The following is a 57,671-nucleotide window of genomic DNA, read 5'->3' on the forward strand; positions in this document are numbered from 1 at the left end:
GCCACCGCGCGGCGGCCGCCGCGGGCGGTTACGGCGCCGTCCGCTGGCCCGGCAGCGCCGCGCGGCCCGAGGCGAACGCGTCGGAGTGCGGCTTGCCCGGCTCCGGCGGGCCCGCGACCGGCCCCGGGCCCGCCGTGGCGGTCGCGGCGGCCCGTCTGGCGGCCGCCTGCACCTGCTGCGGCACCACCGCGTCCACGACCGCCGGTGGCGGCGGCCCCGCGTCGCCCTGCGGGCGCCGGGCCCGGTAGGCGGCCCGGTACGCGGCGGGGGACGACCCCAGCTGGCGGCGGAAGTGCCCGCGCAGCGCGACGGGCGAGCGGAAGCCGCAGCGGCCCGCCACCTCGTCGACCGAGTAGTCGGACGTCTCCAGCAGCCGCTGCGCCTGCAGCACCCGCTGGGTGATCAGCCACTGCAGCGGCGCACTGCCGGTGAGCGAACGGAACCTGCGGTCGAAGGTCCGTCGGCTCATGTACGCGCGCGCCGCCAGCGTCTCCACGTCGAACTGCTCGTGGAGGTGCTCCAGCGCCCACGCGACCACCTCGGCCAGCGGGTCGGCGCCGATCTCCTCCGGCAGTGACCGGTCGAGGTACCGCTCCTGTCCACCCGTGCGCCGCGGCGGTACGACGAGCCGGCGGGCGAGTGCCCCGGCCGCTTCCGCCCCGTGGTCGGTGCGCACGATGTGCAGACAGAGGTCGATGCCGGCCGCCGTGCCGGCGGACGTCAGCACGTCGCCGTCGTCGACGAAGAGCTCCCGCGGGTCCACATGGACCGACGGATAGCGCTTGGCGAGCGTCGGTGCGTACATCCAGTGCGTGGTGGCCGGCCGCCCGTCGAGTAAACCGGCGGCGGCGAGCACGAAGGCACCGGTGCACAGCCCGACGATGCGTGCTCCTTCCTCATGGGCGCGGCGCAGCGCGTCGAGCGCCTCGGCCGGTGGCGGCGAGGTGATCGACCGCCAGGCCGGTACGACGACGGTGCCCGCCCTGCTGATCGCCTCCAGGCCGTACGGCGCGCTGAGTTCGAGTCCCCCGGTAGTACGTAGTGGTCCCTCTTCCCCCGCACAGACGAGCAGCCTGTAGCGGGGAACTCCGGCGTCCTGGCGGTCAATCCCGAACACCGAGAGCGGGATGGAGCTCTCGAAGATGGGGCCGCCGCTGAACAGCAGTACGGCGACGACCTCGCGACGGCGGCGTCCGGACAGTTTCCGTCCGTTCTCCGGTGCGGCGGAGTCCTGGCTCATGACGCTAAGCCCCCCTCGGTGTTCGCGTCTCCTAGGTCCTGTCGCTCCTGCACGTTTCCCCTCGGTTTTGCACGAGTCCCCAGTCTTCGATACTCATGATCGAATCTACTGCGTCCCATGGCGCCGGCGTGACAAGTTCCGCATCCGGGACTATGTCGACAAGGCAATTTGGCGCGAAGCATTCGATCACGAAGCGTTCCACTCGCGGGCCGCCCAGGGAAGTGCGCCTCACAGGCATGGCCCAACCACGTAGGGTGCGAGCGACGCCGTCGACCCTTTCTTCCCTGGTGACAAGGGGGTTGGCAGGCCATTCTGGGAAGGATCGGCCACTAGCCGGAAGTTGGCTGAAAACCTACGGGCGCGTGTGTGCGAACCCGTCAGTCTGCGGGCGCACACCCGGCCCCGTGACGTGTCCCGCGGTGCGCTCCCGTTCCCGTCCGGGAGTGCCGGCCGCGGTGCGGGGGAGCGGGTGCCCCGCGCGGGGGCTCCTGGGGGAGCAGCCGGACCGGGATGCGCTCGGAACGGCGCAGCAGCAGCCGGCAGGCGGTCGTCACGGCGGCGAGTCCGAGGGCCGTCAGGGAGGCCCCGCCGAAGGATGTCCCGTACACGACAAGGACGACGGGAACGAGTCCGCAACTGAAGGTGGCCCACCGGACGACGTCGCTCGCCGATTCGGAGGCGGACGAAGCGGCCGGGACGGCCGGTGGTGCGGGCACGGAATGCTCCCTCGGGCGGTGCGGTGCGACGGGACGGGGGCGCCGGAGGGGGCCCGGAGGTCCCGGGGCGGCCGGGCGGCCGACCGAGTGGCCAACGACGGGCGCGGGGTCGCGGTCACTGCGACCGTGGCCGAAGATCGCGCCGAGCGGGGTGGCGGGGCCGGGGTGGGTCTCGGGGTGGCGACAACTCGCCACAAGGGCGTCCGGGGGACGCCTGTAGGGCACAACCGGCATTGCCATACGGGACGGGCTCGTGCATGCTCCCTGGAACGCTGTGTGCAGGGCGACAGGCACTGGGCACCGGAGGAGTGTCGCCGTACCCTTGGGGGTATGGGGTTGGGAAGATGATTCCCGGACACACCTCCGCCGCCAACCGTTGTTCCCCTGTCCCTTCCGACGAGGACCCTTTTCGCCGAGACATCGATGGCCGGTCACGAATTTCCTGAACCCGCGGACCGCAGGCAGGTCGCCGATTCGACGGTCGACCCCCTCGCGGCGGACGAGACGCGTCATTCCTGCGACCCCGCCTTCCAGCACGGAGTCGTCGTCGGCTTCGACGGCTCCACTTCCAGCGAGCGAGCGCTCGCGTACGCCATCGGCATGGCCCGCAGGTCCGGCTCCGGCCTGATCATCGTGCATGTGGCGAACCGGCTGCCCACCACCGTCTGGGCCGGCTGCGAGCCACCGGTGTTCGTCGACGTGCCCGACCACCGCACCGAGGTGCTCGGCCTGGAGCTGGCCTGCGCGGACTACCTCTCCGAGGTCCCCTGGATCCTCGTCGAGCGCGGTGGTGACATCTGTCACGAGCTGGAAGAGGTCGGCCGCGAGTACTCCGCCGACGCGATCGTCGTCGGCTCCACCCACGGCATCGTCGGGCGGATCTTCGGATCCGTCGCCGGACGGCTGGCGCGGCGCGCGCAGCGTCCGGTCGTTGTCATCCCGTAGCCGTCCCGCGGGTTTGCCGTAATCCCCGTTGTCGCCCCTGGTGAGGCGGCGTCAATTTCCCGCCTCCACAGCGAAATTCGGCCTCTCCGGCAGGTGGATTGTGCGCTTGTGAAGGGTATATCGACGTGGCTGGGAAGCAGCTGCGGCACAGAGCAGCACAACTGCACATGAAGGGAGCCCGCCGTGGACAAAGACGTCTCCGCGGGAAGCAGCACCTCCACTCTCGGCCACCTCGCACTCGGCCTCACACTCCTCGCCTTCGGCATCGGCAGCACCGGTGTGATCGACCATGTCGCCGCGTCCGACGCCGCGGCGCTCGCCACCTGGGTCGGCGGGGTCGCGCTGTTCATAGCCGGCGTGCTCGAGCTGCGCGCCGGGAACGGCTCCACCGGCACGGCGTTCGCCGGGCTCGGCGCGTTCTGGTTCACCTGGGGAACGGCGGACGCCGCACAGGCGTCGGCGGAGGCCACCGGGCTGTTCCTGCTGGTGTGGGCGCTCCTCGCGCTCACGCTGACGGCCGCGGCCTCCGGCGGCGGGCTCCTCGGGCAGGGCGTGTACGGCCTGCTCTTCCTCTCCCTGCTGCTGGGCGGCATCGGCGCCTTCGCCGACTCCGGCGGGCTCACCAAGGCCGGCGGCTGGATCGCGGCGGTGGCGGGCCTGGCGGCCTGGTACGGCGCGACCGCCGCGCTCGCCAAGTGGCCGACGCTTTCCGGCCGCGCCGCCGGCCGGGGTGTGACGGCCACCGGCTGAAGCGGCCACCGAGGCCGGTGCAAGGGCGGTACCGGCCGTACGAAAAGGGCGACCCCGGGTGTGCTGGTGGCACACACCCGGGGTCGCCGTACGTCGCCGTGCGTCGGCGTCGCGACTACTCCACCGTGACGGACTTGGCCAGGTTGCGCGGCTTGTCGATGTCCCGGCCCAGCGCCAGAGCCGTGTGGTAGGCCAGGAGCTGCAGCGGGATGCCCATCAGGATCGGGTCCAGCTCGTCCTCGTTCTTCGGGACGATGATGGTGTGGTCGGCCTTCTCCTGCTCCTGGTGCGCGACCGCGAGGATCCTGCCGCTGCGGGCCTTGATCTCCTCCATCGCGGCCCGGTTCTTCTCCAGCAGCGAGTCGTTCGGGACGATCGCGACCGTCGGCATCGCGGGCTCGATGAGCGCCAGCGGGCCGTGCTTGAGCTCGGAGGCGGGGTACGCCTCGGCGTGGATGTAGGAGATCTCCTTGAGCTTCAGGGAGGCCTCCAGGGCGACCGGGTAGCCGCGGACACGGCCGATGAACATCATCGACTTGGCGTCGGCGTACTCGGCGGCGAGCTTCTTGATGTCCTCCTCGCCCTTGAGGATCTCCTGGATCTGCTCGGGCAGCCTGCGCAGGCCCTCGATGATCCGCTTGCCGTCGGCGACCGACAGGTCGCGGATGCGGCCCAGGTGAAGGGCGAGCAGCGCGAACGCGACGACGGTGTTGGTGAAGCACTTGGTGGAGACGACGCAGACCTCCGGGCCGGCGTGCACGTACACGCCGCCGTCGGCCTCGCGGGCGATCGCGGAGCCCACCACGTTGACCACGCCGAGGACGCGGGCGCCCTTGCGCTTCAGCTCCTGGACGGCGGCCAGCACGTCGTACGTCTCACCGGACTGCGAGACGGCGATGTACAGGGTGTCGGGGTCCACGACCGGGTTGCGGTAGCGGAACTCGGAGGCCGGCTCGGAGTCCGCCGGGATACGGGCCAGGCCCTCGATCAGCGAGGCGCCGATCAGGCCGGCGTGGTAGGAGGTGCCGCAGCCGAGGATCTTCACCCGGCGGATGCCGCGGGCCTCGCGGGCGTCCAGGTTCAGGCCGCCGAGGTGCACGGTCGAGAACTTGTCGTCGATGCGGCCGCGCAGGACGCGGTCCACGGCGTCGGCCTGCTCGGAGATCTCCTTGTGCATGTACGTGTCGTGGCCGCCCATGTCGTAGGAGGCGGCCTCCCACTCCACGGTCTCGGGGGTCGCGGTCGTCAGCGTGCCCGAGGTGGTGTACGTGCGGAAGTCGTCGGCCTTCAGGGTGGCCATCTCGCCGTCGTCGAGGGTGACGATCTGGCGGGTGTGGGCGATCAGCGCGGCGACGTCGGAGGCGACGAGCATCTCCTTCTCGCCGATGCCGAGGACGACCGGGGAGCCGTTGCGGGCGACGACGATGCGGTCGTTGAAGTCGGCGTGCATGACGGCGATGCCGTACGTGCCCTCGACGACCTTGAGCGCCTCGCGGACCTTCTCCTCCAGGGTCTCGGCCTGGGAGCGGGCGATCAGGTGGGTGAGGACCTCGGTGTCGGTCTCGGAGGCGAAGACCACGCCGTCCGCCTCGAGCTTCGCGCGCAGCTCGGCGGCGTTGTCGACGATGCCGTTGTGGACCACCGCGACCTTGTTCTCGGGGTCCATGTGCGGGTGCGAGTTGATGTCGCTGGGGGCGCCGTGGGTGGCCCAGCGGGTGTGGGCGATGCCGGTGGTGCCGGTGAAGCGCTTGGGGACGCGGGCCTCCAGGTCACGGACCCGGCCCTTGGCCTTGACCATCTTCAGGCCGCCGCTCTTGGGGCTGGTGATCACCATGCCCGCGGAGTCGTAACCCCGGTACTCCAGCCGCGCCAGGCCCTCCAGCAGCAGCGGAGCCACATCGCGCTTACCGATGTAACCGACAATTCCGCACATAAAGTCTCTGCCCCTCCGGATACGTTCAGGTGTGTGCTCGGCCGCGGGTCGCGGATCTCAGCCGTAGACGATGCGACGCAGCTGGCGGAGCGAGAGCTCCGGCGGCGCCACGGCGCGGTGCGGCAGCTCGGCCGCGATGCGCTCGAAGATCGCGGAGTTCACTTCGCCGCCCGCCTGCAGTTCGCGGTGGCGGCGACGGACGAACTCCTCGGTCGTCTCGTCGAAGTACGCCAGCACATCGAGCACCACCCGGGAGGCCTCACCGCGCTGCAGCGCGGTGCTGCGCACCAGGTGGTCGATGAGGTCGTCGTACGACGTGCGGCGTTCGAGCACCCGTAGATACTGCGGGCAATCGACGGCGCTTTGCAAGAATCCTGCCCGAATCCGGGCACAGGCCTTCATGATCAAGGTGCAAATCGGGGCAGAGGTATATGACTGAGGGGAGAAGTGGTCTACACCTTGACCCCCTCTGGGGCACGCGATACCCATGGGGACCGTTCGACTGCCCGATTGCTCATGCCCACAGTTGTGAAGCCCGTCGAAGGGACCCAGCTTGTGAGACTGCACAGAACAATCGCCCGGCTCCTCGGCTCCCTGCTGCTCCTCGGCGCGGCGGCCGTCCCCAGTGCCGCCGCGCCGTCGTCCGGCCCGGCCCCCGCGCCCGGCCCCAGGCCGCTCGGGGAGATCGTGCCCGTCCCCGCGTCCGTACGGCCCGGCGGCGAACCGTACGCCCTCGGCCCCCGCACCCGCGTCCACGCCGTCGACGGATCGCGCGAGACGCGCCGGATCGCGCGCTACCTCGCCTCCGTGCTGCGCCCGTCCACCGGATACCCGCTGCCCGTCACCGGTGGCGAGGGGCGCGGCGGCATCCGGCTGCGGCTGGACCCGCGCGAGAAGACGCTCGGCGAGGAGGGCTACCGGCTGGAGTCGGGGCGGGAGGGCGTCACCGTCACCGCCCGCAGGCCCGCCGGGCTCTTCCACGGCGTCCAGACCCTGCGCCAGCAGCTCCCGGCCTCGATCGAGGCGGACACCCGGCAGCCCGGCCCCTGGGCGGTCGCCGGCGGGACCGTCACCGACGTCCCCCGCTACGCCTACCGCGGCGCCATGCTCGACGTCTCCCGGCACTTCTTCACCGTCGACCAGGTCAAGCGGTACATCGACCAGCTGGCCCTCTACAAGATCAACAAACTGCATCTGCACCTGAGCGACGACCAGGGCTGGCGGATCGCGATCGACTCCTGGCCGCGCCTGGCCACGCACGGCGGCTCCACGCAGGTCGGCGGCGGCCCCGGCGGGTACTACACCAAGGCCCAGTACAAGGACCTCGTCGCGTACGCGGCCTCCCGCCACCTCGAAGTCGTGCCCGAGATCGACATGCCCGGCCACACCAACGCCGCTCTCGCCTCGTACGCCGAGCTGAACTGCGACGGTGTCGCCCCGCCCCTCTACACGGGCACCGAAGTCGGCTTCAGCTCCCTGTGCGTGGACAAGGCCGTCACCTACGACTTCGTCGACGACGTGGTCCGCGAGCTGGCCGCGCTGACGCCCGGCCGCTACCTCCACATCGGCGGCGACGAGGCCCACTCCACCAGCCACGAGGACTACGTCGCCTTCATGGCCGAGGTCCAGCCGGTCGTGGCGCGGTACGGCAAGACGGTGATCGGCTGGCACCAGCTCACCGGGGCGACCCCGGCGAAGGGCGCACTCGCCCAGTACTGGGGCCTGGACCGCACCAGCGACGCGGAGAAGGCACAGGTCGCCAGGGCCGCGCGGAACGGAACGGGGCTGATCCTCTCGCCCGCCGACCGGATCTACCTCGACATGAAGTACAGCAAGGAGACCGAGCTCGGCCTGTCCTGGGCCGGCTACGTCGAGGTGCGGCGCTCCTACGACTGGGACCCGGGCGACTACCTCCCCGGCGCACCGGCGAGCGCCGTCGCGGGCGTCGAGGCCCCGCTGTGGACCGAGACGATCTCGACGGGCGCGCACATCGACCGCATGGCCTTCCCGCGGCTGCTCGGCGCGGCGGAGCTCGGCTGGTCGCCCGCCGCCACGCACGACTGGGAGGCCTACCGGCTCCGGCTCGCGGCCCAGGGGCCGAGGCTCACGGCGCTGGGCATCGACTTCCACCGCTCGCCACAGGTGCCGTGGCGCACGGAGTAGCACCGCGCGGCGCACGGTGAACCGGCCGGTGGCCGCGCCCTCCGGGGGCGGCCACCGGCCGTCCGGGCGACCCGTTACGCGTCGTCCTCCGTGGCCTCGGGCGCCTCGCGGAGAGCATCCTCGCTCAGGCCACGGCGCCAGTAGCCGACGAAGGTGACGCGCCGTTTGTCGACACGGCGCTCGTTGACCAGGTGGCGGCGCAGCGCCTTCACGGTGCCGGCCTCGCCCGCGATCCAGGCGTACGGTGCGGTGCCGGTCAGTTCCGCGGCCCGTACCGCGTCCACGGCGGCGGGGGCGCCCTCCTCCCGGACGAGCCAGGTGACCGTGGCGTCCGCCTCGGTGTCCAGGCGCAGCCGGTCCGCGGAGCACGGCACTTCCAGCCACACCCGGGCCCGGATCCCGGCCGGCAGTGACTCCAGGATCGCCGAGGCGGCGGGCAGCGCCGTCTCGTCGCCCCAGATCAGCACCTCGTCCGCGTCCTCCGGCAGCCGGAAGCGGACACCGGTGTTGTCGGCGACCGCCGGACCGAGGACCACGACGCGGTCGCCCTCGGACGCCCCGGCCGCCCAGCTGCAGGCGGGCCCGCCGTCGTCGTGGAGGGCGAAGTCGATGTCGACCTCGGTCGTGCCGTCGTCGTCCCGGCGCTGTTCCCGGACCGTGTACGAGCGCATGACGGCCCGTACGTCGTCGGGCATGGCCCGCCAGGCGCCCAGCGCCGCGTACATGTCGCCGTTCTCGACGGGCGGCAGGACCGGCTCGGGCTGACCGGGGTGCGGCAGGAACAGCGACAGCGACTGGTCGCGGCCGCCGGAGCGGAATCCCTCGAGGTCCTCGCCGCCGAAGGTGACGCGGACCAGCGACGGCCCGAGCCGCCGCGTGCGCACCACCCGCAGGGAGAAGAAGGCGAACGGGGCGGTCCCGTCTGTCGTCATCTGTCTCAGGCCACCTTCTTGGCGTTCTCGATCGCCTTGGCGAGGTCCTCCAGGACCACGGCGCACTTGTCGTACGAGTAGATCGGCTCGGTGACGCGCGGGATCACCTGGCCGGCCTTGACGGCGGGCAGCCGGCCCCAGGTCGGCTTGGCGCCCAGGTCCTTGGGCTGGATGGCCTGGCTGCGGTTGTCCATCATGATGAGGTCGGCCGGGTACTTGTCGATGTTCTCCCAGCTCAGCTCCTCGAAGTAGCCCTGGGCGTTCACCTTCGGCGTCACGAACCTCACGCCGAGCTCCGCGAAGTACTTGGTGTCCGCGGACATCTTGTCGAGGGAGACGTAGAAGAGTTCCTGGCTGGCCGAGCCGATCAGGACGCGGATCTCCGGCTTGGACTTCGCGGCGGCGCGCAGGCGCGCGGCGGCCTTCTCGAAGCGGGCCTTGGCGTCCGTCACCTTCTGGGACTTCATGTCCGCGCCCAGGGAGGCGGCGAGCTCGGCGTGGCGCTCCAGGGCCTTCGGGATGGTGGCCTGGGAGACCTCGATGCCGACGCTCGGCGCCACCTTGTAGATCTTCGCGGCGGACTGGTCCGGGACGTACCAGAGCTTGTTCGGCTCCCACATGGCCGACACCAGGAGCTCCGGCTCCAGCTTCAGATACTTCTCGATCTTGAACTCGCCCCAGGTGTTGCCGAGGATCTCGACCTTGGTGACGTCGAGGTCACCGGCCTGGATGTCGGGAACGTCCTTGCCCTCGGCGTCCTTGACGGTCGTCGGGCCGAACACTCCCTTGACCTTGATGCCGTAGTCGAAGAGGGCGGCGGCGGTGCCGGTGAAGGCGACGATGTTCTTCGGGACCGAGTCGAGCTCGACCTTCTTGCCGCGGTCGTCCGTGAACTTCCAGGGACCGGTCTTCCCGTCGGACTCCGCGTCCGCGTTCTTCCCGCCGCAGGCGACCAGCGCGGCTCCGAGCCCGAGGGCGCCGCCGGCGGCCAGCAGGCCGCGGCGGGTGAGGTGGGAGGCTCGGGTGTTGCTGGGCATGACGGCGTCGCTTTCGTACGGCCGGTTTTCGGCCACCGGGTAAGTCGAGGGTAGGTTAGCCTAACCTCAGATCATGTCCAGTGGCCCCGGCCGTGGTCCTGATCACCTGCCCGATCAGGACCACGACACCCGTTCGGGGAGGCGTCAGGCGGACAGCCCCAACTCCCGTGCGATCAGCATGCGCTGCACCTCGCTGGTGCCCTCGCCGATCTCCAGGATCTTGGAGTCCCGCCACATCCGGGCCACCGGGTATTCGTTCATGAAGCCGTAGCCACCATGGATCTGGGTGGCGTCACGGGCGTTGTCGACGGCGACCGTCGACGAGTACAGCTTCGCCAGCGCCGCCTCCTTCTTGAACGGCTCCCCGCTCACCAGACGGGACGCCGCGTCGCGCCAGCCGATCCGGGCCATGTGCGCCCGCATCTCCATGTCCGCGATCTTGAACTGGATGGCCTGGTTGTCCCCGATGGGCCGGCCGAACGCGTGACGCTCCTTCGCGTACTTCACCGACTCGTCCACGCAGCCCTGCGCGAGCCCGGTCGCCAGCGCCGAGATGGCGATCCGGCCCTCGTCGAGGATCCGCAGGAACTGCGCGTACCCACGGCCCTCCTCTCCCAGCAGGTTCCCCACCGGGACCCGGACGTCGTCGAACGACAGCTCGCGCGTGTCCGACGCGTTCCACCCCACCTTCGAGTAGGGCGCCGCGACCGTGAAGCCGGGCGTGCCGGACGGCACGATGATCGAGGAGATCCGCGGCTTGCCCTCGGGCGTGCGGCCGGTCACGGCCGTGACGGTCACCAGACCGGTGATGTCCGTACCGGAGTTGGTGATGAAGCACTTCGAGCCGTTGATGACCCACTCGTCGCCGTCCCGCACCGCGGTGGTGCGCGTGCCGCCGGCGTCGCTGCCCGCGCCCGGCTCGGTCAGCCCGAAGGCGCCCAGGATCTCGCCGGAGCACATCCTGGGCAGCCACTGCCGCTTCTGCTCCTCCGTGCCGAAGCGGTACACCGGCATGGCGCCGAGCGAGACGCCCGCCTCCAGCGTGATGGCGACCGAGGAGTCGACCCGGGCGAGCTCCTCCAGGGCGATGCCGAGGGCGAGGTAGTCGCCCCCCATGCCGCCGTACTCCTCCGGGAAGGGCAGGCCGAACAGGCCCATGCGGCCCATCTCGCGGACGATCTCGTAAGGGAACTCATGGCGCTCGTAGAAGTCGCCGATCTTCGGCGCGACGACATCGTGCGCGAACTCCTCGACGGTGCGGCGGAGTTCCTCGTGCTCCGGCGAGAGCCGGTGGTCCAGGGACATGGGGCGGGTCACTCCTTGTGAGAGCTCTGCGCTTGCGGCGCGAGGGCGCGGAGGGTGCGGGACGGGCTGGGACGGCCCAGGTGTCCGGCCAGCCACACGCTCGTGGCGGTGAGCCGGCCGAGGTCGACCCCGGTTTCGATGCCGAGGCCGTGGAGCATCCACACGAGGTCTTCGGTGGCGAGATTGCCGGTGGCCGACTTGGCGTACGGGCAGCCGCCCAGGCCGCCCGCCGAGGCGTCCACCGTGGTCACGCCGTGCTGCAGCGCGGCGAGTGTGTTGGCCAGAGCCTGGCCGTAGGTGTCGTGGAAGTGCACGGCGAGCCGGGAGGACGGCACACCGGCGTCGTTCAGCGCCGTGAGCAGGGCCTGTACGTGGCCCGGGGTGGCCACCCCGATCGTGTCGCCGAGGCTCAGCTCGTCGCACCCCATCTCGGCCAGCGCCTTGGTGACCCGGACGACCTGGGGGAGCGGGACGGGCCCCTCCCAGGGGTCGCCGAAGCACATCGACAGATAGCCGCGGACAGTGAGACCGGCCTCTATGGCGCGGGTGACGACCGGGGCGAACATGGCGAGCGCCTCGTCGACCGTGCGGTTGAGGTTGGCCTTGGCGAACGACTCTGTGGCGCTGGCGAACACGGCGACCTCGCGGGCGCCGAGGGCCAGGGCACGGTCGAGGCCGCGCTCGTTCGGCACGAGGACCGGCAGCCGGGCCGGCACGCCCCGCACCATCGGGAACAGCCGTTCGGCGTCGGCCAGCTGGGGGACCCACTTGGGGTGGACGAAGCTCGTGGCCTCGACCGTGCCGAGCCCGGCGTCCGCGAGGCGCCGGATGAACTCGGCCTTGACCTCGGTCGGTACGACGCCCTGCTCGTTCTGCAGGCCGTCGCGCGGACCGACCTCGTGGATCCGCACCCGGGCGGGCAGCCCGGACGCGGGCACGGTCATCGGCAGGTTCGGGGGCGTGGTCACTCGTCCTCCTCCCGGGGGGTCACCACGGCGAGGATCTGGTCCATGGCGACGGTGGTGCCGGGCGTGACGTCCAGCTCGGTGACGGTGCCGGCGTGCGGGGCGGAGATGACGTGCTCCATCTTCATGGCCTCGACGACGAGCAGGCTCTGCCCGGCCGCGACCTCGTCCCCCACGGCGACCTTGACGACGGTGACGGTGCCGGGCATGGGAGCGGCGAGCGTGTCGGCGCCCGCGTGCGCGGCACCGGACAGCGCCGCCTCGACCGGGTCGTGGTCAAGGACGTGCCAGGAGTCCCCGTCCCGGCCGAGCCGGCGTCCGGCCCGGTGGAAGGTGTGGGTGACGCCGTCGGCCTCGACCGTCACGGAGCCGGCGGTGACCCGGTGCCGGGCCGGTGCCGCGGCCGTCACGGGATCGAGCCCCGGCACGCGGAGCGGGAACTCCAGCGGCGCGGGCTCACCGCCGAGCCGCCAGCCGCTCGGCACGGAGAAGGGATCGGTCCAGCCGTCCCGCGGCGCGGGGGCCAGCTCCGCCAGCCGGACCGCCGCCGCCGCGGCGTACACCTCCGGCGGGACCGAGCCGTCCACCAGGCCCTCGGCCTCGCGCTCCACGAGCCCCGTGTCGAGTTCGCCCGCCACCACCGCGGGGTGGGCGAGCAGTCGGCGCAGGAAGCCCGCGTTGGTCGGCACACCCAGGGTGACCGTGTCGGCCAGCGCCGCCCGCAGCTTGCGCAGCGCGGTCGCGCGGTCGGGGCCGTGGGCGATGACCTTCGACAGCATCGGGTCGTACAGGCTGCCGACTTCCGTGCCCTCGCTCAGACCGGAGTCGGTCCGCACCCCGTCGCCCTGCGGCTCGCGCAGCGCGAGGACGGTACCGCCGGAGGGCAGGAACCCGCGCGAGGGGTCCTCGGCGCAGATCCGGGCCTCGACGGCGTGTCCGGTCAACGTGATGTCGTCCTGGGCGAACGGCAGCCGCTCGCCGGCCGCGACCCGCAGCTGCCACTCCACCAGGTCCAGCCCCGTGACGAGCTCGGTGACCGGATGCTCGACCTGGAGGCGGGTGTTCATCTCCATGAAGTAGTACGAGGAGGGGTCCCCGCCCGGCACGATGAACTCGACCGTGCCCGCGCCCCGGTAGCCGCAGGAACGGGCCGCCTGGACCGCGGCCTCGCCCATCGCCGCGCGCGTCTTCTCGTCCAGCAGGACGGACGGCGCCTCCTCGATGATCTTCTGGTGGCGGCGCTGGAGCGAGCACTCGCGCTCGCCGAGGTGGACCACGTTCCCGTGGCCGTCCGCCAGCACCTGGATCTCGATGTGCCGGGGCCGGTCGATCCACCGCTCGACCAGGAGCGTGTCGTCGCCGAAGGACGCGCGGGCCTCGCGGCGGGCCGCCGCGATCTCGTCGAGCAGCGCCGACTCGACCCGGGTGAGCCGCATGCCCTTGCCGCCGCCGCCCGCGGAGGGCTTCAGCAGCACCGGCATGCCGATCTCCCGGGCGGCCGCGGCAAGTTCGTCGTCGGTCAGTCCACTGCCCGAGGAGCCCGGTACGACCGGCACGCCGGCCGCCCGGACCGTCTCCTTGGCACGGATCTTGTCGCCCATCAGGGAGATCGCCTCGGCCGGCGGGCCGATGAAGACCAGACCGGCGTCCGCGCAGGCCCGCGCGAACGCGGCGTTCTCCGCGAGGAAGCCGTACCCCGGGTGGACGGCCTGCGCGCCGGTCCGCTCGGCCGCCTCCAGCAGCCGGTCCACGCGCAGATAGCTCTCGGCGGCGGCCGGCGGGCCGATCCGGACGGCCGTGTCGGCCTCCCGGACGTGCCGGGCGTCGGCGTCGGCGTCGCTGAAGACGGCCACCGAGCGCACACCCAGCTGCCGCAGGGTGCGGATGACGCGTACCGCGATCTCGCCCCGGTTGGCGACAAGGACGGTGTCGAACATCGTCAGGGGTCCCCTCACATCCGGAAGACGCCGAACTGGGGGTCACCCAGGGGCGCGTTGGCACAGGCGGTCAGGGCCAGACCCAGCACCTGGCGGGTCTCCAGCGGGTCGATCACGCCGTCGTCCCAGAGCCGGGCCGTGGCGTAGTAGGCGTTGCCCTGCTGCTCGTACTGGGCGCGGATCGGGTCCTTGAAGGCCTCCTCGTCCTCCGCGGGCCACTCCTCCCCGCGCGCCTCGATCTGGTCGCGCTTGACGGTGGCGAGGACCGAGGCGGCCTGCTCGCCGCCCATCACGGAGATCTTGGCGTTGGGCCACATCCACAGGAACCTGGGCGAGTAGGCCCGGCCGCACATCGAGTAGTTCCCCGCGCCGTACGAGCCGCCGACGACCACGGTCAGCTTCGGCACGCGTGTGCAGGCGACGGCCGTGACCATCTTGGCGCCGTGCTTGGCGATGCCGCCCGCTTCGTAGTCCCGGCCGACCATGAAGCCCGAGATGTTCTGCAGGAACAGCAGCGGGATGCCGCGCTGGTCGCACAGCTCGATGAAGTGCGCGCCCTTCTGGGCCGATTCGGCGAACAGGATGCCGTTGTTGGCGACGATGCCGACCGGGTGGCCGTGGATCCGGGCGAAGCCGGTGATCAGGGTCTGCCCGAACTCCGCCTTGAACTCGGCGAACCGGGAGCCGTCGACGACGCGCGCGATCACCTCCCGCACGTCATAGGGGGTGCGGGAGTCGACCGGCACCGCCCCGTACAGTCCCGCGGGGTCGACCTTGGGCTCCTCGACCGGCTCCACCGACCAGGGCAGGGCTCGCCGCTCCGGCAGCGTCGCCACGATGTTCCGTACGATCCGCAGCGCGTGCGCGTCGTCCTCCGCGAGGTGGTCGGTGACGCCGGACGTCCGGGCGTGGACCTCGCCACCGCCGAGTTCCTCGGCGGTGACGACCTCGCCGGTCGCCGCCTTCACCAGGGGCGGGCCGCCCAGGAAGATCGTGCCCTGGTTGCGCACGATCACGGCCTCGTCGCTCATCGCCGGGACGTACGCCCCGCCGGCGGTGCAGGAGCCGAGGACGGCCGCGATCTGCGGGATGCCGGCGCCGGACATGCGGGCCTGGTTGTAGAAGATGCGGCCGAAGTGCTCGCGGTCGGGGAAGACCTCGTCCTGCTTGGGCAGGAAGGCGCCCCCGGAGTCCACCAGGTACACACAGGGCAGCCGGTTCTCCAGCGCCACCTCCTGGGCGCGGAGGTGCTTCTTGACCGTCATCGGGTAGTACGTGCCGCCCTTGACGGTGGCGTCGTTGGCGACGACCACGACCTCCCGGCCGCTGACCCGGCCGATGCCCGCGATGACGCCGGCGGCCGGGGCCTGGTCGTCGTACATGCCGTTCGCCGCCAGCGGGGCCAGCTCCAGGAACGGGGAGCCGGGATCCAGGAGCGTGTCCACGCGGTCGCGGGGCAGCAGCTTGCCGCGCGCGGTGTGCCGGGCGCGGGCCTTCTCACCGCCTCCGAGCCGCGCCGCCGCCAGCCGCGCGCGCAGCCCTTCGGCCAGCTCGTGGTGTGCGGCCTCGTTGGCCTGCCAGGCCGCGGACGCGGGATCCGCCGCGCTCGTCAGCACCGGTGCCTGTTGCATCGTGTCGCCCCCAGGTTAATGAGCGTTAACGCATTTCCTTCAGGTTAACGAGCGCTAACTGTCCTGTCGAGGTTTCTCTAGAATCAATCCCATGAGCACCAGGACCGATGCCCCGACGCGTCGCGAGCAGATCCTCAAGGAAGCCGCCCGCCTCTTCGCCGAGCGCGGCTTCCACGGCGTGGGCGTGGACGAGATAGGGGCGGCTGTCGGCATCAGCGGCCCGGGGCTCTACCGCCACTTCCCGGGCAAGGACGCGATGCTGGCGGAGCTGCTGGTCGGCATCAGTGAGCGGCTGCTCGACGGGGGCCGGCGGCGCGTCGAGGAGGCGGACGGCGACCCGGGCGCGCTGCTCGCCTCCCTCATCGACGGCCACATCGACTTCGCGCTCGACGACCGCCCACTGATCACCCTGCACGACCGGGAGCTGGACCGCCTGCGGGACGCCGACCGCAAGCGGGTGCGCCAGCTCCAGCGGCAGTACGTCGAACTGTGGGTCACCGCCGTGCGCGAGCTGTATCCCACGCCGACGGAATCGCAGGCCAGGGCGGCCGTCCACGCGGTCTTCGGGCTGCTGAACTCCACCCCGCACCTGGGCTCCGCCTCTCCCACCGGCGGTCTGACGGCCCGTACGGCGACGGAGTCGCTGCTGCGCCGTTTGGCGCACGGGGCGTTCGGCTCCCTGGCGGCCTGAGCCCGGGCGGGCCCGCCCGGGCCCGCGCGGCGCGTCCACGGGACGGAATGAGGCGGCCACGGGGGGTGGCGGGCGGCACAATGGGGGGCATGCCGATACCCAGCCGTGCCGCCCTCGTCGACCACCTTGTCCGCACCCGTATCGCCGGAGACGTCGCCACCCCCCGCGACAACAACCTCTCCCACTACCGCAGGCTGGCGAACGGGGACCGTCACTACTGGCTCGGTCTGGAACTGGGCGACCGGTGGACGGACGAGCAGGACGTGCTCGCCGTCATGGCCGAGCGCTGCGGGGTGAACGACGACCCCGCGCACCGGGCCGGGCAGGACACGATCGACCCCGAGCTGACCGTCGACGCACTGGAGCGGATGGCGGCGCGGCTGCGCAAGGCCGCCGCGGGGAGGCAGCGGGTGCTGTTCGCGACCGGGCATCCGGGCGCGCTGCTGGACGTGCACAGCAGGACAGCGGCCGCGCTGAGGGCCGCCGGGTGCGACATCGTCCGCATCCCCGGCGGGCTGACCGCCGACGAGGGGTACGTCGTGCAGTTCGCCGATGTCGCCGTCTTCGAGCGGGGCGCCACCCTGTGGCACACCCACTCCCCGGAACCGATGAACGCCATCCTCGACCACCTGGACGTGCAGCCGGACCTGGTCGTCGCCGACCACGGCTGGGCGGGGCGGGCCGGACAGCGCGGGATCGACTCCGTCGGCTTCGCCGACTGCAACGACCCCGCCCTGTTCATCGGCGAGGCCGAGGGCACCCTGCAGGTGACGGTCCCGCTGGACGACCACGTGCTGGACCCGCGGTTCTACGAGCCGATGACGGAGTTCCTGCTGGACGCCGCGGGCCTGCTGGGCTGACCGCCGGCCCGGCGGGCCGACCGCCGGTCGGCCCCACGGGCGAGCGAGCCGAAGGGCGCGGCGCTGTCGTGAGGGGCCGCGCGCGGAGATCGTGAGGAACGAGCGACCCGAGCGGGGGGTGCCCCGCCACCGGGCCCCGGCCGCTCCGGATTCGGTTCCGGCCGGTCCGGCGCCGGCACCCGGCCGCTCCGGTCCCGGACGCCGGCGCCTCCGGCACGGACTGCCTCCCCCATCCGCAGGGACGAGGGGGATCGCCGACGTCGACGACGGGCGACCCGGAGGTGGAACGGAGCCCGGTCAGAAGGGGATCCGCACGACGCCTTCCTGGATGACGGAGATGGCCAGGCGCCCGTCCTGGGTGTAGATGCGGGCCTGGCCCAGTCCCCGGCCGCCCGAGGCGGACGGCGACTGCTGGTCGTACAGCAGCCACTCGTCGGCCCGGAACGGGCGGTGGAACCACATGGCGTGGTCCAGCGACGCGCCGACCACGTCGCCGACCGCCCAGCCGCCGCGCCCGTGGGCGAGGAGCACCGAGTCCAGCAGCGTCATGTCGGAGACGTACGTGGCCAGGCAGACGTGGAGCAGGTGGTCGTCGGCGAGCTTGCCGTTCGTACGGAACCAGACCTGCGAGCGCGGTTCGCGCGGTTCGCCGACGCTGCCCCAGGGCGGGACCTCCGCGTACCGCAGGTCCACCGCGGCCCGGGCCTCGATCAGCCGTTGGGCGACGTCCGCCGGAAGGTGGCGCGGCAGCATCTCCGCGGCCGTCGGCAGCGTCTCGGGATTGGGCGCGGCCGGCATGTCCGCCTGGTGGTCCAGCCCCTCCTCGTACGTCTGGAACGACGCCGAGAGGTGGAAGATCGGCTGGCCGTGCTGGACGGCGACGACCCGGCGGGTGGTGAAGGAGCGGCCGTCGCGGATGCGGTCGACCGTGTAGACGATCGGCGCGCCCGGGTCCCCGGCCCGCAGGAAGTACGCGTGCAGGGAGTGGGCGAGCCGGTCACCGGGAACGGTCCGGCCGGCCGCGACCAGCGCCTGGGCGGCCACCTGGCCGCCGAACACGCGCGGGACGAGGGCCGACCGGGACACGCCCCGGAAGATGTCCTGCTCGATCCGCTCCAGGTCGAGCAGATCGAGCAGGGCGTCCAGAGCCTCGGGCACTTACAGCCCCATCGACTTCGCGATGATCGTCTTCATGATCTCGCTGGTGCCGCCGTAGATGCGGTTGACGCGGTTGTCCGCGTACAGGCGGGCGATCGGGTACTCGTTCATGTACCCGTAGCCGCCGTGCAGCTGGAGGCAGCGGTCGATGACGCGGTGGGCGACCTCGGTGCAGAACAGCTTCGCGGACGCGGCCTCGGCGGGCGTGAGCTCACCGGCGTCCAGGGCCTCCAGGGCGCGGTCGGCGACGGCCTCGGCGGCGTCCACCTCGGCCTGGCACGCGGCCAGTTCGAATTTGGTGTTCTGGAAGTGCGCGACCGGCTTGCCGAAGACGGTGCGGTCCGTGACGTACGCCTGCGCGAACCGGACGGCGGCCTTGGCCTGCGCGTACGCGCCGAACGCGATGCCCCAGCGCTCGGAGGCCAGGTTGTGGCCGAGGTAGTAGAAGCCCTTGCCCTCCTCGCCGAGCAGGTCCTCGACCGGCACCTTCACGTCGACGAACGCCAGCTCGGCGGTGTCGGAGGTGCGCAGGCCGAGCTTGTCCAGCTTGCGGCCGATGGAGTAGCCCTCGGACTTGGTGTCCACGGCGAACAGGGAGATGCCGAAGCGGCGGTCCTGCTCGCTCGGGGCGGAGGTGCGGGCGCAGACGATGACGCGGTCGGCGTGCACGCCGCCGGTGATGAAGGTCTTCGCGCCGTTGAGGACGTAGTGCGTGCCGTCCTCGGAGAGCTTGGCCGTGGTCTTCATGCCCGCGACGTCGGAGCCGGTGCCCGGCTCGGTCATCGCCAGGGCCCACATCTCCTCGCCGGAGACGAAGTTCGGCAGGTAGCGCTTCTTCTGCTCGTCGGAGGCCAGCATCTTGATGTAGGGCAGGGCGAGCAGCACGTGCACGCCGGAGCCGCCGAAGTTCACGCCCGCGCGCGAGGTCTCCTCGTACAGGACGGCCTCGAACTTGTGGGTGTCCAGGCCGGCGCCGCCGAACTCCTCGGGCACGTTGATGCCGAAGACGCCGAGCTCGCCGAGCTTGTAGTAGAAGTCGCGCGGCGCCTGACCCGCCGCGAACCACTCGTCGTAGACGGGGACGACCTCTGCCTCGATGAAGGCGCGGATGGTCTCCCGGAACGCCTCGTGGTCCTCGTTGAATACGGTCCGGCGCACGGACGCCTCCTCTGGTGATTCTGGGCACAACGTGTCTAAGCGCTTGCTCAGAAGAAGTTACCCGGCGGTCACCGGGGCTGTCCAGAGTCGTTCACATCACAACCACCGCAGCGCGAACCACAGCTCCATCCGCACCTCGGGATCGTCCAGGTCCGCGTCCAGCAGTCCCGCGCAGCGGCCGATGCGCTGCCGGACGGTGTTGCGGTGCACCTCCAGCGCGCTCGCCGTCCGGTCCCAGCTGCCGTGCAGCGACAGCCAGGCGCGCAGGGTCTCCACCAGCGGCTCCGGGAGCGGCGCGAGGAGGGCACGGGCATGGGCCGCCGCCTCCTCCCGGTCCACCAGCCCGGCGAGCCCGGCGGCCCGGTGCCGCGCCAGCGGCGCACGCGTCGCCTCCGCCCGCCGCAGCGCTCGCGCGGCCTGGGTGTCCGCGACGGCGAGGTCCCCCGCCTCGACAGCCCCGCTCACGCCGAGCGTCCACCCGGGCTGGGGCGTGACGGCGGAGGCGGCGGGGAGGAGGAGGCGGACGACACCCGCCCGACCTCCGGACGGGACGCCGGCCCCGGTCGGGTCCGGTACGCCCGGGCCGCCGCCAACCTGGGCTCCCTTCGCGGTCGCGTCCGGGCCGTCCGGCCCGCCGGCGGCTCCCTGACCCTGACCCGGGCCCGTAGTCGGGCCCGAAGCCGTACCCGGGCCCCGGCCCGCTGCCCGGCCCCGGCCCGCTGCCCGGCCCCGGGTCGCGGCCCCGCCGGCCGGCTGTGCGTCCGGATCCGGGGATCGTGTTCCGCCCGCGTCCACGAGCGGTGTTCCCAGCGCCGCCGCCAGGGACGCCGCCGCGAAGGGGGTGTGGTCGCCGCCCGTCGCGTGCACCACCGTCCAGGGGCCCGGGCCCAGGTCGCGGAGGGCCTCCGGCGCGGCGGCCCCGAGGAGCAGCCGGACCAGAGCGGTGTCGCGGGCCGTGACGTCGGCGGCGCGGTGTGGGGCGGTCAGGAGGGAGAGCAGCACCACCGCAACCCCGGCGACGGTGTGGTCCCCCGCCCCGCGGCGCTCGGTCGCCACGCCCAGGGCGGGTCCCTCCCCGGCGCCGAGCGCGTACGCCGCGAGGCGCAGCCCACCCCCGTCGCCGCTCGCCGAAGCGGGTCCGCCGGGCCTGGGTCCCACCACGCCCGCCAGTTCCGCGAGCGCCCGCGCCGCCTGCGGCGGAATCTCCCGGCCGACCGCCGCCGACTCCGTGCCGTCCGGGCCGAAGAGCACCGCCCGCCCGCCGAGCCGGGAGGCGAGCGCGCCCAGCACCGCCGGTACCGGATCGGGCCGGGCCGCCGCCGTCGCCAGGGCCTGCTGCGCCTCGGTCACCCGCCGCAGTTCGTGGTGGCGGGCCTGCGCCATCAGCCGCCACACCGCGCGGCCGACCGCGGTGAACGGCGTCCTCGGCGGCACCTCCAGCAGCGGAAGCCGGTGCCGGGCGCACGCCGCCACCAGCTCGTCCGGCACCGTGTCGTGGACCGGGGCCACGCCGAAGCCGAGCGCCGCCGCACCCGCCGCGACCACCCGCGACACATAGCGTTCCGCGTCGGTGAGCTGGACGCCCGCCGTCATGAGCAGCTCGCCGCCCAGCAGATAGGGAAAGGGGTCCGCCATTTCGGAGGTGTGCACCCAGTGGACCTCGGCCTCCACCGGCCCCGCGACCAGGCGCAACCCCAGGTCTTCGAGGGCCAGCAGGGCGCCGAGCGGGATGGCGGGGCCGGGAGGGGGCGGCGTCGCCTCGGACATGGACGCTTCCTCCATCCGAAACGGGTGGCAATGGATGAAACGTACACTTCAGCGCTGCCGCGAGGCCACCTACTGTCGTGCCACCGGCAGCCGCGCGTGAGCGAGGGAGCGTCCGCGCGCGGCCGTCGACGACACGGCGATCGCCGTCCCTCCCGCCGGGCGGACCATCCGCGGGCCCATGGCCGAGGCCGTGCCGGCCCACGGTGGAGCACCGCTAAAGTCATATACGCGTATCAATCGCAATGAAGCGCAGGAAAGAAGGCATTCGACCATGAGCAGCAACGAGACGCCGCGCGGCCCCATCGACTCGTCCCGCGTCCCGCGGTACGCCGGACCCGCGACGTTCGCGCGGCTGCCGCGCCTGGACGAGGTCGGCACCGCCGACGTCGCCGTCGTCGGCGTGCCCTTCGACTCCGGCGTCTCCTACCGCCCCGGCGCCCGCTTCGGCGGCAACGCGATCCGCGAGGCCTCCCGTCTCCTGCGCCCCTACAACCCGGCGCAGGACGCCTCCCCGTTCGCGCTCGCCCAGGTCGCGGACGGCGGTGACATCGCCGTGAACCCGTTCAACATCAATGAGGCCGTGGAGACCGTCGAGGCCGCCGCCGACGAGCTGCTCGGCACCGGCGCCCGCCTGATGACCCTCGGCGGCGACCACACCATCGCCCTGCCGCTGCTGCGCTCCGTCGCCAAGAAGCACGGCCCCGTCGCCCTGCTCCACTTCGACGCCCACCTCGACACCTGGGACACCTACTTCGGAGCCGAGTACACCCACGGCACCCCGTTCCGCCGCGCCGTCGAGGAGGGCATCCTCGACACCGAGGCCCTCTCCCACGTCGGCACGCGCGGCCCGCTGTACGGCAAGCAGGACCTGACCGACGACGAGAAGATGGGCTTCGGCATCGTCACCTCCGCCGACGTCTACCGGCGCGGCGCCGACGAGGTGGCCGACCAGCTCCGCCAGCGCATCGGCGACCGCCCGCTGTACATCTCCATCGACATCGACTGCCTGGACCCGGCCCACGCGCCCGGCACCGGCACCCCGGAGGCCGGTGGTATGACCTCCCGCGAGCTGCTGGAGATCCTGCGCGGCCTCGCCTCCTGCAACCTCGTCTCCGCCGACGTCGTCGAGGTCGCCCCGGCCTACGACCACGCCGAGATCACCTCGGTCGCCGCCTCCCACACGGCGTACGAGCTGACGACGATCATGTCCCGCCAGATCGCCGCGCAGCGCGCCGCCGGCGCGGAGGGTTCCGCGAAGTAGGCCCACCACCGCGGGGCCGGGGCGTGTGGGTACCGTTCCTTCGCGGAACCAGCGGCGAGCGAGCCGAAGGGGCGCGGCGATGCCGAAAGGGAGAACGCGCGGAGGTTCCGATGAACGAGGAACCGAGCACGATCGACCGTCGGCATCGCCAACAGGCGCCCCGGTGGGGGTCCCCCCTCCGGGGGAGAACCGAGCCCCAAGGAGAACAGTGACCCACGACCACGACCTCGTTCTGCGGCCCACCGCCGCGCAGACCGAGGCCGCGCTCAACCCCCCGCCCGGCCGCAACGGCGGCGATCTCGTCGTCGAGACGCTGGCCGGGCTGGGGGCCACCACGGTCTTCGGTCTGCCCGGTCAGCACGCGCTCGGCATGTTCGACGCCCTGAACCGCTCCGACCTGACCTACGTCGGCCTGCGGATGGAGAACAACGCGGGCTTCGCCGCCGACGCCTACGGCCGGATCACCGGCGAGGCCGCACCGCTGCTGCTGTCGACCGGGCCCGGCGCGCTCATGTCGCTCGCCGCCCTCCAGGAGGCCGCCGCCGCCTCCGCGCCGGTGCTCGCCATCGGCAGCCAGGTCCCGGCCGCCGGACTGGGCGGCGGTCGCCACGGCTATCTGCACGAACTGCGCGACCAGCAGGCCTCGTTCCGCGACATCGTCAAGTCCGTGCACACCGTCCGGACCGCCTCCCAGATCCCGTCGGCGATCAGCGCGGCCTGGGAGTCCGCCCTGACCGCCCCGCACGGGCCGGTGTGGGTGGAGATCCCGCAGGACGTGCTGCTCGCGGGGACCGGCCTGCCGGCCGTCACCGCGACGGACGCCACCCCGCACGACCTCGTGCCTCGCCCCGAGCTGACCGCCCTCGCGGCGCACCTGCTGGCGAACGCCGAGCGCCCGGCGATCGTCGCCGGCGGCGGAGTCGTGCGCTCCGACGCGTCCGGCAAGCTGCGGGCCCTGGCCGAGCGCCTGAACGCGCCGGTCGTCACCACTTTCGGCGGCAAGGGCGCCTTCCCCTGGAAGCACCCCCTGTCGCTCCAGTCCTGGCTGGAGGACCGGCACGTCACCGACTTCCTGGAGGACGCCGACGTCCTCCTGGTCGTCGGCTCCGGGCTCGGTGAACTGTCCTCGAACTACCACACGTTCACCCCGCGCGGCCGGGTCGTCCAGATCGAGGCCGACCTCGGCAAGCTGGAGTCCAACCACCCCGCCCTCGGCATCCACGCCGACGCCCGCCTCGCGCTCTCCGCGCTGCTGGAGACGGTCCCGCCACGCGCCGACGACAAGGCCGCGGACCGGGTCCGGGACGTCCTCACAGCCGTACGGGAGCGGCTCGCCGGCCAGGACCTCACCCTGGAGCAGCAGGTGCTCGCGTCCGTGCGCGAGGCCCTGCCGGACGACTCGCCCAGCTTCTGGGACATGACGATCCTCGCCTACTGGGCCTGGTCCGCCTTCGACGCCCGGCGCCCCAACACCATGCACTCCGCCCAGGGTGCGGGCGGCCTCGGCTATGCCTTCCCCGCCGCCCTCGGCGCCGCGGTCGCCGACCGGAGCACACCGGTCCTCGCGGTGTCCGGCGACGGCGGCGCCATGTACTCGCTCGCCGAACTCGCGACGGCCAGGCAGTACGGGCTGAACGTCACCTGGCTGATCGTCGACGACGGCGGCTACGGCATCCTGCGCGAGTACATGACGGACGCCTTCGGCGAGGCCACCGGAACCGAGCTGGCGCGGCCGGACTTCGTCGCCCTCGCCGAGTCGTTCGGCGTGCCCGCCGTGCGCACGTCACCGGAGGCCCTGCGGGACGACCTGGCCAATTCCCTTGCCCTGCCCGGCCCTTCCGTGGTCGTGCTTCCCGCGCTGCTCAAGATGTTCGCCCCGACGCACCGCTGAGCCGCCGACCCGTCCTGCGCGCGGGGCCCGCTGAAAAGACGAGCCCCGCGCGTACAACTTTTCCTCCGCTGCGAAGTCATTCTCTGCGTGAAGCGACTCTCCATATCCAGCCACCGGCGGGGTGCCCTGTGCGCCGCGGTCGCGCTCGGCGTCCTGCTGCCGACCGCCGCCACCGGCACCCCGGCCGCCGCCGTCACGCCGACCGTGGCGTGCACCTCCCAGAAAGCGGGACTCGCCGCCCAGCTGGTCAAGGACATCAACGCCGCCCTCAAGGGCCGCACCTCCACCACCGCGATCCTCGTCAACGACCGGATCACCAAGACCAGCTGCGTGCTGCGGCCGGACCAGCGGTTCGATTCGGCCAGCGTGGTCAAGGCGACCGTGCTCGCCACCCTCCTGTGGGACGCCCAGAAGACCAACCGGGCGCTGACCACGACCGAGAAGTCCCGCGCCCACGCCATGATCACCAAGTCGGACAACGACGCCACCAGCGCACTGTGGAAGCAGCTCGGCGTCACCAAGGTCCAGGGCTTCCTCACCGCCGCGGGCATGACCAAGACCGTCCCCGGCTCCGGCGGCTACTGGGGGCTCACCCAGATCACCGCCCGTGACCAGCAGAAGCTGCTGGCCCTGCTCACCGCCAAGAACGCGGTGCTCACCGACGCCTCGCGCGCCTACGCACTGCAGCTGATGAACAGCGTGGTCGCCTCCCAGCGCTGGGGCACCCCGGCCGGCGCCCCGTCGACCGCCAGGATCCACGTCAAGAACGGCTGGCTGCCGCGGGCCACGCACGGCTGGCGCGTGCACTCCATCGGTGCCTTCACCGGGACCGCGCACAACTACCAGATCACCGTGCTCACGCACGACAACGCGAACATGGACGCCGGCATCGCCACCATCCAGGCCGTCGCCCGCGCCGTCCACAAGGACCTCAACCCGACCGCTCCCGCGCGCCTCGGCTACACGCCGACCGCCGACCCGCAGGAAGCGATCCCCGCCGTTCCCGGCCGGGCCGCCCTCGACGCGGGAAGTACGTACAAGGCGCCCCTGAAGTAGCGGAGCGCCCCCTTGGTCCCCGGGTCCCGCACGGTCCGGGGGCAGGGGGCGCAGACGCGCTGAGCGCTACCAGATCGACTCGACCCACTCGGGGTGGTCGATGAACGGGTTCCGGTTGTGCTGGTACGTGTGGTGGATGACCTCGTTGCGGTGGCGCTCGAAGGCGTCCGGCGGGTCCTGGTCGTTCCACTGCTTCAGCACGGAGAGCCGCCCGTGGTACGGCGCGCTGCTGTTGGTGACCGAGTCGTTGGGCTCCAGGTCGGGCCAGCCGTCGGTGCCTTCGTAGCGCACGGCCATGTAGAGGATCATGCGGGCCACGTCGCCCTTGACGGCGTTGCGGGGCTCGAAGGAGTTGGAGTCGGTGTAGTTGCCGGGCGCGCCGCTGACCGCGCTGCCGCCCAGGTCGAAGTCCTTGTTGCCGCGGATGCTGTTGATCCGTACGTCCTCGGGGCGCAGGTGGTGCAGGTCGGTGCCGGGGCCGGCGGCCGTGCCGAAGTCGCCGTGGGACTGGGCCCACACGTGCTCCCGGTTCCAGTCGCCGACGTCGCCGCCGTTGAGGGACTTGCTGCGGGACGTCCCGCTGTACAGCAGCATCACATTGGCGCTGTTGTCGGGATCCTGGTCGGTGACCTTCAGCGCTTCCCAGACCGCCGAGTAGGAGATGGTGGTCTGGTTGCTGATGATCGAGTGCAGAGCGCTCTTGAGGGCGGTGCCGGACTTGCCGGTCGCGCTCGCGTAGTACGTCTCGTCGTACGCGGTGATGGTGGCCGTCTCACCTGCCGGTGCCGCCGTGGCGGCGGGCGCGGCGGTGCCGACGAGCAGCGCGGCGGCCAGAAGGGGCATCTTCCAGCGGCGTATGAAGCGGGGAAGCGGCGAGGACATGGGTGGGGGGCCTTCCCGATGCGGCGGCGCGCAGATGACCTGGGTGGGGCTCTACGCGGGTTGATTGTTTGCGGCAAGGGGAGGGTGACATGGACACGGTCACCTGGGTGTGAACAGGGCGTGCAGTTTCCGTGGCGCTGTCATGGACGTGTCGGTACGGAGGGTCGAGGGTCCGCCGCGACCCGGGTGACCTGGAGGTCGGGTTCGTCAGCCGGCGGGGCGTGTTCGGGTCCGGTTCCGGCAGCCGGCGCCGCGGCTGCGGACCGTTCTTCCCCCAGCCGGTTCCGGTGATGTGGCCCCCACCCGCGCCGCCGGTGCGGCCCCCGCGCCGGTCGCCGTACGGCGTCATCACGGCCGTCGCGCTCGACGCCGACGCCGGGCTCATGGTCCGGCCGTACGTGCCGGTCGCGGTGTGGGCGGAGGTCGCGTGATGGGCCCGACGGAACCCGGCACGGAGGTGAGTCTGATGCCCGGAGCCGGGCCGGAGGGCAGGGGCTGTGTCGTGATCACCGGCAGGGACGGTGGCCCGTTGTCCCGTCTCGTGGAGGACATGGACTCCGTCCGTCTCAGGCCGGCCGGGCACACCCTCGCGCGTGCACGCGATCTCTTCCCGGACGCCTCCGGCAAGGAGCTGCGCGAGCTGGGGGGAGAGCCTGGCCGACACCCTGGAGGACATGCTCCTCATCGCCGGGAACCGCGGGTCCTAGGACCAAAGACCGCACTTCGTTGCGGAGGGATGAAATCCGCATGCGCCCGCGTTGGTGCCTTCCGGCGGAACAGACGACGGGAGGCACCAGGTGGCGGCGGCAGAACAAGGATGGGCACGACGGCTGTCCGGGTACGCCTGGCGGTACCGGCGCAATGTCGTGCTCGCCCTCGGGTCGTCCCTCGCGGGCATGGCCGTCATGGCTCTGGTCCCGCTGATCACCAAGGTCGTCATCGACGACGTCGTCGGCGCCGGGACCCGCTCCCTCGCCGTGTGGACCGGGCTGCTCATAGCCGCCGCGGTCGTCGTCTACGTCCTGACGTACATACGCCGCTACTACGGCGGACGGCTCGCCCTCGACGTCCAGCACGACCTGCGCACCGACATGTACGGGACGATCACCCGGCTCGACGGGCGCCGCCAGGACGAGCTCTCCACGGGCCAGGTCGTCGGCCGCGCCACCAGCGACCTCCAGCTCATCCAGGGCCTGCTCTTCATGCTCCCGATGACCATCGGGAACATCCTGCTCTTCCTGATCTCCCTGATCGTGATGGCCTGGCTCTCCCTGCCGCTCACCCTGGTCGCCCTCGCCGTCGCCCCCGCCCTGTGGTTCATCGCCAAACGCAGCCGCACCCGCCTCCACCCCGCCACCTGGTACGCCCAGGCCCAGGCCGGCCACGTCGCGGGCGTCGTCGACGGCGCCGTCACCGGCGTCCGCGTCGTCAAGGGCTTCGGGCAGGAGGAGCAGGAGACCGGCAAGCTCCGCGAGGCGAGCCGAAAGCTCTTCGCCGGCCGGCTGCGGACCATCCGGATGAACGCCCGCTACACGCCCGCGCTGCAGGCCGTGCCCGCCCTGGGGCAGGTCGCCATGCTGGCGCTCGGCGGCTGGCTCGCCACCCGCGGTCAGATCACCCTCGGCACGTTCGTCGCCTTCTCCACCTACCTCGCCCAGCTCGTCGGCCCGGTCCGCATGCTCGCCATGGTCCTGACCGTCGGCCAGCAGGCGAGGGCGGGCGTGGAGCGCGTCCTGGAGCTCATCGACACCCAGCCGGTGATCAAGGACGGTACGAAGGAGCTGCCGGCCGACGCGGCGGCGAGCGTCGAGTTCGACGACGTCTCGTTCGCCTACGAGGACGGGCGGCCCGTCCTGGACGGCTTCTCCCTGGAGATCCGGCCCGGCGAGACCGTGGCCGTCGTCGGCGCCTCCGGCAGCGGCAAGTCCACCGTCTCGCTGCTCCTGCCCCGCTTCTACGACGTGACGCACGGCGCCGTCCTCGTCGGCGGCCGTGACGTCCGCGAGCTCACCCTCGACTCCCTGCGTGCCGCCATCGGCCTCGTACCGGAGGACAGCTTCCTCTTCTCCGACACCGTCCGCGCCAACATCGCCTACGGAAGGCCCGGCGCCACCGACGAGGAGATCCTCGAAGCGGCCAGGGCCGCCCAGGCGGACCGGTTCATCGCCGAGCTCCCCGACGGCTACGACACCACCGTCGGCGAGCACGGCCTGACCCTCTCCGGCGGCCAGCGCCAGCGCATCGCGCTCGCCCGCGCCCTCCTCACCGACCCCCGGCTGCTGCTCCTGGACGACGCCACCTCGGCGGTCGACGCACGGGTCGAGCACGAGATCCACGAGGCGCTGCGGTCCGTGATGGCCGGCCGCACCACCCTGCTCATCGCCCACCGCCGTTCCACCCTGGGCCTCGCCGACCGGATCGCCGTCCTCGACGACGGACGGCTCTCCGACATCGGCACCCACGAGGAGCTGCAGGAACGCTCCCCGCTCTACCGGCGGCTGCTGACCGACCCCGACGAGCTGGGTGGCGTCTCGCCGGGCCACGCCCTGCCGGCCGCCCCGGCCGAGGACGACCGCACCGTACGGCAGGAGCTGGACGCCGAGTTCGACGCCGAGCGCGGCATCACCCCCGCCCTGTGGGAGCGGGACGCCGACACGGGCGGCAGGTCGGAGACCCCCGGCGCCACACCGGAGCTGCTCGCCCAGGTCGAGGCACTGCCCCCGGCGACCGACACCCCGCAGGTCGACGAGGCGCGCGCCGTCACCCCCGAGGACTCCTACGGCCTGCGCAGGCTGCTGCGCGGCTTCGGCGTCCCCCTGCTCCTCAGCCTGCTGCTCGTCGCCGTCGACGCCGGCATGGGCCTGCTGCTGCCGATCCTGATCCGGCACGGCATCGACGACGGGGTCGAGCAGGCCGCGCTCGGCGCGGTGTGGGCCGCCTCCGGCCTGGCACTGCTGACCGTCCTGGTGCAGTGGGCCGCCCAGACCGGCGAGATCCGGATGACCGGGCGGACCGGCGAGCGGGTCCTCTACGCCCTGCGCCTGAAGATCTTCGCGCAGCTCCAGCGGCTCGGCCTCGACTACTACGAGCGCGAGCTCACCGGCCGGATCATGACCCGGATGACGACGGACGTGGACGCCCTGTCGACGTTCCTCCAGACCGGACTCGTGACCGCGTTCGTCTCCCTGGTCACCTTCTTCGGCATCATGATCGCGCTCGTCGTGATCGACGTACAGCTCGCCCTGGTCGTCTTCGCGACGCTGCCGGTGCTGGTGATCGGCACCTTCTACTTCCGCCGCTCCAGCGTGAAGGCCTACGAGCTGGCCCGAGAGCGGATCAGCGTCGTCAACGCCGACCTGCAGGAGTCGGTCTCCGGGCTGCGGATCGTGCAGGCCTTCGGCCGCGAGCGGTCCGGCGCGGCGAAGTTCGCCGAGCGCAGCTCCGCGTACCGGGAGGCCCGGGTCCGCGGCCAGTGGCTGATCTCGGTCTACTTCCCGTTCGTGCACCTGCTGTCCTCGGTCGCCGCCGCGGCGGTGCTGATCGTGGGCGCCGGCCGGGTGGAGGCCGGCACCCTGACCGCCGGAGCCCTGGTCGCGTACCTGCTCTACATCGACCTGTTCTTCGCGCCCGTCCAGCAGCTGTCGCAGGTCTTCGACGGCTACCAGCAGGCGTCGGTCTCGCTCGGCCGGATGCAGGAGCTGCTGCGCGAACCGACGTCGACGGCCCCCGCCCCCGAGCCACGGGGCGTGCGCTCGCTCAAGGGCGAGATCGCCTTCGAGAAGGTCTCCTTCTCGTACGGCACCGACACCGGGGAGGAGGCGGCCCTCAGCGACGTCGACCTGCGCATCCCGGCCGGCCAGACCGTCGCGTTCGTCGGCGAGACCGGCGCGGGCAAGTCCACCCTGGTCAAGCTGGTCGCCCGGTTCTACGACCCCACCTCCGGCCGGGTCACCGCCGACGGCACCGACCTGCGCGCGCTGGACCTCACCGCCTACCGCCACCGGCTCGGCGTCGTCCCCCAGGAGGCGTACCTCTTCGAGGGCACCGTGCGGGACGCCATCGCCTACGGGCGGCCCGGCGCCACCGACGCCGAGGTCGAGGCCGCGGCCCGGGCCGTCGGCGCCCACGACATGATCGCCACCCTGGACGGCGGATACCTCCACGAGGTCGCCGAGCGGGGCCGCAACCTGTCGGCCGGACAGCGCCAGCTCATCGCCCTGGCCCGCGCCGAACTGGTCGACCCGGACATCCTGCTCCTCGACGAGGCCACAGCCGCACTGGACCTGGCGACCGAGGCCCAGGTCAACCACGCCACCGACCGGCTCGCCGGCCGCCGCACGACCCTGGTGGTCGCCCACCGGCTCTCCACCGCCGCGCGCGCCGACCGCGTGATCGTGATGGACCACGGCCGGGTCGCCGAGGACGGCACCCACGACGAACTCCTGGCCCGGGACGGCCGGTACGCGGCACTGTGGCGCACCTTCGTGGGCGAGGAGGAGCCGGCGGCGACGGCCTGAGTATCCGCGCCGGCGCGATTGAGTACGCACCCCGATGGGCGGGCCGCGCCCCGCGCGGTGGGATGGGATCCATGAGCACCGACCTGGCCCGCTTCCCCGCGCCGTCCGACCGCGCCCCGCGCATCGGCGTGCGCGCCACGATCGCCGCCCTGGCGTTCGTGCCCGCCTGTGTGATCGTCGGCTTCGTGACGCTCTTCTCCGACCGGGCGGGCCGGTGCGTCATGCAGGGCGGGGAGAACTGCGTCGGCGCGCCGGGGTGGCTGTTCTGGTACGGCATCCTGGCCGCCGGCCTGCTGTGGTGCGTGGCGCTCTTCACCCCCGACCGCGGGCCGGCCACGCGCACCGTGCGCAAGGTCGCCTTCCGCGCCCAGCTGGGCTGCGAGGCGCTCGCGCTGCTCACCATCCTCAGCTACGTCTGACCTGGGCCGCGGCGACCCGAGGCAACCGTCCGGCCTCCCTGTGCGTCGTACGCACGTACGCTCACGAGGCAAAGGGGAACAAGCGTGTTCGACGTGGCGGCAGGGACCAGGACCGGACGACGGCGCACGCGCCGGCTGCTCGCACGCGGCCTCGCGGTGCTCGTCGCCGTCAGCGCCTTCGCGGTCGTCCTCGCCGGGCCCGGCGCCGCCCGCGCCGAGGCCGTCGCGTCCGCCTGCACCGGCCGGCCGGTCAAGACCCTCCCCTTCGCCGGCGGCGAGCTGCGGATCTACAAGAACCGCCACTACGCCTGCGCCATGACTGTCGCGAAGACCCCCGGCGCCAAGCGCGCCATGTCGGTGTCCATCCAGGCGCGCGGCGGCCGGGCGGCCGTCGACAAGGGGCGGTTCAGCCGGCAGGCCGGCCCCGTCACCGTCCACGCGCTCAACCGCTGCGTCCGCGCGTCCGGCGCCATCGCTGGCCGGAGCGCCTCCACGGGATGGATCCTCTGCTGACGCCAACACGGTCTGGTGGCAAGGGTGTTGACCCCGCTAGGTTCACGGCGACCGTTGTGAACCCAGTGGAGGGCGAATGCGCAAGGCGCTCAGATGGCTGCTGTCGCTCGTGGTGCTCATAGGCACCGTGAGCGCGGCCGGCACGGCCACCGCCGCCGGCAGCACCGACGGCACCACGCAGGACATCAAGGAACGCATCCTGGCGATCCCCGGGATGACCCTGATCGAGGAGAAGCCCTATCCCGGTTACCGCTACTTCGTCCTCGGCTACACCCAGCCGGTCGACCACCGCCGTCCCGGCCGGGGCACCTTCCAGCAGCGCCTGACCGTGCTGCACAAGGACACCGCCCGCCCGACCGTCTTCGAGACCAGCGGCTACGAGGTCAGCACCCGCCCGCGCCGCGCCGAACCCACGGCGATCGTCGACGGCAACCAGGTCTCCATGGAGTACCGCTTCTTCACCCCGTCGCGGCCCGAGCCCGCCGACTGGTCCAAGCTCGACATCTGGCAGGCCGCCTCCGACCAGCATCGCGTCTTCACCGCGCTGAAGCGGATCTACGGCAAGAAGTGGCTCGCCACCGGTGTCTCCAAGGGCGGTATGACCGCCACCTACTACGAGCGTTTCTACCCGCGTGACATGGACGGCGTCGTGGCCTACGTCGCCCCCAACGACGTGGTGGAGAAGGAGGACTCGGCCTACGACCGGTTCTTCGCCACCGTCGGCACGAAGGAGTGCCGCGACCGGCTGAACGCCATGCAGCGCGAGGCGCTCGTCCGCCGCGGGCCGCTGCAGCAGAAGTACCGCGCGTGGGCGGGAGAGACGGGCGCCACCTTCACCACCGTCGGCAGCCTCGACAGGGCCTACGAAGCCGTCGTCCTCGACTTCGTCTGGGCCTTCTGGCAGTACCACACCGAGGCCGAGTGCGCCGACGTCCCGGCCGCCGCCACCGCCACCGACCAGGCGGTCTACGACACGATCGACTCCTTCTCCGGATGGTCGTACTACACCGACCAGGGCCTGGAGTCCGCGGTGCCGTACTACTACCAGGCGGCCACCGAACTCGGCTCGCCCAGCCTGCGGATGCCCCACCTCAAGGGCCTGACCCGGTACGGCTACCAGCCCGCCCGGAACTTCGTGCCGCGCGAGATCCCCGTGCGGTTCAAGCCCTGGGTGATGCGTGACGTCGACAGCTGGGTGCGGGCCAACGCCCGCCGCATGCTGTTCGTGTACGGCGCGAACGACCCGTGGGGCGCCGAGCGGTTCCGCCTCGGCGAGGGCGCACGGGACTCCTATGTCTTCGCCGCGCCCGGCGCCAACCACGGGGCCAGTGTCTCGGGTCTGGTCGAGACGGAGCGGACCAGGGCCACGTCCCGCATCCTCGCCTGGGCGGACGTCGCCCCGGCGGCCGTCCGGGCCGATCCCGGGCGGGCCCGTCCGCTGACCACGCCCGACGCACGGCTCGACAAGCGGGAGATCGACCGCGAGCGGACCCTGCGCCCGTGACCCGGTCCTGCTCGTCGTGGTAGTGGGCTGGGCGCGCCGCTCACATCCGGCGCGCGCAGCCCACCGGCCTCGGACCGCCCAGTCCCACGTAGAGCGCCGTCGCGGACGGGCACTCGTCCCGCCGCTTCACCGCCGACATCACGCGGTACTCCGGCGGTGCCTCACCCGATCCGTCGCACGCGGTCTCCTCCACCTGGCCCTCGCGGGAGCCGTAGACGCAGTCCCCGACGACGGTGTACGGGCCGCCGCCGCCCCCCGGGTCACCGGGGTGCGGCGGTTCCAGATTGCGCATGCACGCGTACCCCTGTGGCACCGACCCGTCGCCGTCCTCGTCGACGGCCGGCCGGTTCTCCGAGATGTGCAGCACGAAGTCCGTGATCTCCGGGCAGACCGGGCCGTCCGCCTGCCGTCCCGCGTACCGGGTGAGCACCCGCGCCGACGCCCGCTCGCTGCCGCAGGACACCTCGCGGAAGTCCCGGCCGCGGGTGCTGCAGTCACCGGCGCCGAGGAACACCTCACCGAAGCCGGTCGGCGTGGCGGTGTCCCCGTAGCCCGCCGGGTCGGCGCGCCCGCCCTCCGCGCCCGGATGCGGATGGCACGCGGCGGCCAGCGCCCCGAGCAGGACGCACACCACCCCCATGGTTCTTGGCCCACGCATCGTTCCCCCCGAGATCCCCCGATCCCCAGCCCCCAGCGTGACCCGTGGTGGCGGGCACACGCCAGAGGTGGCGGGAGGTTTGCGTCACTTGGGTGGGGTGCGCCGGTAGTGCGACGTATGACTAGTACGACAGGCCGTATCCCATCGGGTACAGCACCTGGGCCGGATCGTCCGCGCGCTGGACCGGCACGGGAAGCCGGCCCTCCGGCTCCGCCTCACCCGCGATCACCCGGGCCGCGGCACGCAGTTCGACGTCCGTCCAGGAGTACGTGGCCAGGGCCGCCCGCTGGCCGGTCAGCCGGGCGATGTCGTACGGGTTGCGGATGTGCACCGTGACGACCGGGACGCCGGTGGCGGCGAGCCGCGACACCAGGCTGCGCTGGGTGCTGGTGGCCGACACGTTGTACGTGCCCACGATCACGGCGTTCTTGCCGGCCGCCGCCGCCACCGCCTGGTCGATCCCGGCCGGGGTCGGGGCGGTACCGGTCGGCAGCGTGGTGACGGTGAAGCCGAGTTCCGTGAGTGCCGCCGCGAGGGTGGCGGTCGGCGGGCCGGTCGTGCCGGAGGGGGAGGCCACGTCGGCCCCGACGACCAGCAGGTTCGGCTGCCTGCGGCGGCTCAGCGGCAGCAGTCCGCCGGAATTGAGCAGCAGGGTCGTGGTGGCTTCGGCGATCCGGTCGGCGGCCGCGAGATGACTTCTGGTGCCGACCGTGCGGTCCACCTCCTCGTGCGAGGTGAACGGGTCGCGCAGCAGACCCAGTTTCTCCTTGAGCCGCAGGATGCGCAGGATCGACTCCTCGACGCGCGCCTCGCTGATCTCGCCCTCCCGCACGGCCTTGAGCACGGCGTTCCACGCGACGGCGAGACTCGGCGGGTTGAGGAGCTGGTCGCAGCCCGCCTTGAGGGCCAGCACCGGCACCCGGTCGTCACCGTACTTGGTGCGCACACCCTCCATGCCGAGCGAGTCGGTCACCACCACGCCGTCGTAGCCGAGCCGTTCGCGCAGGATGCCGGTGAGGATGGGACGGGAGAGGGTCGCCGGGTCGCCGCTCGGGTCGAGCGCCGGCACCACGATGTGCGCCGTCATGATCGAGTCGATGTCGGCGTCGATGGCGCTCTCGAACGGCGGCGCGTCCAGCTCCGCCCACTGCTCACGGGTGTGATGGATCGTCGGCAGCCCGATGTGGCTGTCGGTCTCGGTGTCGCCGTGGCCGGGGAAGTGCTTCGACGTCGCCGCGACACCGGCGCTCTGGTAGCCCCTGACCTGAGCCGCGACCAGGCCGGCCACGGCCCGCGGATCGGCGCCGAAGGACCGTACGCCGATCACCGGGTTGGCCGGGTTGACGTTCACGTCCGCGACCGGCGCGTAGTTCTGGCGGATGCCCATCGCGGCGAGCTCCCGGCCGGCGATCCGGGCCGCCCGGCGGGCGTCGGAGCGGGAGCCGGCGGCGCCGAGCGCCATCGCGCCCGGCATCAGCGTGGCCGGTTCCCCTATCCGGGCGACGATGCCGTGCTCCTGGTCGGTGGAGATCAGGAGCGGTAGGGGAGTCGGCTGGGCCAGGCCGGCGCGCTGGATGCCGTTGGACAGATCCGCGATCTGGTGCGGGGAACGGGTGTTGTGCGCCCAGGCGAAGTAGATGATGCCGCCGACGTGGTACCGGGCGATCAGCTCGGCGGCCGTGCGGACGCCGATCTCCTTGAGGTTGGCGTCGACGTCGGCCTGGTCGGGGGCGGTGGCGGAATGCCCGTACACCCGCATGACGAAGAGCTGGCCGACCTTCTCCTCCAGGCTCATGCGGGAAATGATCCGGCGGAGCCTCGTGTCGCTCCCCGCGTGTGCGGTGGACGTGACTCCGGTGGCGGCGGCCGCCGCCGCGGCGGCGGTGACGGTGAGGAGGGTGCGTCTGGACGTGGCTCGGTGGTGCACTGGTGCTCCTTCCGGCCGTGTGTGTTCCCGGCGACAAGGGGTGAAGGAAACTTCCAAGGAGTCACGGATAGCCGGAAAGTAACTGCCAGGTCAAGGATGTGCGCAAGCCGCGCGGCAAATGGAGGGGGCCGCCATCGGCGCATGCGTCAGGGGGGCGCGCCGATGGCGGTGTGCTGCCGGCCGCAGGCGGCTGGAGAGGGGAGCCGGCATTCGCAGCCAGTGGCGAGGGCCGACGCCGCTCTGCGGTGACTCACCGGCAGCACGTTCCGTTGGACGGACGCGGTCGGCACGAGGTTCCCCGTTTGCGGGGAATCGGCGGCGAAATGGTAGGAGTGGTAAGGGAGTTGAGGATTTCATGCACAGGTGACCGAGGGCCACAGCTCCCGCAGGGTCCGCACCGTCTCGGTGATGGCGGGCCGCCTCGCCGCCCCCGCCCGCCACAGCGCCGACAGCCGCCGCTTGGGCACCGGATCGAGCGCGACGGTCGCCACCTCCGCGGGCAGCGGGCCGCGCCCCAGACGGGGGACCAGCGCCACGCCGAGACCCGCCGCCACCAGCGCCACCTGCGTGTGGTTCTCCTCGGCCTGGTGCACGATGTCCGGCTCGCAGCCGGCCGCCCGCAGCGTCCGCATCAGCCAGTCGTGACAGACCGTCCCCGGCGGCTGGCAGATCCACCGCTCGCCCTTCAGCTCCTCGCGCCGCACGGCCCCCCGCCCCGCGAGCGGATGCCCGAGCGGCACCAGGATGTCGCACAGGTCGTCCCCGATCACCGCCTGCTCCACCCCGGGCGGCGCCGGCATGGGGGCGATGTCCCAGTCGTGCGCCACGGCCAGGTCGATCACGCCTCGCGCCACCAGATCGACCGACACATGCGGATCCACCTCCGTCAGCCGCGCGTCCAGCCCCGGATGACGCCGCGCCAGCTCGGCCAGCGCCCGGGGCATCAGGCCGCGCGCGGCACTGGCGAAACAGCCGATGGCCAGCCGCCCGGCCGGCAGCCCGCGGCGCTCCTCCAGCCGCACCTCCGCCTCCTCGACGATCGACAGCAGGCGCTGCGCCGTCGCCGCCAGCTGGTGGGCCTCGTCGGTCAGCCGCACACCCCGGCCCTGCCGCTCCAGCAGCGTCGTCCTGGTCTCCCGCTCCAGCTTGGCGATCTGCTGGGACACCGCCGACGGCGTATAGCCGAGGGCCGCCGCGGCGGCTCCGACCGTGCCGTGGACGGAGACGGCGTGCAGGGCGCGCAGCCGACCGAGATCGAGCACGGCGATCCCCTTCCCCGGCTGTGGCGTGACGACGCCTCTCATTAGCAGAGCTTCATCCAATCATGAAGCAGTTCGCGCTGGTGCTACATGGTTGCGGGCCGGGATGCTCGACGCATGCGCCCTGCACACATCGCTCTCGCCGCCCTCGTCGCCGCCGTCTGGGGGGTCAACTTCGTCGTCATCGAGATAGGCCTCGACCACTTCCCGCCCCTGCTCTTCTCCGCCCTCCGCTTCCTGGCCGCCGCGCTGCCCGCCGTCTTCTTCGTCGGCCGCCCGAAAGTGGCCTGGAAGTGGATCGTCGGCGTGGGGCTGGTCCTCGGCGTCGCGAAGTTCGGCCTGCTGTTCACCGGCATGGACCAGGGCGCGCCGGCCGGTCTCTCCTCGCTGATCCTCCAGGTCCAGGCGGTCTTCACCGCCCTGTTCGCCTACGCCGCGCTCGGCGAACGGCCCGGCGGCACAAGGACGCTGGGCATGGCCGTCGCCCTGGGCGGCATCACGGTCGCCGCGGTCGACGAGGGCGCGTCGGGCCCGCTGCTCGGCTTCGCCCTGTGCGTCGCGGCCGCCGCCTGCTGGGGCGTCTCCAACGTCCTGACCCGCAAGGCGTCCCCGCCCGACGCACTCAACTTCATGGTCTGGGTCAGCACCGTCCCCGTACTCCCGCTCATCGCCCTGTCACTGCTGCTCGAAGGTCCCGAACGCGACGCGGCGGCACTGCGCTCCCTGGACTGGACGGGCGTCGGCGTCATCGTCTACGTCGCCTGGATCACCACCATCTTCGGCTTCGGCGCCTGGGGCTGGTTGCTGCGCCGCCACCCCGCCTCGTCCGTCGCCCCCTTCTCCCTGCTCGTCCCGGTCTTCGGGATGTCGTCGGCGGCGCTCTTCCTGGACGAGTCGGTGAGCCCGCTGCGATGGTGCGCGGCGGCGCTCCTGGTGGGCGGCGTGGCGCTCACGTCGCTGGGGCGGACGCGGCCGAAGGTGCCCGGCGGCAGGATTCAGCCCGCCGGGGCCACCGACACCTCCGATGTCACGGAGGCGCAGCCCAGCAGAGCATGACCTTCCGTCAGAGCAGGCTCTGGAGGTGCTCCCGCCCCCGGGCCAGCAGGGGCGGCAGGTCCGCCGCCTCCGGATGCCAGCGCTTCTCGTACTCCCAGCACACCCAGCCGTCCGGGTCGTCCCCCGACACCAGCGCCAGGCACTCGGCGAGCGGCAGCACCCCGGCACCCAGCGGCAGCGGAGTCGTGCGGTCCGCCGCCTCGATGTCCTTGACCTGGATGTATCCCAGGTACGGCGCCACGACGGCATGCGTCGCCACCGGGTCCTCGCCGGCCACCCAGGGGTGCATCACATCCCAGAGCACCCCCACGTGCTTGTGCCCGACCGCCCCCACGATCCGGGCGACGTCCGCGCCGGTGCGGTGCGAGTCATGCGTCTCCAGCAGGATGCGCACATCCAGGTCGGCCGCGATCTCCGCCGCCACGCCGAGCCGCCGGGCCGCCGTGGCGTCCGCCTCCGCCGGATCCCGGTCGCCGCCGCCCGGGAAGACCCGGACGTACGAGGCGCCGAGGTCGTCGGCCAGATAGAGCAACTGGTGGAGCTCCTCGTACACGGGCTCGTCGTCGCCGTCCGCCGCCACGCGCGCGTACCCGGCCAGGGTCAGGATCTCGACACCCGCCGCGGTGAACTCCTCCACCACGGCGCGCCGCTCGTGGGCGACGAGCCCCGGATGCACCGGCTCGTCGGGGTGGGAGCGCAGCTCCACACCCTGATAACCGGCCCGCACGGCGAGCCGGACGACATCTGCGACGGGCATCCCCGGGACGCCCAGGGTGGAGAACGCGTACTTCACGGCCAGGAGCTCCTTCCGCTGTGCGGGCTCCTGCGGAACCTACCCCGGGCGCGGCCGGTCATGGGCGCGACGCCGCGCCGACCCGCCGCCCCGCCCCTGGGCGCGCTCCCGTCGCCGGGCGCGCAGCGGCCGGTCGGGCGGACCGGGCCGACGGGCCCGGAGGCAGAGGGACCAGGGCCGGCAGGCCCGGAGACAGTGGGGCCAGGGGCGGCGGGCCCGTCGGCAGCGGAGCAGGGGCGGCGGACGCGGACGGACGGCTGGCCGGGGCCCACGCGTGGCACCCCCCCGGCGCCTCAGCCTCGCGGCGCCGCCGTGGACGCCCGGACCGTCAGTTCCGCGCCGATGGTCGCGATCCCGCCGGGCGGCGGCGCCTCCGTGCCCACCGCCAGCCGGCCGGCCCGCGCCCCCGCCTCGTACAGCGGCAGCCGCACCGTCGTCAGCGCCGGTACCGCGTCCACCGAGAACGGCAGGTCGTCGAAGCCCGCCACCGAGACGTCCTCCGGGATGCGCAGGCCCTTGTCGCGCAGTGCCGCACAGGCGCCCAGCGCTACCGTGTCGTTCGCCGCGACGACCGCCGTCAGGTCGGGTGCGCGGCGCAGGAGTTCGAGCATGGCGTCGTATCCGGAGCGACGGTCGTACGGGCCGTGCACGGTCAGCCGCTCGTCGTCGCCCGCGACCGGTCCCAGCCCCACGGCGGCCATCGCGGCCCGGTGGCCCTCCAGCCGGTGCCGCGTCGTCGTGCGCTCCGTCGGCCCGGCCACGTACCCGATCCTGCGGTGACCCAGTGCCAGCAGATGCTCCGTCAGCCTCCGCGCGCCACCCCGGTTGTCGAAGGCCAGCGCGGCCATGCTCGCGTCCCCGGGCATCGGCGGCCGACCGCACAGCACGATCCGGGTTCCGGCGTCCGAGAGCTTGGCCAGTTTGGCGGCCATCGCCGCGATGTGCTTCGGATCCTCCAGCGCGCCGCCGGTCAGGACGACGGCGGCCGCCCGCTGGCGTTGAAGCAGCGTCAGATAGGTGAGCTCGCGCTCCGGGGAGCCGCCGGTGTTGCACACGACGGCGAGCTTCTCGCCCCCCGCGCGTCCCGTCGCACCCTCCCCGATCGCGCCCTGCGCGGCGCTCGCCATGATCCCGAAGAAGGGGTCGGCGATGTCGTTCACCAGGATGCCGACCAAGTCGGAGGTGGCGGCGGCGAGCGCGCTGGCCGGGCCGTTCAGGACGTAGTCGAGCTCGTCCACGGCCCGCAGCACCCGCTCGCGCGTCGAAGCGGCGACGGGGTAGTTGCCGTTCAGTACGCGGGAGACGGTGGCCGGGGACACCCGCGCGCGGGCCGCCACATCGGCCAGGGTGACTGTCATCGCGTTCCTCCGAGGAGAGTCGGGCCGGGCCCCTTGAACGGGCTGCTGTCGGCAGGCTAGCGTCATCGAGTGTAGAAAGCGCTTGCTATCCCAGGGTCGGGGCATGGCTGAACAGTCGGCCCGCGCGGGCACGGTTCGGCGTCCGGTCCCGCAGGACGGGGAACGGCCGGGACCCGTGCCCGTGGGACCCCCGGGCCGGGGCGCGGGCTCCCAAGGAAGGGCACCTGGTCCGGGGCGCGGGCTCCCGAGGAGCACTCGGTCCTGCGACCGCGTGTCCGCGGGGGCAACCGGTCCAACGGCCGCCGTCCGTGGGCGGCGCCCGGCTCGGCGGCCGCGCGTCCGCAAGACGCGGGCCGCGGCAGCGCCACCGCCACCGCCACCGCACGTCGATCGACTCGCCTGGAGGAACCTTCGTGACACACAGGACAGTGCGCATCGCCATGAACGGGGTGACCGGCCGGATGGGCCATCGTCAGCACCTCGTGCGGTCCATCCTCGCGATCCGCGAACAAGGCGGCCTGGACCTCGGCGACGGCGAGACGCTCTGGCCCGAGCCCGTCCTCGTCGGCCGCCGCGAACACGCCCTGCGCGAGCTCGCCGAGCGCCACGGCCTCACCGAATGGTCCACCGACCTGGACGCGGTCCTCGCCGCCGACGCGGACGGCGAGCGCGTCGACGTCTACTTCGACGCCCAGATCACCTCCGCCCGGGTCCACGCCCTCACCAAGGCGATCACCGCCGGCAAGCACGTCTACACCGAGAAGCCGACCGCCACGGACCTGGTCGGGGCCCTGCGGCTGGCCCGCCTCGCCCGGGCCGCCGGCATCAAGCACGGCGTCGTCCAGGACAAGCTCTTCCTCCCCGGCCTGCTCAAGCTGAAGCGCCTGATCGACGGCGGCTTCTTCGGCGAGATCCTCTCCGTGCGCGGAGAGTTCGGCTACTGGGTCTTCGAGGGCGACTGGCAGGAGGCCCAGCGCCCCTCCTGGAACTACCGCGCCGAGGACGGCGGCGGCATCGTCGTCGACATGTTCCCCCACTGGGAGTACGTGCTCCACGAGCTGTTCGGCCGCGTGACCAGCGTGAACGCCCACGTCACCACCCACATTCCGCAGCGCTGGGACGAGCGGGGCAAGCCGTACGACGCCACCGCCGACGACGCCGCCTACGGCATCTTCACCCTGGAGGGCGGGGCCGTCGCCCAGATCAACTCCTCCTGGGCTGTCCGCGTCCACCGCGACGAACTGGTCGAGTTCCAGGTCGACGGCACCCACGGCTCCGCCGTCGCCGGGCTGCGCGGCTGCCGCGTCCAGCACCGCTCCACCACGCCCAAGCCGGTCTGGAACCCGGACCTGCCGGTGACGCACTCCTTCCGGGACCAGTGGCAGGAGGTCCCGGACAACACCGGGTTCGACAACGGATTCAAGGCCCAGTGGGAGCTGTTCCTGCGGCATGTCGCGCGCGACGAGCCGTACCGCTGGGACCTGCTGGCCGGCGCGCGCGGAGTGCAGCTCGCCGAGCTGGGCCTGAAGTCCTCCGCGGACGGCCGCCGCCACGACGTACCGGAGCTGTCGCTGTGACGATCAGGCTGCCCCACGGCACGTACGAACCCCGCACGGAGGCCACCGTGTGCACGGCGGGCGGCCCCCCGCTCGCCTCCCGCACGGTCTTCTCCGCCGCCCACGTCGTGGCCGATCCGTACGCCGACGTCTCGCCCGACTCCCCGGCGGCCGTCGACTGGGACGCGACCCTCGCCTTCCGCCGGCACCTGTGGTCCCACGGGCTCGGCGTCGCCGAGGCCATGGACACCGCCCAGCGAGGCATGGGCCTGGACTGGGCGGGCGCCGCCGAGCTGATCCGCCGCTCCGCCGCCGAGGCGAAGGCGGTGGGCGGGCGGATCGCGGCGGGCGTCGGCACCGACCAGCTGACCGGACCCGCCGGCCTGGCGACCGTACGTGCCGCCTACGAGGAGCAGCTGGCGGTGGCCGAGGAGGCAGGCGCCCAGCCCGTCCTCATGGCATCCCGGGCACTGGCGGCAGCGGCGCGGTCGGCCGACGACTACCTGGAGGTGTACGGCAGGCTGCTGCGCCAGTCCGCCGAACCGGTCATCCTCCACTGGCTGGGCCCCATGTTCGACCCGGCCCTGGAGGGCTACTGGGGCTCGACGGATCTGGACGCGGCCACCGACACCTTCCTCGACGTCATCGCCGCCCACCCGGACAAGGTCGACGGCATCAAGATGTCGCTGCTCGACGCGGACCGGGAGATCGACGTACGCCGCCGCCTCCCCGCCGGCGTGCGCTGCTACACCGGCGACGACTTCCACTACCCCGACCTCATCGCCGGCGACGACCACGGCTTCAGCCACGCCCTGCTCGGCGTCTTCGACCCGCTGGGTCCGCTCGCCGCCGAGGCCGTCCGGGTCCTGGACACTGGTGACACGGCGGGCTTCCGCAAACTGCTCGACCCGACCGTCGAGCTGTCCCGCCACCTCTTCGAGGCTCCCACCCGCTTCTACAAGACGGGCGTGGTCCTCCTGGCCTGGCTCTCCGGCCACCAGGACCACTTCACGATGGTGGGCGGCCTCCAGTCGGCGCGCTCCCTGCCGCACCTCGCCCGCGCCTACGAACTGGCCGACCGTCTGGGCCTGTTCCCCGACCCGGCACTCGCCGAGTCCCGCATGAAATCCCTCCTCCAGGTCCACGGAGTCCCCCAGTGACCGATCACGACCTCGCCCGCTTCAGCATCAACCAGATGACGGTCAGGCAACTGGCCCTGCCGGAACTGGTCGCGCACTGCGTCCGACTGGGCATCCCGGGCATCGGCCTGTGGCGCGAACCGATCGCCGCGTACGGCCTGGAGAAGACGGCCGAGGTCGTACGCGACGCCGGACTGGCCGTCACCACCCTCTGCCGCGGCGGCTTCTTCACCACCGCCACCGACCTCGACGACAACCGGGCGGCCGTCGACGAGGCCGCTGCCCTCGGCACGGACACCCTGGTCCTGGTCTCCGGCGGCCTCCCGCCCGGCACCAAGGACCTCGCCGCCGCGCGCGCCCGCATCGCCGACGCACTCGCCGAACTCACCCCCTACGCCACCGAACGCGGCATCCGCCTCGCCATCGAACCCCTCCACCCGATGTACGCGGCCGACCGCTGCGCCGTCTCCACTCTCGACCAGGCCCTCGCCCTCGCCGCGCCCTTCCCGGCGGCCCAGGTGGGCGTCGTCGTGGACACCTACCACGTCTGGTGGGACGACCACGCCCCCGCGGCCACCGCCCGCGCGGGCGCGGAGGGCCGCCTCCACGCCTTCCAGCTCGCCGACTGGACCACCCCCCTCCCGGCCGGCGCCCTCACAGGCCGGGGCCAACTCGGCGACGGCGTCATCGACCTGCGCGCCTGGCGCGAACTGGCCGACGCGTCCGGCTACACCGGCCCGATCGAGGTGGAGCTCTTCAACGACGACCTGTGGTCCCGGGACGGCGTGGAGGTACTGGAGGAGACGGCGCGCCGGTACGTCCGCCACGTGCTCTAGCCCCGCCCACGTACCACCACGATCCGGAATCTAAATTCCGGAAAAATAACCGCCCGCGTCCGTGCAACCCTTCCGCGGTGACGAGTGTCGTACATGGCATCAGGGCTTCCAGGGAGGGGATCTGGGGGGATTCGGGAAGCCCTGCGGAGGGGGGAGCGCGCGGGGCCCGGTCCTTGGACCGGGCCCCTTGTAGGGGCAACGCGGCCACCCGCGTTCGCGGGCCAACTGCCCCGGCGGCTGGTCATCGCACGCTTAACACTCCTGAAGCCGTGTGCAGGTCAACGGTATTCACCGGCCAGATAATCGAAGTGCTCCAATTCTGACCCCCGCAACGTCTCACGCTGAAGTTGCCACAAAGGTGTGAGATGTTCGGCTTCGATGAAGCCGGTCTCTGTGAGTTCACCGAGGGCGTGCAGTTCACTTTCCAGACTGTCGGGCTCACTTTCCAATGCTGCGACCGAGGACAGCAGGGAGGCGATCGCGCCAACCTCTCGGCGGTCAAAGGAGTGAAGCCAGTCGGCGCCCGGACGCCCCACTCCCAGCGCTCGCAGAACGTCTCGAACTCTGCCATCAGCCCGCCGTGGCCGACCTCCAGGCCGGACAAGGCCAGGTCCGAAAACCCCCGTCCGGCCGATGCCTCGCCGATCACGCCGAGGTCCTTCAGCTCGGAGTGCGCCAGATTGATGCCCTGCGCGATGGCCGCGAGTGCCTCCGGTGGCACTTGGAGGTTGGGGTCGCCGCCCGTCTTCGCGTCTCCCCGAGGTCGACCGCCACGGCGTCGGGCACGATGCCCTGGACCGGCGGGAACAACACCCCGTCGTCACTGCCCGCGTCCAGTGCCACCCCTGCCGGCCCCCGCAGCATCGGCACCATTACGTCCAAGAGCCGCGCACCGAGGATCGTTCGGTACGTCCACTCGCGCTGGGCGTCCCCTCGCGCCCGGGCGAACCGGGCGAGCGCCTGCTCGTCCGAGAACGCGCAGATCCACCGCACCCCGTTCTGGTCGGCGGTCCACAGGCTGTCGTGCTCGTCGAACGGCACCAGCACCGCCGTACGGCGGAACTCACCGTGCAAGCGAGCAAACTCACGCTTTGCAGCAGCCAGTTCATTCGGTCTTTCGATTTCGGCCGACGCGGCCACTGGTGCCGGCTGGTCAAGTGGCTTGGACTGCGGCTCCGGCACTGGCCAGTCGATCAGATCGGCAAGCCGTGCAGGGAGGTCCGGGCTTGCTGTCTCATCCCCGTTGTCAGTCATCCGGCAGAGGATGTCATGGCGCCGTTTCCACAAGCAACGAACAAGAAGCGCCGCGTGGGTACTTGATGGCCGATATTCGTCGGCGGGCCGCCGCTGCGGCTGGACTTCGCGCCGCCCCTTTCCGCTCAGCCCTCGGCCGACGCCCGGAAGTCGTTCCAGTGCGGCAAGGTAGTGCCTGTCGGCGAAGTCCTGCGCGGCGTGCAGAACGGCCTCGGCAAGGTCGACGCGACGGGTGCTGCCCAGCACGTGACCCCGCGACGAGGCAACGACGAATCCTCTGCTGTCGCGCCTGAAATCGAGCTTGAAGGATGTATCGAGGCCCGTGAACGTCGCAGCTGTCTGCCGCCTCCGGACCAGCGGCCCGAGGCGGTCGAGCAGAATGGGCACCGAAAGATGGATCTCATGCCCTGATCCGGCACCTGTCCCGCAGACCCGGCGCATCCAAGGTCGCCCTCGCAGACGACGTCGCCCAGGTGGAAGCCGCTGGGATCGCCCTGCCCCGGGCGGACGGAGAAAGCCAGGCTGAGCACGGGACATCGCCCCTCGGGCAGTTGCGGTATTCCTCGGCCAGGTGAGCGAAGCGCGCCCAACTCCGACCCCCGCAGCGTCTCACGGCCGAGTCCGACCGTTCGACATCCGATCTCCGGAGCCCCGGCCGGGCACCGGCCGACAGTCGGCCCCGGAGCGTCATCCACAGCCCGCCCCCGCTGTCCGAGGCGCCCGGTAGCGTCGGGGCATGTCCAATCTGGCAGTGGTCGAAGGCGTCCTCGAGAGGATTACGTACGCCAATGAGGAGAACGGCTACACCGTCGCCCGCGTCGACACCGGGCGCGGCGGGGGTGACCTCCTCACCGTGGTCGGGTCGCTGCTCGGTGCGCAGCCGGGGGAGTCGCTGCGGATGGAGGGGCGTTGGGGGTCTCACCCCCAGTACGGCAAGCAGTTCACCGTGGAGAACTACACCACCGTCCTCCCCGCCACCGTCCAGGGCATTCGCCGCTATCTCGGGTCCGGGCTGATCAAGGGCATCGGGCCGCGCATCGCCGAGCGGATCGTCGATCACTTCGGCGTGGAGACGCTCGACGTGATCGAGCGGGAGCCGAAGCGGCTCATCGAGGTGCCGGGGCTCGGGCCCAAGCGGACGAAGCTCATCGGGGCCGCCTGGGAGGAGCAGAAGGCCATCAAGGAGGTGATGGTCTTCCTCCAGGGTGTCGGCGTCTCCACCTCCATCGCGGTGCGGATCTACAAGAAGTACGGGGACGCGTCGATCTCCGTGGTGAAGAACCAGCCGTACCGGCTGGCCGCCGACGTGTGGGGCATCGGGTTCCTCACCGCCGACCGCATCGCGCAGGCCGTCGGCATTCCCCACGACAGCCCCGACCGGGTGAAGGCGGGGTTGCAGTACGCGCTGTCGCAGTCCGCCGACCAGGGGCACTGCTTCCTGCCGCAGGAGCAGTTGATCGCCGACTCGGTGAAGCTGCTCCAGGTCGACACGGGGCTGGTCATCGACTGCCTCGCCGAGCTCGCGGCGGACGAGGAGGGTGTCGTACGGGAGCAGGTGCCCGGTCCGGAAGGGGAGCCGCTCACGGCCGTGTACCTGGTGCCCTTCCACCGTGCCGAGCTCTCCCTGGCCGGTCAGCTGCGGCGGCTGCTGCGGGCCGAGGAGGACCGGATGCCGGCGTTCCGGGACGTTGCCTGGGACAAGGCGCTCGCGTGGCTCGTGGACCGTACGGGGGCCGAGCTGGCGCCCGAGCAGGAGCAGGCGGTGCGGCTGGCCCTCACCGAGAAGGTCGCCGTGCTCACCGGAGGGCCCGGTTGCGGCAAGTCCTTCACGGTCCGCTCGATCGTGGAGCTGGCCCGGGCCAAGAAGGCGAAGGTCGTCCTCGCGGCGCCCACCGGGCGGGCGGCCAAGCGCCTCGCGGAGCTGACCGGCGCCGAGGCGTCCACCGTGCACCGTCTGCTGGAGCTCAAGCCGGGCGGCGACGCGGCGTACGACCGGGACCGCCCGCTGGACGCCGACCTGGTCGTCGTCGACGAGGTGTCCATGCTGGACCTGCTGCTGGCCAACAAACTGGTCAAGGCGGTCGCCCCGGGCGCCCATCTGCTCCTGGTCGGGGACGTCGACCAGCTGCCGAGCGTCGGCGCCGGGGAGGTCCTGGGGGATCTCCTGGCCCCGGGCAGCCCCGTCCCCTCCGTGCGTCTCACCCGGGTCTTCCGCCAGGCCCAGAAGTCCGGCGTGGTCACCAACGCCCACCGCATCAACTCCGGACAGCAGCCGATCACGACCGGGCTGGCGGACTTCTTCTTCTTCGTGGCGGAGGAGACGGAGGAGGCCGGCCGGCTCGCCGTGGACGTCGCGGCCCGCCGTGTGCCGGCGAAGTTCGGTCTCGATCCGCGCAGGGACGTCCAGGTCCTGGCCCCGATGCACCGCGGCCCGGCCGGCGCGGGCACCCTCAACGGTCTGCTCCAGCAGGCCATCACCCCTGCCCGGCCCGACCTCCCGGAGAAGCGATTCGGCGGAAGGGTCTTCCGTGTCGGAGACAAGGTCACCCAGATTCGCAACAATTACGAGAAGGGGGCGAACGGAGTCTTCAACGGCACGGTCGGCGTGGTCACCTCGCTCAACGTGGACGATCAGCGCCTGACGGTACTGACGGACGAGGACGAGGAGGTGCCGTACGACTTCGACGAGCTGGACGAGCTGGCGCACGCGTATGCCGTCACGATCCACCGGTCCCAGGGCAGCGAGTATCCGGCCGTGGTGATCCCGGTGACCACCGGAGCCTGGATGATGCTGCAGCGGAACCTGCTCTACACGGCCGTCACGCGCGCGAAGAAGCTCGTCGTCCTTGTTGGCTCCCGCAAGGCCGTCGCCCAGGCCGTCCGCACTGTTTCGGCAGGCCGGCGCTTTACCTCACTCGGCCATCGACTGACAGGTGAGGTACGGGTGGGAAACATCACCTAGCGGTGGTCCGGACTTTCGCAACCGGGGCGAAGGGGGCAGGATGAGCAGGTTGACGGCACTGAGTGCCGCCAATTGGCCGAATGGTCGACCCCGAGTGCACTCTGCTGAGCCAAGTGGGGGATGGTAGAGACAGTCAGGGCACCTCGAAGAAGAGGCACTACGTCGGTGAGGGATGACGTGAGCGACAACTCTGTAGTACTGCGGTACGCGGACGGTGAATACACCTACCCGGTGGTCGAGAGCACCGTCGGTGACAAGGGCTTCGACATCGGGAAGCTCCGAGCCCAGACCGGTCTGGTGACCCTGGACAGCGGCTACGGCAACACGGCCGCCTATAAATCCGCGATCACCTACCTCGATGGCGAGCAGGGCATCCTGCGGTACCGCGGCTACCCCATCGAGCAGCTCGCCGAGCGCTCCACCTTCCTCGAGGTGGCGTACCTGCTGATCAACGGGGAGCTTCCCAAGGTCGACGAACTCGCGGCCTTCAAGAACGAGATCACCCAGCACACGCTGCTGCACGAGGACGTCAAGCGGTTCTTCGACGGCTTCCCGCGCGACGCCCACCCGATGGCCATGCTCTCCTCGGTCGTCAGCGCGCTGTCCACCTTCTACCAGGACAGCCACAACCCGTTCGACGAGAAGCAGCGTCACCTCTCCACGATCCGGCTGCTGGCCAAGCTCCCGACGATCGCGGCGTACGCCTACAAGAAGTCGATCGGGCACCCGTTCGTCTACCCGCGCAACGATCTTTCGTACGTCGAGAACTTCCTGCGGATGACCTTCTCCGTCCCGGCCCAGGAGTACGAGCTGGACCCGGTCGTGGTCTCCGCGCTCGACAAGCTGCTGATCCTGCACGCGGACCACGAGCAGAACTGTTCGACCTCCACCGTGCGTCTGGTCGGCTCCTCGCAGGCGAACATGTTCGCCTCGATCTCCGCCGGAATCTCGGCCCTGTGGGGCCCGCTGCACGGCGGCGCCAACCAGTCGGTCCTGGAGATGCTCCAGGGTATCCAGGCCAACGGCGGCGATGTTGACTCCTTCATCAACAAGGTGAAGAACAAGGAGGACGGCGTCCGCCTGATGGGCTTCGGCCACCGGGTGTACAAGTCCTTCGACCCGCGCGCCAAGATCATCAAGGCGGCGGCGCACGATGTCCTCTCGGCCCTCGGCAAGTCCGACGAGCTGCTGGACATCGCCCTGAAGCTGGAGGAGCACGCGCTCTCCGACGACTACTTCGTCTCGCGCAACCTCTACCCGAACGTCGACTTCTACACGGGTCTGATCTACCGGGCGATGGGCTTCCCGACCGAGATGTTCACGGTGCTCTTCGCGCTGGGCCGGCTGCCGGGCTGGATCGCCCAGTGGCACGAGATGATCAAGGAGCCGGGTTCCCGCATCGGCCGCCCGCGCCAGATCTACACGGGTGAGGTCCTGCGCGACTTCGTGCCAGTCGAGGCTCGCTGAGTTCCATGACGTGTGCCCCCCGACGACCCCCTTGCCGGGGGTCCGGGGGTTGCCCTGGCGGGCTGCTCGGTCACGGGTGAGGTCCCGCGCGGCCTTCGTCCCGGTCGGGGCCGCTGAGCCTTCCGCCCCGTCTTCCCGGCTGCCCATGGCCCGGAAGGCATCCGGGTCCGGAAGGCATCCGGGTCCGCAGGCGTCCGGGCCCCGAAGGCATCCGGGTCCTCGTGGGACGTCCCCGCGGAGGCCTTCAGGGCGCGAAAAGCGCCCCGCCGCCGATCCCCCCACGGGTCGGCGCGCGGGGCGCTTTCCATATCCCGGAGCGGATTCCCCCCACGGGATCCGGCCGGGCGTCTCTGCCGGCGTTGCCGGCAGAAGCTCTCGCGCGATCTGCCGGGGTACGTACGTACGGGAGGGCCGCTCAAAGCTCCCCGGTGCACGTGCCCCGGCCAACGCTTGCCTGGGACGTCCCCCAAGACATCCCATGAACGTCCCCCAAGACGTTCGTGGCATCGCCCATTTAGACTCGCGAGCCGCCTAAATGGTTACCCCCAAATATCTGTGATCTAGGTCTCTTTGTGAAGGTCTTGTGTGTCACGTGAATGTGAATTCACGTGAATGAACGCGAGGCGTGTGGGTGAACGGTCCAAACTCGGACGAACCAGCCGTAAACCCACATGGCCGGACGCCCCGTCTTCACAGGGCGTCCGGCCGGTGGAGTTCGTGTGTGCCGGTTCAGCGGCGGCCGGCGAGCTCGTAGCCCGCCTCGTCGACCGCCGCGCGCACCGCGGCCTCGTCCAGTGCGGCCTCGGAGACCACCGTGACCAGCCCTGTCGCGGCGACCGCCTGGACCGAGGAGACGCCCGGGAGCTCGGAGATCTCGCTCGAGACGGCGCCCTCGCAGTGGCCGCACGTCATGCCCTTGACCTCGTAGACCGCGGTCACGCCGCCCGCCCGGGACTCTGCCGCGGCGTCGTGGCAGCCGCCGGTGGGCGAGCAGCAGGAGCCGGTTGCCTGGGGAAGCTCGGTCTTCGTCTCGGAGGTCATGGTCGTTCTCCTCTTCGGATGGAGGCGGTGCGAGGTGTACGAAGTCATGGTGCGCCTGGGGTGCCCGGGAGGCCCGGGGCGCCCCGACTCACTCACCTTATACCCCTAGGGGGTATGACTTCCACTCGCGCCACAGCCGAGCACCGCGTCGCCGATGACCGGGTCCAGGTAGCGGAACATCACCCGCTTGAGCTCGGCGGTGTACGCCGCGCGCTCCTCGCCCTCGTGGGCGAGCACCAGGTCGAGCGAGGCCTTGAACAGGGCGAACGTCATGTTGGCGATCCGGCTCCGCTCGTCGGCGGGCATGTCCGGGACGTAGTGGCCCAGCAGCTCCTCGACGCGCGCGAGCAGGGAGGCGTGCAGTGCGTCGTGCTCCTCGGTGATCCGGCCCGGGACGTCGGAGCCGTGCATCAGGGCGAGGAACACCGGATTGGCGCAATTGAACTCGATCATCGGGTCGAGGATCGCGTCCAGCATCTCGGTCAGCGGCAGATCGAAGTTGGCCGGGGTGAACGCCTGGCCGTGGGCCTCGCGCATCCGGTGCAGCAGGCGGTCGCCGAGCTCGACGGCGATGGCCTCCTTGTTGGGGAAGTACTGGTAGAGCGTGCCGGGGGAGACGCTCGCCGCCCGGGCGATGGCGTTCGTGCTCGCCGCGGTGTATCCGGTGGTGCGGAACACCTCTGCGGCGGCGTCGAGCAGCTGTGCGATGCGGCGCTCGCCGCGCGCCTGCCGGCGGCGCGGCCTGGCCTCGGGTGCGCCCGAACCGCCGGTGGAGGCGGCGGCCGTCTCCCTGGACGTCCCGCTCGTGAAGGCTGCGGCCGTCTCCGTGGAGGTCCCGCTCGCGGAGGCGTCCGCCTCGTCCCCCGGCCCGGTGCGCGGCTTCGCGGCGTCCGACACGTCTATCCCCAGCTTTCTCGGAGCGTTTGACAAACACGAGTGGTCGCTCGCATTCTTGTGAAATGCGAGCGGTCGCTCGTGTTTGCCAGTCTATGGCAATGGACGACCCGTGCCACGGGGCGACGGGTCACGGTGAAGGGGACACCGCGTCATGTCCGAAGTCAACAGCCCACCCGCGCGTGGCGGCCGCCTCCGGCCGCTCATCGCCCGGCCCCGGCTGACTCTGCTCGCGGCACTGGTGATCACCGTGCTGGCGGTGTTCGCCGGGGGCGGGGTCGCCGAGCGCATGGGCAGCGGCGGATGGGAGGACCCGGACGCCTCGTCGACCTATGCCACCAGGGCGCTGGAGCGCGAGTTCCCCGCCTCCCAGCCCAACCTGCTGCTCCTGGTCGACAGCGGTGAGGCCCGCGTGGACGACCCCGCGGTCGCCGCCGAGGCGAGGCGGCTCGCGGAGCGGCTCGCCTCCGAGAAGGGCGTCGTCGGCGTCGGCTCCTACTGGGACACCCGAGCACCCGGTCTGCGCGCCAAGGACGGGCGCGAGGCCCTGATCGCGGCGCGGCTCCAGGGTGACGAGAAGACGGCGGCGGAGACCCTGGAGCGGATAGCACCCGAACTCCGCGGCACCCACGGACCGGTGGAAGTCTCCGTCGGTGGGCCCGTCGCCGTGCGGCACGAGATGCAGACGATCATCCAGGACGACCTGCTGCGGGCCGAGCTGATCGCCCTCCCGGTGACCCTGGTGCTGCTGGTCATGGTCTTCGGCAGCGCCGTCGCGGCCCTGCTGCCCCTCGGTATCGGCGTCGTCGCCATCCTCGGGACCAACGCGGTGCTGCGCGGCCTGACCGAATTCACCGACGTCTCGGTCTTCGCGATGAACCTGACCACCGCGCTGGGCCTCGGACTCGCCATCGACTACGCCCTGTTCGTGGTGCGCAGGTTCCGTGAGGAGCTCTCCGCGGGCGCCGATGTGACGGCGGCCGTGAACACCACCCTGCGGACCGCCGGGCGCACCGTGCTGTTCTCCGCGCTCACCGTGGCGGTCTCGCTGGCGGCCATGCTCGTCTTCCCGCAGTACTTCCTGCGTTCCTTCGCCTACGCCGGGATCGCGGTCGTGCTGCTGGCGGCCGCGGCGGCCCTGACCCTGCTGCCCGCCGCACTGCTGCTGCTCGGCCATCGGGTCAACGCCCTCGACCTGCGCCGGCTGATCCGGCGACGCCGGGGGAAGGACGGCGGCGGCCCGGAGCGCGAGCCCGGAGCGGGGTGGGCGCGGGCGGCCGCGCTGGTGATGCGCAGGGCGCCCGTCTTCGCGGTCACGACCGCCGTGGGGCTGGTCGTCCTCGGGCTGCCGTTCCTGGGCGTGAAGTTCGGCACGGCCGACGACCGCCAGCTGCCCTCGAGCGCCGAGTCACGGGTCGTCCAGCAGCACCTGCGGGAGGGCTTCCCGGGCAGCCCCGGCGGCGGCCTGGAGGTCCTCACGGAAGGACGCGCCACGCCCGCGCAGTACGCCGAGTACCGCGACCGGATCGACGCCCTGCCGGGTGTGCTCCGGGTGGAAGGGCCGGTGACCTCGGGGTCCTACGCGTACTTCACGGTGCTGCCGGAGGGGGAGGCCGTCGGCGCCGACACCCAGTCGCTCGTGCGGGAACTGCGGGGTCAGGAGGCGCCCTTCGACACCTCGGTGACCGGAGCGGCCGCCGTTCTGGTCGACTCCAAGGACGCCATAGCAGACCGGCTGCCCTGGGCGGCGGCGATCATCGTGGTGGTCACGCTGCTGCTGGTGTTCCTGCTCACGGGCAGCGTGCTGATCCCGCTCCAGGCCGTCGTGCTCAACGCGCTGAGTCTCACGGCGATGTTCGGGGCGGTCGTGTGGGTCTTCCAGGACGGCCATCTGTCGGGCCTGCTGGGCTTCACGGCCACCGGAGACATCGAGACGACCCTTCCGGTGCTGATGTTCTGTGTGGCCTTCGGGCTCTCCATGGACTACGGCGTGTTCCTGCTCTCCCGGATGAAGGAGGAGTACGACAACACCGGCGACCACGAGCACGCCGTGCGGTTCGGGCTGAGGCGCACCGGCGGGCTGATCACGGCGGCTGCCGTCATCCTGGCCGTGGTGATGGTCGCCATCGGCACCTCTCGCGTGACCAATACCAAGATGCTCGGCCTAGGGGTAGCGCTGGCCGTCCTGATGGACGCGATGGTGGTGCGCAGCCTGCTCGTGCCCGCCGTGATGAAGCTGACCGGCCGCGCCACGTGGTGGGCGCCCGCACCACTGCGGGCCTTCCATGCCCGGTTCGGCCTCAGCGAGGGTGAGATACCCGGGCCCCGGGCCGCCTCGCCCGCCGCGGCCGGCACGTCCCGCGGGACCGCGGAACCGTCGGACGCGCAAGCCCCGGACGGCGCGGGCCGCGACAAGGCCCCCGTGGGGCGCTAGGGACCGCCGGCCGGAGGTGCGGGGGCGGGGCCTCCGGACGGTGGCGCTCGGCCCGGGTGGCCCGGCCGGGGCAAGGCACCGGCGGGGCGCGGCCGGGCTGGACCCGGGGATTGCGCGTCGGCCGGGCTGCTCGCCCCACCCGGCCGGGGGTGACTCGGGAGCGCACAGGCCGCAGGCGAGCTGGCCGCCGGAGCGGCCGGCTGGATTGGGGGGCCGTGGTCGGCCGGGCTGGACCGGGTGGTGGATCGGCCGGGTTGGACCGGGGTCGTGGCCGGCCGGGCTGGACCGGCTGCCCCGGGGGCCGGCCGGGCCGGACCCCGGGGTGTGTGCCTAGTTCGCCGGGTGGCCCCGGTGGGTGGCCCACTCCCGGGCCAGGACGGACATGTACACGGAGTCGATCCACTCGCCCCGGTGCAGCAGGGCCTCGCGCTCGATGCCCTCCCGGACGAAGCCGACCTTCTCGTAGACGCGGACGGCCCTCGGGTTGAAGGCGAAGACACCCAGGGAGACACGGTTGAGGTGGAGGCGTTCGAAGCCGTGGGCGAGAAAGAGCCGGATCGCCTCGGTGCCGAGCCCCCGGTCGCGGCCCTTCGGGCCGACGAGGGTGCGGAAGTTGCAGCTGCGGTTCGAGCGGTCCCACTCGTTGAACACCAGCTCGCCCACGACCTCGCCGGAGGCCCTGTCGACGAGGGCGAGATCGAGCCGGTCGGTCTGGTCGCCGCGGGAGGCGTACCAGGAGCGCAGCCGGCCGTGGTCGAGCCGGGGCTCGTCGGCGCAGCCGGTGAGCTTCATGACCTCGGGGTCGTCGAGGATCTCCGCCATGGCACCGGCGTCGGCCTCGGTGAACGGCCGCAGTACGACCTTCTCGCCGGTGAGGGTGGGCTTCAGGGAGAAGTCGGCAGTGGTGTCCTCGTTCATACCGTGATCCTCCACAGGTGCCCGCTCAGGGGCAAAGGCTTTATGGGCGACCCGTGGGAAGGGCCGGCCCCGTACTGGCGGGTGCGGGGCCGGGATGCCCGGGAGTCAGCCCTCCTTGCGCCCGCGGTTGCCGGGGCGGTTGGCGACCCAGACGCGGATGGTGTCCGGGTACCAGTAGGGCTTCCCGGACTCCACATGGTCGGGGCGCGGCAGCAGCCCGTGCTTGCGGTAGGACCGGACGGTGTCCGGCTGTACCCGGATATGAGCGGCGATCTCCTTGTAGGACCAGAGTTTTCTGTCCGTCATCTGTGGCACCTCCCTGCGTGCGCCGCGGCGGTGGCCGGGAGGGCCGTCGGGGGAGCCGCGGCGGTGGACGCTGGCGATCACTGAGCCTGTGCCCGTTGAACGACGCAGAGTGATGGACGGAGAACGCCTGTTGAACGCTTGTGACCGAAGGTCCGCGTTATGGAGATATGCGTGACAAACACGGGCGTGTTGTTACAGACGGGGTGTGAGGGGGTGGTTCAGGCGCCGCAGGAACGCAGGAAGCGACGGGTCCGTTCGGCGACGGGGTAGGGCTTGTCCGGCGGGCAGGGGTACATGTCCTGCTCGACGATGGCGAAGAGGTCGACGTCCAGGGCCTGGGCGGCGGCCAGCACCGGCTCCAGCGCGGGTACGCCGGCCGGGGGTTCGCACATCACCCCACGGGCGACGGCCGGGCCGAACGGGGTGCCCTCGGCGACCACTTCCGCCAGGATCGCGGGGTCGACCTGCTTGAGGTGGAGGTAGCCGATCCGCTCCCCGTAGGTCTCGATCAGCTTGACGCTGTCGCCGCCGCAGTAGGCGTAGTGCCCGGTGTCCAGGCAGAGCGAGACGAGGTCGGGGTCGGTGGCGTCGAGGAAGCGGGAGACGTTCTCCTCGTTGTCGACATGGGTGTCGGCGTGCGGGTGGACGACGATGCGCAGCCCGAAGCGTTCCTGGACCTCCAGGCCCAGCCGCTCGGTCTGCGTGGTCAGGTGGCGCCACTGATCCGCCGTCAGCGTGCGGTCCTCCAGCACCTCTCCGGTCTTGTCGTCCCGCCAGAAGGAGGGGATGACGACGAGGTGGTCGGCGCCCATGGCGCGGGCCAGCGTGGCGTTGTCCGCGACGTGCGCCCAGGTCTTCTCCCACACGGCCGGACCGTGGTGGAGTCCGGTGAAGACCGTGCCTGCGGAGACCTTCAGGCCGCGGCGCCCGGTCTCCTCGGCCAGCCGGACCGGATCGGTGGGCAGATAGCCGTAGGGGCCCAGCTCGATCCACTCGTAACCGGCCCGGGAGACCTCGTCGAGGAAACGCTGCCAGGGCACTTGCTGCGGATCGTCGGGGAACCAGACCCCCCAAGAGTCGGGGGCGGATCCGATCCGGATGCGGGACAGCGGCGATGGTGACAGCGGCGTCATGGGGGTCAGCTTGGACGCGGCGCGAGCGGAGCGTCAAGGGTTCGTCCGAATGTAAGGACAAAATGTTGACAGGGCTTCGGGCTGCGGCTAGACCTGGGGACGGCGCCGACGCGAAGGGGACGTGCATGGAGACCGAGCCGACCGACCCGTACGACCTGATCACCATCGGACGCATCGGAGTGGACCTCTATCCGCTCCGCACCGGCGTCCCACTCGCCCAGGTCGACACCTTCGGCAAGTTCCTCGGCGGCTCGGCCGGCAATGTGGCGGTCGCCGCCGCCCGGCTCGGCCGCCGCACCGCCCTGATCAGCCGGACCGGGGCCGACCCGTTCGGTGACTACCTCCACCAGGAGCTGCGCGCGTTCGGTGTCGACGACCGCTGGGTGACCCCGGTCGCGGCGTACCCGACACCGCTCACCTTCTGCGAGATCTTCCCGCCGGACAACTTCCCGCTGTACTTCTACCGGCAGCCCAAGGCCCCCGACCTGGAGATCCACCCGCACGAGCTGGACCTGGACGCCATCGCCGCCGCCCGCGTCTTCTGGATGACCGGTACCGGCCTGTCCGCCGAGCCCAGCCGCACCGCCACCCTGGCCGCGCTCGCCCACCGCGCGGAACACCTCCCCGAGGGCGGCACCACCGTCTTCGACCTCGACTGGCGCCCGATGTTCTGGACCGACCCGGACGAGGCCCGGCCGCACTACCGGAAAGCCCTGCGCCACGCCCACGTCGCCGTCGGCAACGTCGACGAGTGCGAGATCGCCACGGGCGAGCGCGAGCCGCACGCCGCCGCCCGCGCCCTGCTCGACCAGGGCGTCCGGCTGGCCGTGGTCAAACAGGGCCCCAAGGGCGTCCTGGCGCTCTCCGCCGACGGCGAGAGCGTCGAGGTGCCGCCCGTCCCCGTCGACGTCGTCAACGGCCTCGGCGCCGGCGACGCGTTCGGCGGCGCCCTGTGCCACGGGCTGCTGTCCGGATGGAGCCTGGAGCGCACCCTCCGGTACGCCAACGCGGCCGGCGCCATCGTCGCCTCCCGCCTCGCCTGCTCCTCCGCCATGCCCTTCCCCGACGAGGTGGACCGCGCCCTCGAAGGCGGCGTGTCATGAGCGGCGTCGACCTCGCCCGCCTCGTCGCCGTGCGCACCCGCCACCCCGAGGCCGTCGCCGAGGCCGCCGCCCGCCGCCGGCGCCGCCCGCTCGTCGGCGCCACCGGCCGGCTGATGATCGTGGCCGCCGACCACCCCGCCCGCGGCGCCCTCGGCGTCGGCGACCGGCCCCTCGCCATGGCCAACCGTCTCGACCTGCTGGAGCGGCTCTGCCTCGCGCTCTCCCGCCCCGGCGTCGACGGGGTCCTCGCCACCGCCGACATCCTCGACGACCTGCTCCTCCTCGGCGCCCTGGAGGACAAGGTGGTGATGGGCTCCATGAACCGCGGCGGGCTCGCGGGCGCCGC

Annotated in this window: 48 protein-coding genes and 1 pseudogene (1 of these 49 running past the window's edge); 22 read left to right on the forward strand and 27 right to left on the reverse strand. The window is 71.9% G+C overall.

Features of this window, described 5'->3' with window-relative positions; genetic code table 11:
- Window positions 1-28: 28 nt before the first annotated feature.
- Window positions 29-1,240, reverse strand: coding sequence for a helix-turn-helix domain-containing protein (locus ACY34K_RS06805; RefSeq protein WP_462744814.1), 1,212 nt, complete (start codon window positions 1,238-1,240; stop codon window positions 29-31).
- A 377-nt stretch (window positions 1,241-1,617) separates the two neighbouring features.
- The gene (locus tag ACY34K_RS06810) at window positions 1,618-1,956 is read right to left on the reverse strand and encodes a hypothetical protein (protein ID WP_462744816.1); all 339 of its coding nucleotides are present in this window, start codon (window positions 1,954-1,956) and stop codon (window positions 1,618-1,620) included.
- Window positions 1,957-2,379: 423 nt separating this feature from the next.
- Here ACY34K_RS06810 and ACY34K_RS06815 point away from each other — a divergent pair, with 423 nt between their 5' ends.
- Entirely contained in the window at window positions 2,380-2,901 is a 522-nt protein-coding gene (locus ACY34K_RS06815; RefSeq protein WP_462744818.1) for a universal stress protein, read from the forward strand.
- Window positions 2,902-3,084: 183 nt separating this feature from the next.
- Window positions 3,085-3,651, forward strand: a complete 567-nt coding sequence (locus tag ACY34K_RS06820; RefSeq protein ID WP_462744820.1) for a GPR1/FUN34/YaaH family transporter — start codon at window positions 3,085-3,087, stop codon at window positions 3,649-3,651.
- A 115-nt stretch (window positions 3,652-3,766) separates the two neighbouring features.
- Here the strand turns inward: ACY34K_RS06820 and glmS are convergent, their stop codons facing one another.
- Window positions 3,767-5,584, reverse strand: a complete 1,818-nt coding sequence (glmS, locus tag ACY34K_RS06825) for a glutamine--fructose-6-phosphate transaminase (isomerizing) (protein WP_462744822.1) — start codon at window positions 5,582-5,584, stop codon at window positions 3,767-3,769.
- A gap of 57 nt (window positions 5,585-5,641) precedes the next feature.
- Complete coding sequence (locus tag ACY34K_RS06830; protein WP_462744824.1) at window positions 5,642-5,917, reverse strand: hypothetical protein; 276 nt, start codon at window positions 5,915-5,917, stop codon at window positions 5,642-5,644.
- 183 nt (window positions 5,918-6,100) lie between these two features.
- Between ACY34K_RS06830 and ACY34K_RS06835 the strand changes: the two genes are divergently transcribed.
- A complete protein-coding gene (locus tag ACY34K_RS06835) occupies window positions 6,101-7,747 on the forward strand; it encodes a beta-N-acetylhexosaminidase (protein ID WP_462744826.1) in 1,647 nt (548 codons plus the stop codon).
- A 74-nt stretch (window positions 7,748-7,821) separates the two neighbouring features.
- Here the strand turns inward: ACY34K_RS06835 and ACY34K_RS06840 are convergent, their stop codons facing one another.
- The 6 genes from ACY34K_RS06840 to ACY34K_RS06865 form a co-directional block, all read right to left on the reverse strand.
- The gene (locus tag ACY34K_RS06840; RefSeq protein ID WP_462744828.1) at window positions 7,822-8,679 is read right to left on the reverse strand and encodes a siderophore-interacting protein; all 858 of its coding nucleotides are present in this window, start codon (window positions 8,677-8,679) and stop codon (window positions 7,822-7,824) included.
- A gap of 5 nt (window positions 8,680-8,684) precedes the next feature.
- Entirely contained in the window at window positions 8,685-9,716 is a 1,032-nt protein-coding gene (locus ACY34K_RS06845) for an ABC transporter substrate-binding protein (protein WP_462744830.1), read from the reverse strand.
- 144 nt (window positions 9,717-9,860) lie between these two features.
- A complete protein-coding gene (locus ACY34K_RS06850; RefSeq protein ID WP_462744832.1) occupies window positions 9,861-11,021 on the reverse strand; it encodes an acyl-CoA dehydrogenase family protein in 1,161 nt (386 codons plus the stop codon).
- 8 nt (window positions 11,022-11,029) lie between these two features.
- Complete coding sequence (locus ACY34K_RS06855; protein ID WP_462745467.1) at window positions 11,030-11,965, reverse strand: hydroxymethylglutaryl-CoA lyase; 936 nt, start codon at window positions 11,963-11,965, stop codon at window positions 11,030-11,032.
- A gap of 20 nt (window positions 11,966-11,985) precedes the next feature.
- Window positions 11,986-13,923: an acetyl/propionyl/methylcrotonyl-CoA carboxylase subunit alpha gene (locus ACY34K_RS06860; protein ID WP_462744834.1), complete on the reverse strand. Its 1,938-nt coding sequence runs from the start codon at window positions 13,921-13,923 to the stop codon at window positions 11,986-11,988.
- Between the two features lie 14 nt (window positions 13,924-13,937).
- On the reverse strand, window positions 13,938-15,554 hold the full coding sequence (locus tag ACY34K_RS06865; protein ID WP_462744836.1) for a carboxyl transferase domain-containing protein: 1,617 nt from the start codon (window positions 15,552-15,554) through the stop codon (window positions 13,938-13,940).
- Between the two features lie 91 nt (window positions 15,555-15,645).
- On the opposite strand from ACY34K_RS06865, the gene ACY34K_RS06870 reads away from it, so the two are divergent.
- Window positions 15,646-16,245, forward strand: a complete 600-nt coding sequence (locus ACY34K_RS06870) for an SACE_7040 family transcriptional regulator (RefSeq protein ID WP_462744838.1) — start codon at window positions 15,646-15,648, stop codon at window positions 16,243-16,245.
- An 89-nt stretch (window positions 16,246-16,334) separates the two neighbouring features.
- Window positions 16,335-17,105 carry a phosphatase gene (locus ACY34K_RS06875; protein ID WP_462744840.1) on the forward strand — a complete coding sequence of 257 codons (771 nt, stop codon included), beginning with the start codon at window positions 16,335-16,337 and terminating at the stop codon, window positions 17,103-17,105.
- Between the two features lie 297 nt (window positions 17,106-17,402).
- On the opposite strand, the gene ACY34K_RS06880 is transcribed toward ACY34K_RS06875, so the two are convergent.
- The 3 genes from ACY34K_RS06880 to ACY34K_RS06890 form a co-directional block, all read right to left on the reverse strand.
- Complete coding sequence (locus ACY34K_RS06880; protein WP_462744841.1) at window positions 17,403-18,263, reverse strand: acyl-CoA thioesterase; 861 nt, start codon at window positions 18,261-18,263, stop codon at window positions 17,403-17,405.
- Window positions 18,264-19,421: an acyl-CoA dehydrogenase family protein gene (locus ACY34K_RS06885; protein ID WP_462744843.1), complete on the reverse strand. Its 1,158-nt coding sequence runs from the start codon at window positions 19,419-19,421 to the stop codon at window positions 18,264-18,266. It lies immediately after the preceding gene.
- Between the two features lie 96 nt (window positions 19,422-19,517).
- Window positions 19,518-21,188, reverse strand: coding sequence for a PucR family transcriptional regulator (locus ACY34K_RS06890; RefSeq protein ID WP_462744845.1), 1,671 nt, complete (start codon window positions 21,186-21,188; stop codon window positions 19,518-19,520).
- Window positions 21,189-21,459: 271 nt separating this feature from the next.
- On the opposite strand from ACY34K_RS06890, the gene speB reads away from it, so the two are divergent.
- The 3 genes from speB to ACY34K_RS06905 all read left to right on the forward strand — a co-directional run bounded on the left by speB (window position 21,460) and on the right by ACY34K_RS06905 (window position 25,396).
- Entirely contained in the window at window positions 21,460-22,449 is a 990-nt protein-coding gene (speB, locus tag ACY34K_RS06895) for an agmatinase (protein WP_462744847.1), read from the forward strand.
- Between the two features lie 208 nt (window positions 22,450-22,657).
- Window positions 22,658-24,340 carry a thiamine pyrophosphate-binding protein gene (locus tag ACY34K_RS06900; protein WP_462744849.1) on the forward strand — a complete coding sequence of 561 codons (1,683 nt, stop codon included), beginning with the start codon at window positions 22,658-22,660 and terminating at the stop codon, window positions 24,338-24,340.
- A gap of 126 nt (window positions 24,341-24,466) precedes the next feature.
- Window positions 24,467-25,396 (forward strand): serine hydrolase, encoded by a 930-nt coding sequence (locus tag ACY34K_RS06905; protein WP_462745469.1) that lies wholly within the window; start codon window positions 24,467-24,469, stop codon window positions 25,394-25,396.
- 66 nt (window positions 25,397-25,462) lie between these two features.
- Here ACY34K_RS06905 and ACY34K_RS06910 read toward each other — a convergent pair whose 3' ends face one another.
- Complete coding sequence (locus tag ACY34K_RS06910) at window positions 25,463-26,278, reverse strand: endonuclease I family protein (RefSeq protein WP_462744851.1); 816 nt, start codon at window positions 26,276-26,278, stop codon at window positions 25,463-25,465.
- Between the two features lie 290 nt (window positions 26,279-26,568).
- Between ACY34K_RS06910 and ACY34K_RS06915 the strand changes: the two genes are divergently transcribed.
- The 5 genes from ACY34K_RS06915 to ACY34K_RS06935 all read left to right on the forward strand — a co-directional run bounded on the left by ACY34K_RS06915 (window position 26,569) and on the right by ACY34K_RS06935 (window position 33,231).
- On the forward strand, window positions 26,569-26,709 hold the full coding sequence (locus tag ACY34K_RS06915) for a hypothetical protein (RefSeq protein ID WP_462744853.1): 141 nt from the start codon (window positions 26,569-26,571) through the stop codon (window positions 26,707-26,709).
- Window positions 26,710-27,075: 366 nt separating this feature from the next.
- Entirely contained in the window at window positions 27,076-30,795 is a 3,720-nt protein-coding gene (locus ACY34K_RS06920; RefSeq protein WP_462744855.1) for an ABC transporter ATP-binding protein, read from the forward strand.
- A gap of 71 nt (window positions 30,796-30,866) precedes the next feature.
- Window positions 30,867-31,214, forward strand: coding sequence for a hypothetical protein (locus ACY34K_RS06925; RefSeq protein WP_462744857.1), 348 nt, complete (start codon window positions 30,867-30,869; stop codon window positions 31,212-31,214).
- Window positions 31,215-31,298: 84 nt separating this feature from the next.
- A complete protein-coding gene (locus ACY34K_RS06930) occupies window positions 31,299-31,727 on the forward strand; it encodes a hypothetical protein (protein WP_462744859.1) in 429 nt (142 codons plus the stop codon).
- A gap of 76 nt (window positions 31,728-31,803) precedes the next feature.
- Window positions 31,804-33,231 carry an aminopeptidase gene (locus ACY34K_RS06935; protein ID WP_462744861.1) on the forward strand — a complete coding sequence of 476 codons (1,428 nt, stop codon included), beginning with the start codon at window positions 31,804-31,806 and terminating at the stop codon, window positions 33,229-33,231.
- Between the two features lie 40 nt (window positions 33,232-33,271).
- Here the strand turns inward: ACY34K_RS06935 and ACY34K_RS06940 are convergent, their stop codons facing one another.
- From ACY34K_RS06940 to ACY34K_RS06950, 3 genes are all read right to left on the reverse strand, one after another.
- A complete protein-coding gene (locus ACY34K_RS06940; protein WP_462744863.1) occupies window positions 33,272-33,889 on the reverse strand; it encodes a hypothetical protein in 618 nt (205 codons plus the stop codon).
- Between the two features lie 121 nt (window positions 33,890-34,010).
- On the reverse strand, window positions 34,011-35,816 hold the full coding sequence (locus ACY34K_RS06945; protein WP_462744865.1) for a glycoside hydrolase family 3 protein: 1,806 nt from the start codon (window positions 35,814-35,816) through the stop codon (window positions 34,011-34,013).
- Window positions 35,817-36,169: 353 nt separating this feature from the next.
- Window positions 36,170-37,078: a LysR family transcriptional regulator gene (locus ACY34K_RS06950; RefSeq protein ID WP_462744867.1), complete on the reverse strand. Its 909-nt coding sequence runs from the start codon at window positions 37,076-37,078 to the stop codon at window positions 36,170-36,172.
- A gap of 114 nt (window positions 37,079-37,192) precedes the next feature.
- Here ACY34K_RS06950 and ACY34K_RS06955 point away from each other — a divergent pair, with 114 nt between their 5' ends.
- Window positions 37,193-38,131 carry an EamA family transporter gene (locus tag ACY34K_RS06955; RefSeq protein WP_462744869.1) on the forward strand — a complete coding sequence of 313 codons (939 nt, stop codon included), beginning with the start codon at window positions 37,193-37,195 and terminating at the stop codon, window positions 38,129-38,131.
- Window positions 38,132-38,138: 7 nt separating this feature from the next.
- On the opposite strand, the gene ACY34K_RS06960 is transcribed toward ACY34K_RS06955, so the two are convergent.
- Together ACY34K_RS06960 and ACY34K_RS06965 are read right to left on the reverse strand one after the other, a co-directional pair.
- The gene (locus ACY34K_RS06960) at window positions 38,139-38,924 is read right to left on the reverse strand and encodes a sugar phosphate isomerase/epimerase family protein (protein ID WP_462744871.1); all 786 of its coding nucleotides are present in this window, start codon (window positions 38,922-38,924) and stop codon (window positions 38,139-38,141) included.
- 293 nt (window positions 38,925-39,217) lie between these two features.
- Window positions 39,218-40,282: a LacI family DNA-binding transcriptional regulator gene (locus tag ACY34K_RS06965; RefSeq protein ID WP_462744873.1), complete on the reverse strand. Its 1,065-nt coding sequence runs from the start codon at window positions 40,280-40,282 to the stop codon at window positions 39,218-39,220.
- Between the two features lie 413 nt (window positions 40,283-40,695).
- Here ACY34K_RS06965 and ACY34K_RS06970 point away from each other — a divergent pair, with 413 nt between their 5' ends.
- The 3 genes from ACY34K_RS06970 to ACY34K_RS06980 are packed head-to-tail and all read left to right on the forward strand — an operon-like array spanning window position 40,696 to window position 43,813.
- On the forward strand, window positions 40,696-41,859 hold the full coding sequence (locus ACY34K_RS06970) for a Gfo/Idh/MocA family protein (protein ID WP_462744875.1): 1,164 nt from the start codon (window positions 40,696-40,698) through the stop codon (window positions 41,857-41,859).
- Complete coding sequence (locus ACY34K_RS06975) at window positions 41,856-42,998, forward strand: dihydrodipicolinate synthase family protein (RefSeq protein ID WP_462744877.1); 1,143 nt, start codon at window positions 41,856-41,858, stop codon at window positions 42,996-42,998. The genes ACY34K_RS06970 and ACY34K_RS06975 overlap by 4 nt, the downstream gene beginning before the upstream one ends.
- Before the next feature lie 35 nt (window positions 42,999-43,033).
- On the forward strand, window positions 43,034-43,813 hold the full coding sequence (locus tag ACY34K_RS06980) for a sugar phosphate isomerase/epimerase family protein (RefSeq protein ID WP_462745471.1): 780 nt from the start codon (window positions 43,034-43,036) through the stop codon (window positions 43,811-43,813).
- 278 nt (window positions 43,814-44,091) lie between these two features.
- On the opposite strand, the gene ACY34K_RS06985 is transcribed toward ACY34K_RS06980, so the two are convergent.
- The 3 genes and pseudogenes from ACY34K_RS06985 to ACY34K_RS06995 form a co-directional block, all read right to left on the reverse strand.
- Entirely contained in the window at window positions 44,092-44,349 is a 258-nt protein-coding gene (locus tag ACY34K_RS06985; protein WP_462745498.1) for a hypothetical protein, read from the reverse strand.
- Window positions 44,328-44,534 (reverse strand): annotated as a pseudogene (locus ACY34K_RS06990) (hypothetical protein); the annotation flags it as partial. The pseudogene ACY34K_RS06990 and the gene ACY34K_RS06985, both read right to left, overlap by 22 nt.
- Window positions 44,474-45,067 carry an SseB family protein gene (locus ACY34K_RS06995; RefSeq protein WP_462745473.1) on the reverse strand — a complete coding sequence of 198 codons (594 nt, stop codon included), beginning with the start codon at window positions 45,065-45,067 and terminating at the stop codon, window positions 44,474-44,476. The pseudogene ACY34K_RS06990 and the gene ACY34K_RS06995, both read right to left, overlap by 61 nt.
- A gap of 736 nt (window positions 45,068-45,803) precedes the next feature.
- Between ACY34K_RS06995 and recD2 the strand changes: the two genes are divergently transcribed.
- Entirely contained in the window at window positions 45,804-48,029 is a 2,226-nt protein-coding gene (gene recD2 / locus ACY34K_RS07000; RefSeq protein ID WP_462744879.1) for an SF1B family DNA helicase RecD2, read from the forward strand.
- Between the two features lie 177 nt (window positions 48,030-48,206).
- Window positions 48,207-49,496, forward strand: a complete 1,290-nt coding sequence (locus tag ACY34K_RS07005) for a citrate synthase (RefSeq protein ID WP_462744881.1) — start codon at window positions 48,207-48,209, stop codon at window positions 49,494-49,496.
- Window positions 49,497-50,225: 729 nt separating this feature from the next.
- Here ACY34K_RS07005 and ACY34K_RS07010 read toward each other — a convergent pair.
- Both ACY34K_RS07010 and ACY34K_RS07015 read right to left on the reverse strand, forming a co-directional pair.
- Window positions 50,226-50,537 carry a heavy-metal-associated domain-containing protein gene (locus tag ACY34K_RS07010; protein ID WP_462744883.1) on the reverse strand — a complete coding sequence of 104 codons (312 nt, stop codon included), beginning with the start codon at window positions 50,535-50,537 and terminating at the stop codon, window positions 50,226-50,228.
- A 105-nt stretch (window positions 50,538-50,642) separates the two neighbouring features.
- Entirely contained in the window at window positions 50,643-51,434 is a 792-nt protein-coding gene (locus ACY34K_RS07015) for a TetR/AcrR family transcriptional regulator (RefSeq protein ID WP_462744885.1), read from the reverse strand.
- A gap of 151 nt (window positions 51,435-51,585) precedes the next feature.
- Between ACY34K_RS07015 and ACY34K_RS07020 the strand changes: the two genes are divergently transcribed.
- On the forward strand, window positions 51,586-53,865 hold the full coding sequence (locus tag ACY34K_RS07020) for an MMPL family transporter (RefSeq protein WP_462744887.1): 2,280 nt from the start codon (window positions 51,586-51,588) through the stop codon (window positions 53,863-53,865).
- 330 nt (window positions 53,866-54,195) lie between these two features.
- Here the strand turns inward: ACY34K_RS07020 and ACY34K_RS07025 are convergent, their stop codons facing one another.
- The 3 genes from ACY34K_RS07025 to ACY34K_RS07035 form a co-directional block, all read right to left on the reverse strand.
- Window positions 54,196-54,783 (reverse strand): GNAT family N-acetyltransferase, encoded by a 588-nt coding sequence (locus ACY34K_RS07025; protein ID WP_462744889.1) that lies wholly within the window; start codon window positions 54,781-54,783, stop codon window positions 54,196-54,198.
- 105 nt (window positions 54,784-54,888) lie between these two features.
- On the reverse strand, window positions 54,889-55,089 hold the full coding sequence (locus ACY34K_RS07030; protein WP_462744891.1) for a helix-turn-helix transcriptional regulator: 201 nt from the start codon (window positions 55,087-55,089) through the stop codon (window positions 54,889-54,891).
- Window positions 55,090-55,307: 218 nt separating this feature from the next.
- On the reverse strand, window positions 55,308-56,222 hold the full coding sequence (locus ACY34K_RS07035) for a sugar phosphate isomerase/epimerase family protein (RefSeq protein WP_462744893.1): 915 nt from the start codon (window positions 56,220-56,222) through the stop codon (window positions 55,308-55,310).
- A 125-nt stretch (window positions 56,223-56,347) separates the two neighbouring features.
- Here ACY34K_RS07035 and iolC point away from each other — a divergent pair, with 125 nt between their 5' ends.
- Window positions 56,348-57,325, forward strand: coding sequence for a 5-dehydro-2-deoxygluconokinase (gene iolC / locus ACY34K_RS07040; protein ID WP_462744895.1), 978 nt, complete (start codon window positions 56,348-56,350; stop codon window positions 57,323-57,325).
- On the forward strand, window positions 57,322-57,671 hold the 5' end (the start) of the coding sequence (locus ACY34K_RS07045) for a Cgl0159 family (beta/alpha)8-fold protein (protein WP_462744897.1). It continues 535 nt past the right edge of the window; the window shows 350 of its 885 coding nt (coding positions 1-350); it begins with the start codon at window positions 57,322-57,324; the stop codon falls past the right edge of the window. Before iolC ends, ACY34K_RS07045 begins: the two co-directional genes overlap by 4 nt.

The organism is Streptomyces sp. STAM6, assembly GCF_054963715.1.

Bases quoted from the DNA above. Each gene is read 5' to 3' on its own strand.
- ACY34K_RS06805 (WP_462744814.1), bottom strand. From the start codon at position 1,240: ATGAGCCAGGACTCCGCCGCACCGGAGAACGGACGGAAACTGTCCGGA.
- ACY34K_RS06815 (WP_462744818.1), top strand. From the start codon at position 2,380: ATGGCCGGTCACGAATTTCCTGAACCCGCGGACCGCAGGCAGGTCGCC.
- glmS (WP_462744822.1), bottom strand. From the start codon at position 5,584: ATGTGCGGAATTGTCGGTTACATCGGTAAGCGCGATGTGGCTCCGCTG.
- ACY34K_RS06835 (WP_462744826.1), top strand. From the start codon at position 6,101: ATGCCCACAGTTGTGAAGCCCGTCGAAGGGACCCAGCTTGTGAGACTG.
- ACY34K_RS06840 (WP_462744828.1), bottom strand. From the start codon at position 8,679: ATGACGACAGACGGGACCGCCCCGTTCGCCTTCTTCTCCCTGCGGGTG.
- ACY34K_RS06845 (WP_462744830.1), bottom strand. From the start codon at position 9,716: ATGCCCAGCAACACCCGAGCCTCCCACCTCACCCGCCGCGGCCTGCTG.
- ACY34K_RS06850 (WP_462744832.1), bottom strand. From the start codon at position 11,021: ATGTCCCTGGACCACCGGCTCTCGCCGGAGCACGAGGAACTCCGCCGC.
- ACY34K_RS06855 (WP_462745467.1), bottom strand. From the start codon at position 11,965: ATGACCGTGCCCGCGTCCGGGCTGCCCGCCCGGGTGCGGATCCACGAG.
- ACY34K_RS06860 (WP_462744834.1), bottom strand. From the start codon at position 13,923: ATGTTCGACACCGTCCTTGTCGCCAACCGGGGCGAGATCGCGGTACGC.
- ACY34K_RS06865 (WP_462744836.1), bottom strand. From the start codon at position 15,554: ATGCAACAGGCACCGGTGCTGACGAGCGCGGCGGATCCCGCGTCCGCG.
- ACY34K_RS06870 (WP_462744838.1), top strand. From the start codon at position 15,646: ATGAGCACCAGGACCGATGCCCCGACGCGTCGCGAGCAGATCCTCAAG.
- ACY34K_RS06875 (WP_462744840.1), top strand. From the start codon at position 16,335: ATGCCGATACCCAGCCGTGCCGCCCTCGTCGACCACCTTGTCCGCACC.
- ACY34K_RS06890 (WP_462744845.1), bottom strand. From the start codon at position 21,188: ATGTCCGAGGCGACGCCGCCCCCTCCCGGCCCCGCCATCCCGCTCGGC.
- speB (WP_462744847.1), top strand. From the start codon at position 21,460: ATGAGCAGCAACGAGACGCCGCGCGGCCCCATCGACTCGTCCCGCGTC.
- ACY34K_RS06910 (WP_462744851.1), bottom strand. From the start codon at position 26,278: ATGTCCTCGCCGCTTCCCCGCTTCATACGCCGCTGGAAGATGCCCCTT.
- ACY34K_RS06915 (WP_462744853.1), top strand. From the start codon at position 26,569: ATGTGGCCCCCACCCGCGCCGCCGGTGCGGCCCCCGCGCCGGTCGCCG.
- ACY34K_RS06925 (WP_462744857.1), top strand. From the start codon at position 30,867: ATGAGCACCGACCTGGCCCGCTTCCCCGCGCCGTCCGACCGCGCCCCG.
- ACY34K_RS06935 (WP_462744861.1), top strand. From the start codon at position 31,804: ATGCGCAAGGCGCTCAGATGGCTGCTGTCGCTCGTGGTGCTCATAGGC.
- ACY34K_RS06940 (WP_462744863.1), bottom strand. From the start codon at position 33,889: ATGCGTGGGCCAAGAACCATGGGGGTGGTGTGCGTCCTGCTCGGGGCG.
- ACY34K_RS06955 (WP_462744869.1), top strand. From the start codon at position 37,193: ATGCGCCCTGCACACATCGCTCTCGCCGCCCTCGTCGCCGCCGTCTGG.
- ACY34K_RS06965 (WP_462744873.1), bottom strand. From the start codon at position 40,282: ATGACAGTCACCCTGGCCGATGTGGCGGCCCGCGCGCGGGTGTCCCCG.
- ACY34K_RS06980 (WP_462745471.1), top strand. From the start codon at position 43,034: ATGACGGTCAGGCAACTGGCCCTGCCGGAACTGGTCGCGCACTGCGTC.
- ACY34K_RS06995 (WP_462745473.1), bottom strand. From the start codon at position 45,067: ATGACTGACAACGGGGATGAGACAGCAAGCCCGGACCTCCCTGCACGG.
- recD2 (WP_462744879.1), top strand. From the start codon at position 45,804: ATGTCCAATCTGGCAGTGGTCGAAGGCGTCCTCGAGAGGATTACGTAC.
- ACY34K_RS07010 (WP_462744883.1), bottom strand. From the start codon at position 50,537: ATGACCTCCGAGACGAAGACCGAGCTTCCCCAGGCAACCGGCTCCTGC.
- ACY34K_RS07020 (WP_462744887.1), top strand. From the start codon at position 51,586: ATGTCCGAAGTCAACAGCCCACCCGCGCGTGGCGGCCGCCTCCGGCCG.
- ACY34K_RS07025 (WP_462744889.1), bottom strand. From the start codon at position 54,783: ATGAACGAGGACACCACTGCCGACTTCTCCCTGAAGCCCACCCTCACC.
- ACY34K_RS07030 (WP_462744891.1), bottom strand. From the start codon at position 55,089: ATGACGGACAGAAAACTCTGGTCCTACAAGGAGATCGCCGCTCATATC.
- ACY34K_RS07035 (WP_462744893.1), bottom strand. From the start codon at position 56,222: ATGACGCCGCTGTCACCATCGCCGCTGTCCCGCATCCGGATCGGATCC.
- iolC (WP_462744895.1), top strand. From the start codon at position 56,348: ATGGAGACCGAGCCGACCGACCCGTACGACCTGATCACCATCGGACGC.